The organism is Streptomyces sp. NPDC052020 (genome assembly GCF_040680575.1).
GTDB lineage: Bacteria > Actinomycetota > Actinomycetes > Streptomycetales > Streptomycetaceae > Streptomyces.
Genome location: NZ_JBFAWY010000007.1, coordinates 228,941 through 286,611 on the forward strand (window position 1 = coordinate 228,941; position 57,671 = coordinate 286,611).

48 protein-coding genes (2 of these 48 running past the window's edge) are annotated in these 57,671 nt (G+C 71.3%); 30 read left to right on the forward strand and 18 right to left on the reverse strand.

Features of this window, described 5'->3' with window-relative positions:
- A protein-coding gene (locus AB0L74_RS09830) for a LacI family DNA-binding transcriptional regulator (protein WP_365648012.1) crosses the window boundary here: on the reverse strand, positions 1–612 show its 5' portion. 402 nt of this gene lie to the left of the window's left edge; only the first 612 of its 1,014 coding nucleotides appear in the window; the start codon lies at positions 610–612; its stop codon lies beyond the left edge, outside the window.
- 378 nt (positions 613–990) lie between these two features.
- Between AB0L74_RS09830 and AB0L74_RS09835 the strand changes: the two genes are divergently transcribed.
- The 7 genes from AB0L74_RS09835 to AB0L74_RS09865 all read left to right on the forward strand — a co-directional run bounded on the left by AB0L74_RS09835 (position 991) and on the right by AB0L74_RS09865 (position 10,427).
- Positions 991–2,961 (forward strand): acyl-CoA dehydrogenase family protein, encoded by a 1,971-nt coding sequence (locus AB0L74_RS09835; protein WP_365648015.1) that lies wholly within the window; start codon positions 991–993, stop codon positions 2,959–2,961.
- Between the two features lie 160 nt (positions 2,962–3,121).
- Positions 3,122–4,378, forward strand: coding sequence for a 1-deoxy-D-xylulose-5-phosphate reductoisomerase (dxr, locus tag AB0L74_RS09840; protein ID WP_365648018.1), 1,257 nt, complete (start codon positions 3,122–3,124; stop codon positions 4,376–4,378).
- An 8-nt stretch (positions 4,379–4,386) separates the two neighbouring features.
- Positions 4,387–5,679 carry a site-2 protease family protein gene (locus AB0L74_RS09845; RefSeq protein WP_365648190.1) on the forward strand — a complete coding sequence of 431 codons (1,293 nt, stop codon included), beginning with the start codon at positions 4,387–4,389 and terminating at the stop codon, positions 5,677–5,679.
- Between the two features lie 172 nt (positions 5,680–5,851).
- Complete coding sequence (ispG, locus tag AB0L74_RS09850) at positions 5,852–7,009, forward strand: flavodoxin-dependent (E)-4-hydroxy-3-methylbut-2-enyl-diphosphate synthase (protein WP_365648021.1); 1,158 nt, start codon at positions 5,852–5,854, stop codon at positions 7,007–7,009.
- 164 nt (positions 7,010–7,173) lie between these two features.
- On the forward strand, positions 7,174–8,022 hold the full coding sequence (locus AB0L74_RS09855; protein WP_365648024.1) for a GNAT family N-acetyltransferase: 849 nt from the start codon (positions 7,174–7,176) through the stop codon (positions 8,020–8,022).
- A gap of 53 nt (positions 8,023–8,075) precedes the next feature.
- Positions 8,076–8,606, forward strand: coding sequence for a GNAT family N-acetyltransferase (locus AB0L74_RS09860; protein ID WP_365648027.1), 531 nt, complete (start codon positions 8,076–8,078; stop codon positions 8,604–8,606).
- 120 nt (positions 8,607–8,726) lie between these two features.
- A complete protein-coding gene (locus AB0L74_RS09865) occupies positions 8,727–10,427 on the forward strand; it encodes a proline--tRNA ligase (RefSeq protein WP_365648030.1) in 1,701 nt (566 codons plus the stop codon).
- 120 nt (positions 10,428–10,547) lie between these two features.
- On the opposite strand, the gene AB0L74_RS09870 is transcribed toward AB0L74_RS09865, so the two are convergent.
- The 3 genes from AB0L74_RS09870 to AB0L74_RS09880 all read right to left on the reverse strand — a co-directional run bounded on the left by AB0L74_RS09870 (position 10,548) and on the right by AB0L74_RS09880 (position 12,595).
- The gene (locus AB0L74_RS09870; protein ID WP_365648033.1) at positions 10,548–11,450 is read right to left on the reverse strand and encodes an aminoglycoside phosphotransferase family protein; all 903 of its coding nucleotides are present in this window, start codon (positions 11,448–11,450) and stop codon (positions 10,548–10,550) included.
- 156 nt (positions 11,451–11,606) lie between these two features.
- Positions 11,607–12,074 (reverse strand): ferritin-like domain-containing protein, encoded by a 468-nt coding sequence (locus AB0L74_RS09875; RefSeq protein WP_365648035.1) that lies wholly within the window; start codon positions 12,072–12,074, stop codon positions 11,607–11,609.
- Entirely contained in the window at positions 12,071–12,595 is a 525-nt protein-coding gene (locus AB0L74_RS09880; RefSeq protein WP_365648037.1) for a hypothetical protein, read from the reverse strand. The genes AB0L74_RS09875 and AB0L74_RS09880 overlap by 4 nt, the downstream gene beginning before the upstream one ends.
- Positions 12,596–12,912: 317 nt before the next feature.
- Between AB0L74_RS09880 and rimP the strand changes: the two genes are divergently transcribed.
- The 8 genes from rimP (at position 12,913) to AB0L74_RS09920 (ending at position 21,403) form a co-directional block, all read left to right on the forward strand.
- Entirely contained in the window at positions 12,913–13,422 is a 510-nt protein-coding gene (rimP, locus tag AB0L74_RS09885; RefSeq protein ID WP_365648039.1) for a ribosome maturation factor RimP, read from the forward strand.
- 2 nt (positions 13,423–13,424) lie between these two features.
- Positions 13,425–14,411: a transcription termination factor NusA gene (nusA, locus tag AB0L74_RS09890; protein ID WP_365648042.1), complete on the forward strand. Its 987-nt coding sequence runs from the start codon at positions 13,425–13,427 to the stop codon at positions 14,409–14,411.
- 150 nt (positions 14,412–14,561) lie between these two features.
- Positions 14,562–14,843 carry a YlxR family protein gene (locus AB0L74_RS09895; protein ID WP_365648044.1) on the forward strand — a complete coding sequence of 94 codons (282 nt, stop codon included), beginning with the start codon at positions 14,562–14,564 and terminating at the stop codon, positions 14,841–14,843.
- A gap of 163 nt (positions 14,844–15,006) precedes the next feature.
- Positions 15,007–18,036, forward strand: coding sequence for a translation initiation factor IF-2 (infB, locus tag AB0L74_RS09900; RefSeq protein WP_365648047.1), 3,030 nt, complete (start codon positions 15,007–15,009; stop codon positions 18,034–18,036).
- Between the two features lie 192 nt (positions 18,037–18,228).
- A complete protein-coding gene (locus AB0L74_RS09905; RefSeq protein WP_365648193.1) occupies positions 18,229–18,522 on the forward strand; it encodes a DUF503 domain-containing protein in 294 nt (97 codons plus the stop codon).
- Positions 18,523–18,577: 55 nt separating this feature from the next.
- Positions 18,578–19,024 (forward strand): 30S ribosome-binding factor RbfA, encoded by a 447-nt coding sequence (gene rbfA / locus AB0L74_RS09910; RefSeq protein ID WP_365648050.1) that lies wholly within the window; start codon positions 18,578–18,580, stop codon positions 19,022–19,024.
- On the forward strand, positions 19,021–19,926 hold the full coding sequence (gene truB, locus AB0L74_RS09915) for a tRNA pseudouridine(55) synthase TruB (protein WP_365648052.1): 906 nt from the start codon (positions 19,021–19,023) through the stop codon (positions 19,924–19,926). The genes rbfA and truB overlap by 4 nt, the downstream gene beginning before the upstream one ends.
- A 523-nt stretch (positions 19,927–20,449) precedes the next feature.
- Complete coding sequence (locus AB0L74_RS09920; RefSeq protein ID WP_365648055.1) at positions 20,450–21,403, forward strand: bifunctional riboflavin kinase/FAD synthetase; 954 nt, start codon at positions 20,450–20,452, stop codon at positions 21,401–21,403.
- Positions 21,404–21,614: 211 nt separating this feature from the next.
- On the opposite strand, the gene AB0L74_RS09925 is transcribed toward AB0L74_RS09920, so the two are convergent.
- From AB0L74_RS09925 to eccE, 9 genes are all read right to left on the reverse strand, one after another.
- Positions 21,615–22,694: an ABC transporter ATP-binding protein gene (locus AB0L74_RS09925; RefSeq protein ID WP_365648058.1), complete on the reverse strand. Its 1,080-nt coding sequence runs from the start codon at positions 22,692–22,694 to the stop codon at positions 21,615–21,617.
- A complete protein-coding gene (locus tag AB0L74_RS09930; protein WP_365648061.1) occupies positions 22,691–23,692 on the reverse strand; it encodes an ABC transporter ATP-binding protein in 1,002 nt (333 codons plus the stop codon). The genes AB0L74_RS09925 and AB0L74_RS09930 overlap by 4 nt, the downstream gene beginning before the upstream one ends.
- Entirely contained in the window at positions 23,689–24,618 is a 930-nt protein-coding gene (locus AB0L74_RS09935) for an ABC transporter permease (RefSeq protein WP_365648064.1), read from the reverse strand. The genes AB0L74_RS09930 and AB0L74_RS09935 overlap by 4 nt, the downstream gene beginning before the upstream one ends.
- Positions 24,615–25,658 carry an ABC transporter permease gene (locus AB0L74_RS09940; RefSeq protein ID WP_365648196.1) on the reverse strand — a complete coding sequence of 348 codons (1,044 nt, stop codon included), beginning with the start codon at positions 25,656–25,658 and terminating at the stop codon, positions 24,615–24,617. The genes AB0L74_RS09935 and AB0L74_RS09940 overlap by 4 nt, the downstream gene beginning before the upstream one ends.
- 39 nt (positions 25,659–25,697) lie before the next feature.
- Positions 25,698–27,545, reverse strand: coding sequence for an ABC transporter substrate-binding protein (locus AB0L74_RS09945; RefSeq protein WP_365648067.1), 1,848 nt, complete (start codon positions 27,543–27,545; stop codon positions 25,698–25,700).
- Between the two features lie 297 nt (positions 27,546–27,842).
- The gene (locus AB0L74_RS09950; RefSeq protein ID WP_365648070.1) at positions 27,843–30,644 is read right to left on the reverse strand and encodes an SCO5717 family growth-regulating ATPase; all 2,802 of its coding nucleotides are present in this window, start codon (positions 30,642–30,644) and stop codon (positions 27,843–27,845) included.
- A gap of 306 nt (positions 30,645–30,950) precedes the next feature.
- On the reverse strand, positions 30,951–31,268 hold the full coding sequence (locus AB0L74_RS09955; RefSeq protein ID WP_365648073.1) for a DUF397 domain-containing protein: 318 nt from the start codon (positions 31,266–31,268) through the stop codon (positions 30,951–30,953).
- A gap of 348 nt (positions 31,269–31,616) precedes the next feature.
- Positions 31,617–32,444 (reverse strand): hypothetical protein, encoded by an 828-nt coding sequence (locus tag AB0L74_RS09960; protein WP_365648076.1) that lies wholly within the window; start codon positions 32,442–32,444, stop codon positions 31,617–31,619.
- On the reverse strand, positions 32,444–33,772 hold the full coding sequence (eccE, locus tag AB0L74_RS09965; RefSeq protein ID WP_365648079.1) for a type VII secretion protein EccE: 1,329 nt from the start codon (positions 33,770–33,772) through the stop codon (positions 32,444–32,446). The genes AB0L74_RS09960 and eccE overlap by 1 nt, the downstream gene beginning before the upstream one ends.
- Before the next feature lie 193 nt (positions 33,773–33,965).
- On the opposite strand from eccE, the gene eccB reads away from it, so the two are divergent.
- From eccB to AB0L74_RS10035, 14 genes are all read left to right on the forward strand, one after another.
- Positions 33,966–35,531, forward strand: coding sequence for a type VII secretion protein EccB (gene eccB / locus AB0L74_RS09970; protein ID WP_365648082.1), 1,566 nt, complete (start codon positions 33,966–33,968; stop codon positions 35,529–35,531).
- A gap of 220 nt (positions 35,532–35,751) precedes the next feature.
- The gene (locus tag AB0L74_RS09975; RefSeq protein ID WP_044384525.1) at positions 35,752–36,072 is read left to right on the forward strand and encodes a WXG100 family type VII secretion target; all 321 of its coding nucleotides are present in this window, start codon (positions 35,752–35,754) and stop codon (positions 36,070–36,072) included.
- Between the two features lie 64 nt (positions 36,073–36,136).
- Positions 36,137–36,430 (forward strand): WXG100 family type VII secretion target, encoded by a 294-nt coding sequence (locus tag AB0L74_RS09980; RefSeq protein ID WP_029382262.1) that lies wholly within the window; start codon positions 36,137–36,139, stop codon positions 36,428–36,430.
- A gap of 133 nt (positions 36,431–36,563) precedes the next feature.
- Positions 36,564–37,856, forward strand: coding sequence for a type VII secretion-associated serine protease mycosin (mycP, locus tag AB0L74_RS09985; protein WP_365648087.1), 1,293 nt, complete (start codon positions 36,564–36,566; stop codon positions 37,854–37,856).
- A 2-nt stretch (positions 37,857–37,858) separates the two neighbouring features.
- Entirely contained in the window at positions 37,859–38,173 is a 315-nt protein-coding gene (locus AB0L74_RS09990) for a hypothetical protein (RefSeq protein WP_365648090.1), read from the forward strand.
- A 39-nt stretch (positions 38,174–38,212) separates the two neighbouring features.
- Complete coding sequence (locus AB0L74_RS09995; RefSeq protein WP_365648092.1) at positions 38,213–39,649, forward strand: hypothetical protein; 1,437 nt, start codon at positions 38,213–38,215, stop codon at positions 39,647–39,649.
- A gap of 94 nt (positions 39,650–39,743) precedes the next feature.
- Entirely contained in the window at positions 39,744–41,093 is a 1,350-nt protein-coding gene (gene mycP / locus AB0L74_RS10000) for a type VII secretion-associated serine protease mycosin (protein ID WP_365648095.1), read from the forward strand.
- A gap of 1,357 nt (positions 41,094–42,450) precedes the next feature.
- Positions 42,451–43,749: a type VII secretion-associated serine protease mycosin gene (gene mycP / locus AB0L74_RS10005; protein ID WP_365648098.1), complete on the forward strand. Its 1,299-nt coding sequence runs from the start codon at positions 42,451–42,453 to the stop codon at positions 43,747–43,749.
- Positions 43,750–44,161: 412 nt separating this feature from the next.
- Entirely contained in the window at positions 44,162–44,524 is a 363-nt protein-coding gene (locus tag AB0L74_RS10010; RefSeq protein ID WP_365648101.1) for a type VII secretion target, read from the forward strand.
- 18 nt (positions 44,525–44,542) lie between these two features.
- The gene (locus AB0L74_RS10015) at positions 44,543–44,920 is read left to right on the forward strand and encodes a hypothetical protein (protein WP_365648104.1); all 378 of its coding nucleotides are present in this window, start codon (positions 44,543–44,545) and stop codon (positions 44,918–44,920) included.
- An 82-nt stretch (positions 44,921–45,002) separates the two neighbouring features.
- Positions 45,003–46,028, forward strand: a complete 1,026-nt coding sequence (locus AB0L74_RS10020) for a WXG100 family type VII secretion target (protein ID WP_365648107.1) — start codon at positions 45,003–45,005, stop codon at positions 46,026–46,028.
- Between the two features lie 186 nt (positions 46,029–46,214).
- The gene (locus AB0L74_RS10025; protein ID WP_365648110.1) at positions 46,215–47,306 is read left to right on the forward strand and encodes an IS110 family transposase; all 1,092 of its coding nucleotides are present in this window, start codon (positions 46,215–46,217) and stop codon (positions 47,304–47,306) included.
- Entirely contained in the window at positions 47,303–47,920 is a 618-nt protein-coding gene (locus tag AB0L74_RS10030; protein WP_365648113.1) for a hypothetical protein, read from the forward strand. The genes AB0L74_RS10025 and AB0L74_RS10030 overlap by 4 nt, the downstream gene beginning before the upstream one ends.
- Positions 47,921–47,936: 16 nt before the next feature.
- The gene (locus tag AB0L74_RS10035) at positions 47,937–48,422 is read left to right on the forward strand and encodes a protease inhibitor I42 family protein (RefSeq protein WP_365648116.1); all 486 of its coding nucleotides are present in this window, start codon (positions 47,937–47,939) and stop codon (positions 48,420–48,422) included.
- Positions 48,423–48,941: 519 nt separating this feature from the next.
- Here AB0L74_RS10035 and AB0L74_RS10040 read toward each other — a convergent pair.
- The 5 genes from AB0L74_RS10040 to eccCa all read right to left on the reverse strand — a co-directional run bounded on the left by AB0L74_RS10040 (position 48,942) and on the right by eccCa (position 55,995).
- Positions 48,942–49,547: a hypothetical protein gene (locus AB0L74_RS10040; protein ID WP_365648119.1), complete on the reverse strand. Its 606-nt coding sequence runs from the start codon at positions 49,545–49,547 to the stop codon at positions 48,942–48,944.
- A gap of 18 nt (positions 49,548–49,565) precedes the next feature.
- The gene (locus tag AB0L74_RS10045) at positions 49,566–50,282 is read right to left on the reverse strand and encodes a hypothetical protein (RefSeq protein WP_365648122.1); all 717 of its coding nucleotides are present in this window, start codon (positions 50,280–50,282) and stop codon (positions 49,566–49,568) included.
- Positions 50,283–50,295: 13 nt separating this feature from the next.
- Entirely contained in the window at positions 50,296–51,600 is a 1,305-nt protein-coding gene (locus tag AB0L74_RS10050) for a putative T7SS-secreted protein (protein ID WP_365648125.1), read from the reverse strand.
- Entirely contained in the window at positions 51,597–51,908 is a 312-nt protein-coding gene (locus AB0L74_RS10055) for a hypothetical protein (RefSeq protein ID WP_365648128.1), read from the reverse strand. Before AB0L74_RS10055 ends, AB0L74_RS10050 begins: the two co-directional genes overlap by 4 nt.
- Positions 51,909–52,056: 148 nt before the next feature.
- Positions 52,057–55,995 (reverse strand): type VII secretion protein EccCa, encoded by a 3,939-nt coding sequence (eccCa, locus tag AB0L74_RS10060; protein ID WP_365648131.1) that lies wholly within the window; start codon positions 55,993–55,995, stop codon positions 52,057–52,059.
- 260 nt (positions 55,996–56,255) lie between these two features.
- On the opposite strand from eccCa, the gene eccD reads away from it, so the two are divergent.
- Positions 56,256–57,671, forward strand: the 5' portion of a protein-coding gene (gene eccD / locus AB0L74_RS10065) for a type VII secretion integral membrane protein EccD (RefSeq protein WP_365648134.1). Its footprint extends 48 nt past the window's final position; only the first 1,416 of its 1,464 coding nucleotides appear in the window; its start codon is at positions 56,256–56,258; its stop codon lies off the right edge, out of view.

The following is a 57,671-nucleotide window of genomic DNA, read 5'->3' on the forward strand; positions in this document are numbered from 1 at the left end:
GCGCAGCCCGTCGAGGGTGCGTTCGGCGAAGCCGGTGTGCCGCTCGTAGACCGCGGGTGCCTCGCCGATGACGGCGATGTCACGGTGCCCCAGCGCCGCCAGATGGCCCAGGCACAGCGCGCCGGCCGCCCGGAAGTCGAGGTCGACGCAGGTCAGGCCGGTGGGATCGGCCGGCAGGCCGATCAGTGCCGAGGGCTGGTCGGTGCCGCGCAGCAAGGGCAGCCGTTCGTCGTCGAGCTGGACGTCCATCAGGATCATCGCGTCGGCGAGCCCGCTGCCGGTGACGCGGCGCACCGCGTCCGGGCCCTCCTCGCCGGTGAGCAGCAGCACGTCGTATCCGTGGGTGCGCGCGGTGGTGGCCACCGCGACGGCGATCTCCATCATCACCGGCACGAAGATGTCCGTGCGCAGCGGGATCATCAGCGCGATGATGTTCGACCGGCTGCTGGCCAGGGCCCGGGCGCCGGCGTTCGGGTGGTAGCCCAGTTCCCGGATGCTCTCCTCGACCCGCTGCCGGGTGGTCGCGGAGATGGACCGCTTGCCGCTGAGGACATAGCTCACCGTGCTCGCCGAGACTCCGGCGTGCTGGGCGACCTCGGCGAGGGTGACCATCCGCTCTCCAAGCTGTGTGAAGCGCTTCGACAATGCGCAGGGGCTGACAGGATAGGCGAGGGTGGTTCGACAGTAGCTTCGGCGGGTCTGGAAGTCCATAGGCTGTCGAAGCGCTTCGACAATCTCTCCCGTCACCCGGTTCGCGGGCCCCGCCGCGCGGGCGCGCGCGCCGCCCGCGGCGCGCGGCGGTCCCTCGGCCGAACGGCCGCGCGAAGGCTGGTGGAGCCGCCCGGAATCAGGTACATACGATCAGGTAGCACCGACTCGTGACGTACGTCCGCAAGTTCCGTCATGTGATCCTCCGGCGGGCCGGCGGACCCGCAAGGTCCTCGCGGACCTGCCCCTCCGATGATCCCGACGCGCGGCGAGGTGAGCCCCATGTCCGCACCACCCACCCCTTCCTCCCGGCCCGTCGTCACCGAACGCGAGGCCCGCCGGGTGGCGGAGGCGGCCCGGGAACAGGACTGGCGCAAGCCCAGCTTCGCCAAGGAGCTGTTCCTCGGCCGCTTCCGCCTCGACCTGATCCACCCCCATCCGCTCCCGGCCGACGAGGACGTCCAGCGCGGCGAGGAGTTCCTCGCCAAGCTGCGCGACTTCTGCGAGACGAAGATCGACCCGGCCGTGATCGAGCGCGACGCGCGGATCCCCGACGAGGTGATCGACGGGCTCAAGGAGCTCGGCGCCCTCGGCATGAAGATCGACACCAGGTACGGCGGCCTCGGCCTCACCCAGGTCTACTACAACAAGGCCCTCGCCCTGGTCGGTTCCGTCAGCCCCGCGGTCGGCGCGCTGCTCTCCGCCCACCAGTCGATCGGCGTCCCGCAGCCGCTGAAGCAGTTCGGCACCCAGGAGCAGAAGGAACGGTTCCTGCCGCGCTGCGCCCGCACCGACATCTCCGCCTTCCTGCTGACCGAGCCCGACGTCGGCTCCGACCCCGCCCGCCTGGCCACCACCGCCGTCCCGGACGGGGACGACTACGTCCTCGACGGCGTCAAGCTGTGGACGACCAACGGCGTCGTCGCCGACCTGCTCGTCGTCATGGCCCGCGTGCCGAAGTCCGAGGGACACCCGGGCGGCATCACCGCCTTCGTCGTCGAGGCCGCCGCCGAGGGGGTCACCGTCGAGAACCGCAACGCCTTCATGGGCCTGCGCGGCATCGAGAACGGCGTCACCCGCTTCCACCGGGTCCGGGTCCCCGCCGCCCACCGCATCGGCCCCGAGGGCGCCGGCCTGAAGATCGCCCTGACCACCCTGAACACCGGCCGCCTCTCCCTGCCCGCGATGTGCGCCGGAGCCGGCAAGTGGTGCTTGAAGATCGCCCGCGAGTGGTCGGCGGCCCGCGAGCAGTGGGGCAAGCCGGTCGCGCTGCACGAGGCGGTCGGCTCGAAGATCGCCTTCATCGCGGCGACGACCTTCGCCCTGGAGGCCGTCCTGGACCTGTCCTCGCAGATGGCGGACGAGAACCGCAACGACATCCGCATCGAGGCCGCCCTCGCCAAGCTCTACGGCTCGGAGATGGCCTGGCTCATGGCCGACCACCTGGTCCAGATCCGCGGCGGACGCGGCTTCGAGACGGCGGCCTCGCTCGCGGCGCGCGGCGAGCGCGCGGTGCCCGCCGAGCAGATCCTGCGCGACCTGCGCATCAACCGGATCTTCGAGGGCTCCACCGAGATCATGCACCTGCTGATCGCCCGCGAGGCGGTCGACGCCCACCTCTCGGTCGCGGGCGACCTCATCGACCCCGAGGCGCCGCTGTCCGCCAAGGCGAGGGCGGGCGCGAACGCGGGCGTCTTCTACGCCAGGTGGCTGCCGAAACTGGTCGCGGGCGCCGGGCAGCTGCCGACCTCGTACGGCGCGTTCAAGCGCGAGGCCGACCTGTCGGTCCACTTGCGCTACGTCGAGCGCACCGCCCGCAGGCTGGCCCGCTCCACCTTCTACGCCATGTCCCGCTGGCAGGGCCGGATGGAGACCAAGCAGGGCTTCCTCGGCCGGATCGTCGACATCGGCGCGGAACTGTTCGCGATGAGCGCCGCCTGCGTCCGCGCCGAGCTCCTGCGCTCCCGCGGCGACCACGGCCGCGAGGCCTACCAGCTCGCCGACGCCTTCTGCCGCCAGGCCCGCGTCCGCGTCGAGGAACTCTTCGGCCGGCTGTGGACCAACACCGACGAGCTCGACCGCGCGGTCGTGCGGGGCGTGCTGTCGGGCACGTACACCTGGCTGGAGGAAGGCGTCCTCGACCCCTCGGGCGACGGCCCGTGGATCGCCGACACCGGTCCGGGCGAGGACCCCCCGGCGGACGTACGCAGAGTGATCAAAAAGACGGGGGGCGCCGTCGACCAGGGTGCGTGACCGTCCCAGGAGCACAACGAGCCCGGCCGGCCGCCGGCCGCGCCCGGCCGGGACACCACCCGGTGCCGCGGCCGGGCGGCGCCCGCCCCGGCACGCGGCGCGGGGGCCCGCCGGAGGACGCGCTGTCCTGCCGGAGGGCGGCAGCCGCCACAATGGGGGCATGAGCGACAGCCCTGCCCCCCTCGCCGACCCCCGCCTCGTCTACGACCCGGTGGCGGGAGACGGCCCGAAGGACGTGGTGATCCTCGGCTCCACCGGGTCGATCGGCACCCAGGCCATCGATCTCGTGCTGCGCAACCCCGGCCGGTTCCGGGTCACCGGCCTGTCCGCCAACGGCGGCCGGGTCGCCCTCCTCGCCGAGCAGGCGCACCGGCTGCGCGTGCGGACCGTCGCGGTGGCCCGCGAGGACGTCGTACCGGCGCTGCGCGAGGCGCTCGCCGCGCGGTACGGCACCGGCGAGCCGCTCCCCGAGATCCTCGCCGGGCCGGAGGCGGCCACCCAGGTCGCCGCCTCCGCCTGCCACACCGTCCTCAACGGCATCACCGGCTCCATCGGGCTCGCCCCGACCCTGGCCGCCCTGGAGGCGGGCCGCACCCTCGCGCTCGCCAACAAGGAGTCGCTCATCGTGGGCGGCCCGCTGGTCAAGGCCCTGGCCAAGCCCGGACAGATCATCCCGGTCGACTCCGAGCACGCCGCCCTCTTCCAGGCCCTCGCCGCCGGCACCCGCGCCGACGTCCGCAAGCTGGTCGTCACCGCCTCCGGCGGCCCCTTCCGCGGCCGGACCAGGCAGGAGCTCGCCCGGGTCACCGTCGAGGACGCCCTCGCCCACCCCACCTGGGCCATGGGCCCGGTGATCACCGTCAACTCCGCCACCCTCGTCAACAAGGGCCTGGAGGTCATCGAGGCCCACCTGCTGTACGACATCCCCTTCGACCGCATCGAGGTCGTCGTGCACCCGCAGTCCTACGTCCACTCGATGGTGGAGTTCACGGACGGCTCGACCCTGGCCCAGGCGACGCCCCCCGACATGCGCGGCCCCATCGCCATCGGCCTCGGCTGGCCCGAACGCGTCCCCGGCGCGGCGCCCGCCTTCGACTGGAGCCGGGCCTCCACCTGGGAGTTCTTCCCGCTCGACGACGAGGCGTTCCCCGCGGTCGGCCTCGCCCGGCACGTCGGCGAGCTCGCGGGCACCGCCCCGGCGGTGTTCAATGCGGCCAACGAGGAGTGCGTGGCGGCCTTCCTGACCGGCGCGCTGCCGTATCTCGGGATCATGGAGACCGTCACGCGGGTCGTGGAGGAGCACGGCACCCCGCGCGCGGGAACCTCGCTCACCGTCGCGGACGTCCTCGAAGCGGAGACCTGGGCGCGCGCCCGGGCCAGGGAACTGGCGGCACAGACGGCGGAGGCCCGTGCATGACGACCTTGATGTTCATCCTCGGCATAGTCGTCTTCGCGGTCGGCCTGCTCGTCTCGATCGCCTGGCATGAGCTGGGCCACCTGTCCACGGCGAAGATGTTCGGCATCCGGGTGCCGCAGTACATGGTCGGCTTCGGCCCGACCCTCTGGTCGCGGAAGAAGGGCGAGACCGAGTACGGCGTCAAGGCCATCCCGTTCGGCGGTTACATCCGCATGATCGGCATGTTCCCGCCCGGCCCCGACGGCCGGCTGGAGGCGCGCTCCACCTCGCCGTGGCGCGGCATGATCGAAGACGCTCGCTCGGCGGCGTTCGAGGAGCTGAAGCCGGGCGACGAGACGCGCCTGTTCTACACCCGCGCCCCGTGGAAGCGGGTCATCGTGATGTTCGCGGGCCCGTTCATGAACCTGATCCTGGCGGTGGCGCTGTTCTTCACCGTCCTGATGGGCTTCGGCATCACCCAGCAGACCACCACCGTCTCCTCGGTCTCCCAGTGCGTGATCGCCCAGACCGAGAACCGCGACGACTGCCAGAAGACCGACCCGGCCTCCCCGGCCGCCGCCGCGGGCCTGGAGCCCCGCGACAAGATCGTCTCCTTCGACGGCGTCCGCACCGACACCTGGGACGAGCTGTCCGACCTCATCCGCGCCAACCCGGGCAAGGAGGTGGCGATCGTCGTCGAACGCGACGGCCGCGAGGTGACCCTGCACGCGGAGATCGCCACCAACAAGGTCGCCAAGAAGGACGCCGGCGGGCAGATCGTCGAGGGGGAGTACGTCACCGCCGGCTTCCTCGGCTTCAGCTCGGCCACCGGCGTCGTCAAACAGGACTTCGGCGAGTCCGTGACGTGGATGGGCGACCGGATCGCCGAGGCCGCCGACTCCCTCGCCGCCCTCCCCGGCAAGATTCCGGCCCTGTGGGACGCCGCCTTCGGCGACGGGCCACGCGAACCCGACTCCCCGATGGGCGTCGTCGGCGCCGCCCGCGTGGGCGGTGAGATCGCCACCCTGGACATCCCGGCGACCCAGCAGCTGACCATGTTCATCATGCTGGTCGCCGGCTTCAACCTCTCCCTGTTCCTGTTCAACATGCTGCCGCTGCTGCCGCTGGACGGCGGCCACATCGCGGGCGCCCTGTGGGAGTCGCTGCGCCGCCACACCGCCAGGCTGCTGCGCCGCCCCGACCCGGGTCCGTTCGACGTCGCCAAGCTCATGCCGGTGGCGTACGTGGTGGCCGGGATCTTCGTCTGCTTCACGATCCTGGTGCTGATCGCGGACGTGGTGAATCCGGTGAGAATCTCCTAGACACCCCGCGTTCACGGCGGCCCGGCACACTACCGCGCCGGGCCGCCCGCCGTTGGAGGGGGTTTGCCGGGCGTGGTGTGCCCGCGAAGGGGCACGTGCCGTAATCTCGAAGGCCTGAGCCCGCCCGCTGACGGGACCGGACCTTGATCCACGACTTGGGGTTGCACAGCAGATGACTGCGATTTCTCTCGGCATGCCGTCCGTTCCGACCAAGCTCGCCGAGCGCCGCAAGAGCCGGCGGATCCAGGTCGGGTCCGTGGCGGTCGGCGGGGACGCGCCCGTCTCGGTGCAGTCGATGACCACGACCCGTACGTCGGACATCGGGGCCACGCTCCAGCAGATCGCGGAGCTGACGGCGTCCGGCTGCCAGATCGTCCGCGTCGCCTGTCCCACGCAGGACGACGCCGACGCGCTCCCGGTCATCGCGCGCAAGTCGCAGATCCCGGTCATCGCGGACATCCACTTCCAGCCCAAGTACGTCTTCGCCGCGATCGAGGCGGGGTGCGCTGCGGTGCGGGTGAACCCGGGCAACATCAAGAAGTTCGACGACCAGGTCAGGGAGATCGCCAAGGCGGCCAAGGACCACGGCACGCCGATCCGCATCGGGGTCAACGCGGGCTCGCTGGACAAGCGGCTGCTCCAGAAGTACGGCAAGGCGACCCCCGAGGCGCTGGTCGAGTCGGCCCTGTGGGAGGCGTCCCTCTTCGAGGAGCACGACTTCCGCGACATCAAGATCTCCGTGAAGCACAACGACCCGGTCGTGATGATCGAGGCGTACCGCCAGCTCGCCGAGCGGTGCGACTACCCCCTCCACCTGGGCGTCACGGAGGCCGGTCCCGCCTTCCAGGGCACGATCAAGTCGGCGGTCGCCTTCGGCGCGCTGCTCTCGCAGGGCATCGGCGACACCATCCGCGTCTCGCTGAGCGCTCCTCCGGTGGAGGAGGTCAAGGTCGGCCTCCAGATCCTCCAGTCGCTGGGCCTGCGCCAGCGCGGCCTGGAGATCGTCTCCTGCCCGTCCTGCGGCCGCGCCCAGGTCGACGTCTACAAGCTGGCCGAGGAGGTCACCGCCGGCCTGACCGGCATGGACGTCCCGCTGCGCGTCGCCGTGATGGGCTGCGTCGTCAACGGCCCCGGCGAGGCCCGCGAAGCCGACCTCGGCGTCGCCTCCGGCAACGGCAAGGGCCAGATCTTCGTCAAGGGCGAGGTCATCAAGACCGTCCCCGAGTCCAAGATCGTCGAGACGCTGATCGAGGAGGCCATGAAGCTGGCCGAGCAGATGGAGAAGGACGGCGTGGCCTCCGGCGAGCCGTCGGTGTCCGTCGCCGGCTGACTCTCCCGGTCGGTCCCCGCCCGCCCCCTGCCCGTCCCGCGCCGCTCCTCGGCCTGTCCCGTGCCGCCCCCCGGCCCGTTCCGCGCCGCCCCCGGGGGCGGCGCCGCCGTTTTATGGCAGGTACAGTGCGAAAATCAGCGACCTTCGAGGTGAGGCCCCGCACCGTGTTGACGCAGACCACCTCCCGCGTGCTCGAACCGGCAGACCTGGACGCCGCGCTCGCCGTCCTCGACCGCGAGCCGGTCGCGAACGCCTTCGTGACGTCCCGCGTGCGGGTCGCCGGCCTCGACCCCTGGCGCCTGGGCGGTGAGATGTGGGGCTGGTACGAGGACGGCATACTGACGTCCCTGTGCTACGCGGGCGCCAACCTCGTCCCCCTCTGCGCCACCCCGCGCGCCGTCCGCGCCTTCGCCGACCGGGCCCGCCGCGCCGGCCGCCGCTGCTCCTCCATCGTCGGCCCCGCCCAGCCCACCGCCCAGCTGTGGCGCCTGCTCGAACCCGGCTGGGGCCCGGCCCGCGAGGTCCGCGCCCGCCAGCCCCTCATGATCGCCGACCGGATGCCCGCCGATGTCGCCCCGGACCCCTACGTCCGCCGCGTCCGCAAGGACGAGATGGAGACGATCATGCCGGCGTGCGTCGCGATGTTCACCGAGGAGGTCGGCGTCTCCCCGCTGGCCGGCGACGGCGGCCTGCTCTACCAGGCCCGGGTCGCCGAACTGGTCGGCTCCGGCCGCTCCTTCGCCCGCTTCGACGCCGACGGCAAGGTCGTCTTCAAGGCCGAGATCGGTGCCGTGACCGACCGCGCCTGCCAGATCCAGGGCGTGTGGGTGGCCCCCGAGTACCGGGGGCGGGGCCTGGCGGCCCCCGGCATGGCCGCCGTCCTGCGGTACGCGCTGACCGAGGTGGCCCCCGTGGTGAGCCTGTACGTGAACGACTTCAACACCCCCGCCCGCCGCGCCTACCGCAAGGTCGGCTTCCAGGAGGCCGGCGCGTTCATGAGCGTGCTGTTCTGACGAGCGGGGACTTCGCCGCCATGCGCCCGGCGCACGCGGGTAGGCTCCCCGCCATGGACCTCGTGATCGGCCCCCTGGACCTGCCCGCCCACGTAGACGAAGCCCTCGCGGTCCAGGCCGCCGCCTTCGGCCTGGGCCCCGACGAGGTCGCCGTACGCCGTCAGATCGTCCTGCGCCACATGACCTACCCCGGCGCCCGCGCCCTCGGCGCCACCGTCGGAGGCGACCTCGTCGGCTTCGTCTACGGCATGCCCAACGACCGCGCCCACTGGTGGTCCACCGTCGTCGAGCCCTATCTGCGCGCCCAGGACCACGAGGAGTGGCTCGACGACTCCTTCGTCATCACCGAGCTGCACGTCCACCCGCACCACCAGAACCGCGGCATCGGCCGCACCCTGATCACCACGATCACCGACAGCGCCACCGAGCCCCGCTCCATCCTGTCGGCCATCGACACCGAGAGCCCGGCCCGCGCCCTGTACCGCTCCCTCGGCTACCGGGACCTCGCCCGCCAGGTCGTCTTCCCCAGCGCCGCCAAGCCCTACGCCGTGATGGGCGCCCCCCTCCCGCTGCGCGGGCGCTGAACTCCCGGCCGATTTCCGCCGCGCCCAACCGCCCGGCTAACCTCGTTTGCCATCACCCTCCCCAGGCTCCCGGCGCCGCCCGAACCAGGGGGACCCCCAGCAGCAGGAGATACGAGAACCATGGCGAACGCACCGGTCCAGCGCATGTCCCAGTTGTTGGCGAAGACGTTGCGCGACGACCCGGCGGACGCCGAGGTCCTCAGCCACAAGCTGCTCGTCCGCGCCGGCTACGTCCGCCGCACCGCCGCCGGCATCTGGACCTGGCTCCCGCTCGGAAAGAAGGTCCTCGCCAACGTCGAGCGCATCGTCCGCGAGGAGATGGACGCGATCGGCGCCCAGGAGGTGCTGCTCCCCGCCCTGCTGCCGCGCGAGCCCTACGAGGCGACCGGCCGCTGGGACGAGTACGGCCCCGAACTGTTCCGCCTGAAGGACCGCAAGGGCGGCGACTACCTCCTCGGCCCCACCCACGAGGAGATCTTCACCCTGCTGGTGAAGGACCAGGCGTCCTCCTACAAGGACCTGCCGGTCATCCTGTACCAGATCCAGACCAAGTTCCGCGACGAGGCCCGCCCGCGCGCGGGCATCCTGCGCGGCCGCGAGTTCCTGATGAAGGACTCCTACTCCTTCGACGTCGCCGACGAGGGCCTGGCCGAGTCCTACGCCCTGCACCGCCAGGCGTACCAGCGCGTCTTCGAGCGCCTCGGTCTCGACTACCGCATCTGCGCCGCCACCGCCGGCGCCATGGGCGGCTCCAAGTCGGAGGAGTTCCTCGCCCCGGCCGAGGCCGGCGAGGACACCTTCGCCGACTGCCCGCACTGCGACTTCGCCGCCAACACCGAGGCGATCACCTACGAGCTGAAGCCGGTGGACGCCTCCGGGGTGCCCGCCGCCGAGGACATCCCGACCCCGGACACCCCCACCATCGAGACCCTCGCCGCCGCGCTCGGCGTCCCCGCCTCCGCCACCCTGAAGAACCTCCTGGTCAAGGTCGACGGCGAGATCGTCGCCGTCGGCGTCCCCGGCGACCGCGAGGTCGACCTGGACAAGGTCGAGGCCCACTTCGCCCCGGCGGCCGTCGAGATGGTCACCGAGACGGACTTCGCGGCCCGCCCCGAGCTCGTCCGCGGCTACGTCGGCCCGCAGGGCCTGGAGAAGGTCCGCTACCTCGCCGACCCGCGGGTGGCCCCGGGCACCGCCTGGATCACCGGCGCCAACAAGCCCGGCACGCATACGAAGAACGTCGTCGCGGGCCGCGACTTCGAGGTCGACGAGTACGTCGACGTCGTGGTCGTCCAGGAGGGCGACCCCTGCCCGAAGTGCGGCACCGGCCTCAAGCTGGACCGCGCCATCGAGATCGGCCACATCTTCCAGCTGGGCCGCAAGTACGCCGACGCCCTCAAGCTGGACGTCCTCGGCCAGAACGGCAAGCCGGTCCGCGTCACCATGGGCTCCTACGGCATCGGCGTCTCCCGCGCCGTCGCCGCGCTCGCCGAACAGCACGCCGACGACAAGGGCCTGGTCTGGCCCCGGGAGGTCGCCCCGGCCGACGTCCACGTGGTCGCCGCCGGCAAGGCCCTCCAGACCGAGCTGGCGCTTGACGTCTCCGGCAAGCTGGCCGCCGCCGGCATCCGCGTCCTGGTCGACGACCGGGCCGGTGTCTCCCCGGGCGTGAAGTTCACCGACGCCGAGCTGATCGGCGTCCCGACGATCCTGGTCGCCGGACGGCGCGCCGGCGAGGGCGTCGTCGAGCTCAAGGACCGCCGCACCGGCGAGCGCGAGGAACTGCCGGTCGAGGAGGCCATCGCCCGCCTGACGGCCTGAGCCGAGACGGAAGGGGGCGCCCGCACTCCGCGGGCGCCCCCCTTCCGCCGCGTCCAGGGCCCGCGGCACATTCCCGCCCGTCCCGCGGGCGACGGGTCCCGGACCCCCGCCCGGCGGCCCTCAGAGCCAGCCCGCGAACTCCAGCAGCAGCTCCGCGTCCCTCTCCCGGCCGACTCGGCGGGCCCGTACGCCCGACTCCACCGCCCGGAACAGCGTCCAGCCGCGCAGCCGCTCCTGGTCGACCTCCAGGGACTCCGCGAGCCGCTTGACCCGCCGCCGCGTCGTCGCCGCGCCCGACGGCCGCGCGATCAGGTCCTCCACCCGGTCCCGCACCAGCCGCGCCAGGTCGAAGGCGCTCTCGCCGACCACCGGATCCGGCCCCACGGCCAGCCACGGCATCCGGTCCCCGGCCAGTACCTTGCTCTGCCGGAACGTGCCGTGCAGCAGGAACCGCTCGGGCGGCTCCGCCAGCAGCTCCTCGCGGATCGCGAGCGCCGCCTCCACCAGCGGCGCCACCTCCGGATCGGCCGCGGCACCCGACCGCATGGCCTCGGCCTGCCGCCCGGTCCGCTCCGCCACCGTCTCGAACCGGTGCCCGGCGGGCGGCTCGACCCACAGCCGCCGCAGCGTGCCCGCCGCCTCCAGCAGGGCCTTCGCCTCCGGAAGCGACCGCACCGACACGTCCGGGTGCAGCCGTTCCAGCAGCAGGACGCCCTCCGCGGGGTCCGCCTCGTCGAGCACCTGCACGGCGCCCCGGCCGCCCCAGTGCGCGAGCGCCACCCGCTCGCTCTCCGGACGGGCCCGCGGCGGGGCCAGCTTCAGCACGGCCGGTGACCCGTCCGCCCGCCGCACCAGCACGACCAGGCTGCTGCGCCCGCCGGGCACCTGTACCCGCTCGACGGTCAACTCGCGTAGCGCGACGGCCTGCCGCGCCAGCCCGGGCAGCCGCTCCAGCCAGCCGTCACCGTCCGGTGCCGTCTCACCGAGCGCCCTGACCAGGCGCCGCGGCGGTTCGAATGCCATGCGCGAGCCGTTCCCTTCCCGTACGTGTCCGTCCCGTCGGCGCCGTCCCGGTCCCGGAGTCCCGAAGGGCGCGTTCCGTACGTGTCCTCCCGTACGTGTCCTGCTGCTGTACGTGTCCTGCCGTACGTCTCCTGCCGTACGGGTGCCCCGTACGGGTCACGCCGTCGGTGCCGCCGAGACCGGCGGGCCGGCGTCGGCCCGCTCGGCGAGACCAGGGAAGGCTACGCTCTCGCCGCGCCAGCGGACGGCCCGGACCGCCGCCTCCCGCAGCGCGTCCGCCGCCGCGGCCCGCCGCTCGCCCGCGGCGGCGCGCACCAGGTCGGAGTAGACACCGGCCACCCTGTCCTCCAGTTCGGCCGCCAGTCGCACCGCCGCGGCCGCGTCCGGCACCGGGAAGGGCAGCGCGTAGCCCGCGGCCGCGGCGACCGGCTCACCGCCCCGGTCCCGCACCTGGCGCACCAGCGCGTCCCGGCGCGCCCGGTGCGCGTCGAAGGCCGCACGCGCCTGAGCGCGCCGCTCAGCGCCGATCCGGCCGCCCACGACTCCGTAGCCGTACACCGCCGCGTGCTCGGCCGCCAGCGCCGCTTGGAGGGCGTCCAGCTCCCGGTCCCTCGCCTCGCTCACCCGTCACCCTCCGTCAGCAGATACACATGCGCCGCCCCGGCCGCCGCCACGGAGGCCAGCAGCCGCGCCAGCTCGCCCGGCACGCCCGCCAGCGCCCCGGTCCGCCGCCCGGTCAGCTCCCGCTCGGCCGCGGCGAGTCCGGCGAGAGCGTCCTTCTCGTTCCCCGGCACGCCGGGCGGCGGGGAAACGGGCGGTGCCGCCTGAGCCGGGGACGTCCGCGGGGCGGCCACGGTTCCGCCGAACGCCTCCGCGTGCCGCACGACCTCCTCCCGCAACGGCCGCAGCCGCGCGGCCAGCCCGGGATGCGCGGCCATCACCGCGTCGTACCGGGCGGCCAGCCGCTCGCTGTCGCGGGCGGCCCGCGCGCGCACCCGGGCGGCGGCCGGCGGGCTGCCGCCCGTGCCGTCGGAACCGGGACCGGACGAGCAGCCCACGAGCAGGGCGGCCCCGGCGGCCGAGGCGAGCAGACTCCTTCTGCGCGGCCCCCGGCGGGTGCGCGGCGATGAGGTGAACGGCGGCACGGCAGACGTCCTCGGGAACTCGTGCGAAACGAATGCGATAGAAAATACGACAGAAAATACGAAACGAATGCGCCAAAAGGGGAGTTGACAGCGAACGACAGACAGAAGGGATGGAACCCAAAGCGACTCGAAGCGATCGGGACGCGACAGGCCCGTCCGTGATCACGGTACCCGGGCGCCCGCCCCGCACCACTCGGCGCCACCGCTCGCCGCCGCCGCGCTGCCCGGGTGGACGGCAACACCCTCCCGGACCGGATACCCTTTGACCAGACACGCGACCATCCCACAACAGCACACGCGGCCGAGGAGTCACCCGGATGAGCACCACCCAGAGCGAGAGGCTGCGAGAACTGCTGGAACCGCTCGTCACCTCCCAGGGTCTGGATCTCGAGGAGATCGCGGTGGACTCGGTCGGACGCAAGCGGGTGCTGCGCGTCGTCGTCGACTCCGACACCGGTGCCGACCTGGACCGGATCGCCGATGTGAGCCGCGCGCTCTCGGCGAGGCTCGACGAGACGGACGCGATGGGCGAGGGCGAGTACACCCTCGAAGTGGGAACCCCGGGCGCGGAACGCCTCCTCACGGAACACCGGCACTACGTGCGCGCCACCGGCCGGCTGGTGAAGTTCCAGCTGGCGGAGGGCGGCGAACTGGTGGCCAGAATCCTGACCGTCGACGGCGACGGTGTCGACGTCGAGGTCCCCGGGGTCAAGGGGCGCAAGCCCACCGCACGCAGACTCGCCTTCGGCGACATCGCCCGGGCGCGCGTGCAGGTCGAGTTCAACCGCAAGGACGACACGTCCCACAAGAAGGAAGAGGAGGCGTAGCCGTGGACATCGACATGAGCGCCCTGCGGGGCTTGGTACGGGAGAAAGAGATCTCCTTCGACCTGCTGGTCGAGGCGATCGAGTCCGCCCTCCTCATCGCCTACCACCGCACCGAGGGAAGCCGCCGGCACGCGCGCGTGGAGCTCAACCGGGAGACCGGGCATGTGACCGTGTGGGCGAAGGAGGACCCCGACGACCTCGAAGAGGGCCGGGAGCCCCGCGAGTTCGACGACACCCCGTCCGGCTTCGGCCGTATCGCCGCCACCACCGCCAAGCAGGTCATCCTGCAGCGGCTGCGCGACGCCGAGGACGACGCGACGCTCGGCGAGTACGCCGGCCGCGAGGGCGACATCGTCACCGGCGTGGTCCAGCAGGGCCGCGACCCGAAGAACGTCCTCGTCGACATCGGCAAGCTGGAGGCCATCCTGCCCGTGCAGGAGCAGGTCCCCGGCGAGACCTACCCGCACGGCATGCGCCTGCGGTCGTACGTGGTGCGGGTGGCCAAGGGGGTGCGCGGCCCGTCCGTGACGCTGTCGCGGACCCACCCCAATCTGGTGAAGAAGCTCTTCGCCCTGGAGGTGCCGGAGATCGCCGACGGGTCCGTCGAGATCGCCGCGATCGCCCGTGAGGCCGGTCACCGCACCAAGATCGCCGTCCGCTCCACCCGCTCCGGTCTGAACGCCAAGGGCGCCTGCATCGGCCCCATGGGCGGCCGTGTGCGCAATGTCATGGGCGAGCTGAACGGTGAGAAGATCGACATCGTCGACTGGTCGGAGGACCCGGCCGAGATGGTGGCGCACGCCCTCTCGCCCGCCCGCGTCTCCAAGGTGGAGATCGTGGACATGGCGTCCCGGTCCGCGCGCGTGACCGTGCCCGACTACCAGCTGTCGCTGGCGATCGGCAAGGAAGGGCAGAACGCCCGGCTCGCGGCCCGGCTGACCGGCTGGCGCATCGACATCCGCCCGGACACCGAGCAGCCGGCGGAATAGCCCGGCGACCGGCCGGGAAAGAGATCGTTGGGCCGATCGGGGAATGAATCCGGGCCGTGGAGCGCTGAGATCACGACAGGTTCAGCGCGCCACGTGTTCGATCCTTCCCCCGAAGGGGTGAGGTCGGCCCGGGGAGGTAGACTGAAGAAGGTGTCTGGCCGGACGCGTGCCCGCGCATGCCCTGAGCGCACCTGTGTGGGGTGCCGGGAGCGAGCGGTCAAGAACGAACTGCTGCGTATCGTGGTGGTCGAGGGCGCATGCGTCCCCGATCCTCGCGGTACGCTGCCCGGCCGGGGTGCGTACGTACACCCCGCCACGGTCTGTCTCGATCAGGCGGTTCGCCGCCGGGCGTTCCCGCGGGCACTGCGCGTCCCGGGACCGCTCGACATAAAGGCGTTGCGCCATCACGTCGAGCAGGCACAGGGTTGCTGAGGGCAACCTGGTAAGGAAGACGTGCCGCACGGAACCCCGTGCGGTCTGGTACCTCGCGAGTCGAAAGCAGGTCGAGATTGCGATGAGCACTCGATGAGTACGCGATGAGTACGCCCATGAACTAGCGACGGTCCGGACGCAACCCGGACCTCAAAGGAGCGAAGTGGCTAAGGTCCGGGTATACGAACTCGCCAAGGAGTTCGGTGTGGAGAGCAAGGTCGTCATGGCCAAGCTCCAGGAACTCGGTGAATTCGTCCGTTCGGCGTCTTCGACGATCGAAGCGCCTGTCGTACGCAAACTGACTGACGCATTCCAGCAGGGCGGCAACGGCAAGTCCGCCGCCAAGCCCGCGGCCCCGAAGAAGGCCGCCCCCAAGCCCGCCGCGCCGGCCCCGGCGCAGGCGGCACGTCCGGCTGCCCCGCGGCCGGCCGCCCCCAAGCCCGCGGCCGCCCAGCAGCCCACGGCCCCGTCGGCGTCCGCGCCGGCCACCCCCGGTCCGCGTCCGACGCCGGGCCCCAAGCCCGCGCCGCGTCCGGCCCCCGCGGCTCCGGAGTTCACCGCTCCGCCGTCCGCCCCGGCGGCTCCGGCCGCGCCGAAGCCCGGTGGCGCCCGTCCCGGCGCTCCCAAGCCCGGCGCCCGTCCGGGTGCCGGTCAGGGCCAGCAGGGCGGCCAGGGCCGTTCCGGCGGTCAGGGCGGCGGACGCCCCGGCGCCTCCGCGCCCCGTCCGGGCGCCCGTCCGGCCGGTCCGCGTCCGGGCAACAACCCCTTCACCTCCGGTGGCAACGCCGGCATGGCGCGCCCCCAGGCGCCCCGCCCGCAGGCGCCGCGTCCGGCCGCGCCCGGCGGTGCCGCCGGCCCGCGTCCGCAGGGTCCCGGCGGGGCCCAGGGCGGCGGTCCGCGTCCGCAGGCTCCGGGCGGTCCCCGTCCGACCCCGGGCTCGATGCCGCGTCCGCAGGGCGGTCCGCGTCCCGCCGGTCCCGGCGGCCCGCGTCCGAACCCCGGCATGATGCCGCAGCGTCCCGCTGCCGGCCCGCGTCCCGGCCCCGGCGGCCGTGGTCCGGGCGGTGCGGGCCGTCCCGGCGGCGCCGGCCGTCCCGGCGGCGGTGGCGGCTTCGCCGGCCGTCCCGGCGGCGGTGGCGGTGCCGGTCGTCCGGGCGGTGGCGGCGGCTTCGCCGGCCGTCCCGGCGGCGGTGGCGGCTTCGGCGGCGGCGGCGGTGGCCGTCCCGGCTTCGGCGGCCGTCCCGGCGGTCCCGGTGGCCGTGGTGGCACGCAGGGCGCCTTCGGCCGTCCCGGCGGTCCCGCGCGTCGCGGCCGCAAGTCGAAGCGGCAGCGCCGTCAGGAGTACGAGGCCATGCAGGCCCCGTCGGTCGGCGGCGTGATGCTGCCCCGCGGCAACGGCGAGACCATTCGCCTGTCGCGCGGTGCGTCGCTCACCGACTTCGCGGAGAAGATCAACGCCAACCCGGCGTCGCTCGTCGCGGTCATGATGAACCTCGGCGAGATGGTCACCGCGACCCAGTCCGTCTCCGACGAGACGCTGGAGCTCCTTGCCGGCGAGATGAACTACACCGTTCAGATCGTCAGCCCGGAGGAGGAGGACCGCGAGCTGCTCGAGTCCTTCGACATCGAGTTCGGCGAGGACGAGGGCTCCGAGGAGGACCTGGTCGTCCGTCCGCCGGTGGTGACCGTCATGGGTCACGTCGACCACGGTAAGACCCGACTGCTCGACGCGATCCGCAAGACCAACGTCATCGCGGGCGAGGCCGGCGGCATCACCCAGCACATCGGTGCCTACCAGGTCGCGACCGAGGTCAACGACGAAGAGCGCAGGATCACCTTCATCGACACCCCGGGTCACGAGGCGTTCACCGCCATGCGTGCCCGCGGTGCGCGGTCGACGGACATCGCGATCCTCGTCGTGGCGGCCAACGACGGCGTCATGCCGCAGACGGTCGAGGCCCTGAACCACGCCAAGGCGGCCGACGTGCCGATCGTGGTCGCGGTCAACAAGATCGACGTCGAGGGTGCCGACCCGACCAAGGTGCGCGGTCAGCTCACCGAGTACGGTCTGGTGGCCGAGGAGTACGGCGGCGACACCATGTTCGTCGACATCTCCGCCAAGCAGGGGCTGCACATCGACTCCCTGCTGGAGGCCGTCGTCCTCACCGCCGACGCCTCGCTCGACCTGCGGGCCAACCCGAACCAGGACGCGCAGGGCATCGCGATCGAGTCCCGCCTGGACCGCGGCCGCGGTGCCGTGGCGACGGTCCTCGTCCAGCGAGGCACGCTGCGGGTCGGCGACACGATGGTGGTCGGCGACGCCTACGGCCGGGTCCGCGCCATGCTCGACGACAACGGCAACAACGTGGCCGAGGCCGGCCCGTCGATGCCGGTCCAGGTCCTGGGCCTGACCAACGTCCCGGGCGCCGGTGACAACTTCATCGTGGTCGAGGAGGACCGTACGGCCCGCCAGATCGCGGAGAAGCGTGCCGCCCGCGAGCGGAACGCCGCGTTCGCCAAGCGCACGCGCCGCGTCTCCCTGGAGGACCTGGACAAGGTGCTCAAGGCCGGCGAGGTCCAGCAGCTGAACCTGATCATCAAGGGTGACGCGTCCGGATCCGTCGAGGCCCTGGAGTCCTCGCTGCTCCAGCTGGACGTCGGCGAAGAGGTCGACATCCGCGTCCTGCACCGCGGCGTCGGTGCGGTCACGGAGTCCGACATCGACCTGGCGATGGGCTCGGACGCCATCGTGATCGGCTTCAACGTGCGCGCCGCCGGGCGTGCCGCGCAGATGGCCGAGCGCGAGGGCGTGGACGTCCGGTACTACTCGGTCATCTACCAGGCGATCGAGGAGATCGAGGCGGCCCTCAAGGGCATGCTCAAGCCGGAGTACGAGGAGGTCGAGCTCGGCACGGCGGAGATCCGCGAGGTCTTCCGTTCGTCCAAGCTGGGCAACATCGCGGGTGTGCTCATCCGCTCCGGCGAGGTTCGCCGCAACAGCAAGGCGCGCCTCATCCGCGACGGCAAGGTCATCGCGGAGAACCTCAACATCGAGGGTCTGCGTCGCTTCAAGGACGACGTCACCGAGATCCGCGAAGGCTTCGAGGGCGGTATCAACCTCGGAAACTTCAACGACATCAAGGTCGACGACGTCATCGCGACGTACGAGATGCGCGAGAAGCCGCGGGCGTAACCTCCGGCCGACGGTGGGCACTGGCCGACGGGACATCGTTCCCGTCGGCCAGTGCCGCGTCCCCGGGCGTATCCGGGGCGCGGCGGAAACTCCGTCGAGCCCCCGGGCGCGTTCGGGGTACCGTTCTTGATGTCCCTGTCCATACGGATGGCAGGGCCATCGATCCCGTACCGGCGGGTGAACCGGTTGCACATGTATGTGGGGACGCTGTCCTTCGACCTCCTCCTCGGCGACGTACATTCGCTGAAGGAGAAGCGCTCCGTCGTCCGCCCGATCGTCGCCGAGCTCCAGCGCAAGTACGCGGTGAGCGTCGCCGAGGTGGATCATCTGGACCTCTACCGCAGGGCCGGCATCGGCCTCGCGGCGGTCTCCGCCGACGCGGGGCATCTGACCGGCATCCTGGACCGGTGCGAACGGCTGGTCGCCGGCCGCCCCGAGGTGGAACTGCTGTCGGTCAGACGGCGCTTCCACGGCGACGACGACTGACGACCGAGCCGACCCATGCACGAAACGAAGAGCAGAAAGAACGGGAGACGGACCAGTGGCCGACAACGCGCGGGCTAAGAGGCTGGCGGACCTCATCCGAGAGGTGGTGGCCCAGAAGCTGCAGCGCGGGATCAAGGACCCGCGGCTCGGCTCTCACGTCACCATCACGGACACCCGGGTCACGGGTGACCTCCGGGAGGCGACCGTCTTCTACACCGTCTACGGGGACGACGAGGAGCGCAAGGCCGCGGCCGCCGGTCTGGAGAGCGCCAAGGGCATCCTGCGCTCGGAGGTGGGCCGGGCGGCGGGCGTGAAGTTCACGCCGACCCTCACCTTCGTCATGGACGCCCTGCCGGACACCGCCCGGACCATCGAGGACCTCCTCGACAAGGCGCGGCAGTCCGACGAGAAAGTGCGCGAGGCGTCCGCGGGCGCCTCCTACGCCGGCGGGGCCGACCCGTACAAGAAGCCCGCAGACGAGACGGACGACACCGCCGAATGACCGCCAAGCACACCCCGCCCGACGGCCTTGTCATCGTCGACAAGCCGTCGGGCTTCACTTCGCACGACGTCGTCGCCAAGATGCGGGGCATCGCCCGGACGCGGCGCGTCGGGCACGCCGGCACCCTCGACCCGATGGCCACCGGTGTCCTCGTCCTCGGCGTGGAGAAGGCCACCAAGCTCCTCGGGCACCTCGCCCTCACCGAGAAGGAGTACCTCGGCACCATCCGCCTCGGCCAGACGACGATCACGGACGACGCCGAGGGCGAGGTCACCGCGTCCACCGACGCCTCCAAGATCAGGCGGGAGGACATCGACGCCGGGGTGGCCAAGCTGACCGGTGACATCATGCAGGTCCCGTCCAAGGTCAGCGCCATCAAGATCGACGGCGTGCGTTCCTACAAGCGGGCACGGGAGGGCGAGGAGTTCGACATCCCCGCACGGCCCGTCACCGTCTCCTCCTTCGCCGTGTACGACGTCCGCGACGCCGTCGCCGAGGACGGCACCCCGGTGCTGGACCTGGTGGTGTCGGTGGTCTGCTCCTCCGGCACCTACATCCGCGCCCTCGCCCGCGACCTCGGCGCGGACCTGGGCGTCGGCGGCCACCTCACCGCCCTGCGCCGCACGCGCGTCGGACCCTACAAGCTGGACGCGGCGCGCACCCTGGACCAGCTCCAGCAGGAGCTGACCATGCTGCCGCTCGCCGAGGCGGCCGGTGCCGCGTTCCCGCGCTGGGACGTGGACGACCGGCGCGCCCGGCTGCTCGTCAACGGGGTACGGCTGGAGATGCCCGACGAGTACGCGGGCGCCGGCGCGGTGGCCGTCTTCGGCCCCGGGGACCGCTTCCTGGCCCTCGTCGAGCACCACCGGGGCAAGGCCAAGAGCCTCGCCGTCTTCGGCTGAGACGCCCCCGCCTCCCGGGCCGCGGCCGGTCCCCCCGTGGAGCGGCGGCCACGGGGACTTCTCCGCCGCCGCTCCACGGTCCCCCCTCGGTTCCCCCACCCCTAGGGTGTATCCATCACCCCCGCTCTGGTCACCCGTCCGGGCAGGCGCTCGGAGTGAACCGGGGGAGCGGAAGGGGGCGCGTTCGGCAGATGATCTCTCCTCGCCGATCACCGACCGCCGACCGCCGGACGGCCCGCGCGGCCTCCCGCACCGCACCGCCGCCCTCCTCGCCCGCGCGCCGGACGGCGCCGCCCGCTGCGACCGGGCGCGGGCCGGCCCCGGCCGCGCCGCCCGCGTGACGGGCCGGCTGACCGGGGCGCGGCGCCGGGCCGTGACCGGACCCCGGGTCCGGTTGCGTGCACCCGGTCACACCGCCCATGCCGGTGCGGGCGTGAGGAGCGTGGCATGGCACCCTTAGACCTGCGTAGAGGCGTAAATCGCGGACACGGGTTCGACGAGTACTCGACAAGGAGCAGTCACAGTGCAGCGCTGGCGTGGCTTGGAGGACATCCCCCAGGACTGGGGGCGCAGCGTCGTCACCATCGGCTCCTACGACGGAGTGCACCGCGGTCACCAGCTGATCATCCGGCATGCCGTGCACCGCGCCCGCGAGCTCGGCGTGCCCGCCGTCGTCGTGACCTTCGACCCGCACCCCAGCGAGGTCGTGCGCCCCGGCAGCCACCCGCCGCTGCTCGCCCCGCACCACCGCCGTGCGGAGCTGATGGCCGAGCTGGGTGTGGACGCCGTCCTCATCCTCCCCTTCACCACCGAGTTCTCCAAGCTGTCCCCGGCCGACTTCCTCGTCAAGGTGCTGGTCGACAAGTTGCACGCCAGGGCCGTCGTGGAGGGCCCCAACTTCCGCTTCGGCCACAAGGCCGCCGGGAACGTCGAGTTCCTCGCCGAACAGGGCAAGACCTACGACTTCGAGGTCGAGGTCGTCGACCTGTACGTGAGCGGCGAGGCGGGCGGCGGCGAGCCGTTCTCCTCGACCCTGACCCGGCGCCTGGTCGCCGAGGGGGACGTCGCGGGCGCCGCCGAGATCCTGGGCCGCCCGCACCGGGTCGAGGGCGTGGTCGTCCGCGGCGCCCAGCGGGGCCGCGAGCTGGGCTTCCCCACGGCGAACGTGGAGACCCTGCCCCACACCGCCATCCCGGCCGACGGCGTCTACGCCGGCTGGCTGCACGCCCAGGGCGAGGTGATGCCGGCCGCGATCTCCGTCGGCACCAACCCGCAGTTCGACGGCACCGAGCGCACGGTGGAGGCGTACGCCATCGACCGCGTGGGGCTCGACCTGTACGGGCTGCACGTCGCGGTCGACTTCCTGGCCTTCGTCCGGGGCCAGGCGAAGTTCGACACGCTCGAGGCGCTGCTGGAGCAGATGGCCGAGGACGTCGAGCGCTGCCGCCGGCTGGTGGCCGAGGCCGACAGGCCGTAGTGCCGCGGCAGGCAACGTTCGCCCGTCAAGGAGCGGCGTCCGGTGCGTGCTCTGGGAACCCCTGGCCGAAGGCTGGGGGGAGTGCCGGCAAGTCCTCGTACTGGACGTACTCGGGCTTTCGGCCGGTGCGGCGAGTGGGATCCCCCCTGCTCGAAGAGCCTGGGGGAGCGTGCCGGGCGCCGCGACAGGGTGAACGTTGCCTGGTGCGGCACTAGTCTGCCGCGGGTTCACCCCGGGCTCGCGGTGTGAACGACCGATCCTGGCCAGACCCGGTATGCGCCCAGTGGCACGCCACCTGGGCCGTCCCGCTTCCGTCGAGGACCTCCGGGTCCCGGGCGCGGCACGCGCCGGCGACACCGGACCGCTCGGCCGCGCCGCTCGCCAGGACCGGGCAGCGGACGTGGAAGCGGCAGCCGGCGGGGATCCGGGACGGGTCCGGGGGCTCGCCGGTGAGGACCACCGGGTCGCCCGGGGCTTCCGGGAGGACCGAGAGCAGGGCCCGGGTGTACGGGTGCCGGGGCGCCGTCAGCACCTGCTCCACCGCGCCCGTCTCCACGATCCGGCCCAGGTACATCACCGCGACCCGGTCGGCGATGTTCCACGCCAGCCCCAGGTCGTGGGTGACCACCAGCGCGGAGAGCCCGAGTTCGGTGCGCAGCCGCAGCAGCAGGGCGAGGATCTCCCCGCGCACCGAGGCGTCCAGGGAGGCCACCGGCTCGTCCGCGATGAGGAGTTCGGGCTCCAGGACGAGCGCGCCGGCGATGACGACCCGCTGGCGCTGCCCGCCGGACAACTCGTGCGGGTAGCGCAGGAAGAAGCGTTCCGGGGGCCGCAGCCCGGCCCGGGCCAGGGCCCCGGCGACCGCCGCCCGCTCGTCACCGCCGTAGCCGTGGACGCGCAGGCCCTCGGCGACCGCGTCGTAGACCGTGTGCCGCGGGTTGAGCGAGCCGCTCGGGTCCTGGAGCACCAGCTGAACGCGTTTGCGGTAGGTCTTCAGCGACCGGGCGGAGTACTCCAGCGGACGGCCGTCGAAGACGACCCGGCCGCCGGTCGGTTCGACCAGGCCCAGCAGAGAGCGGGCCAGCGTGGTCTTCCCGCAGCCCGACTCGCCGACCAGGGCGACGATCTCGCCGGGGCGGATGTCGAGGTCGACACCGTCGACCGCGCGGGCCCGGGGGGCGCCGCGCCGGCCGGGGAAGGCGACGTGCAGGCCCCGGGCGCTGAGCAGGGGAGCGGCCTCGCTGCCGCCCGAAGCACCGGGGGCGCCGGGGGCGGCGGGGGAGGTGGTCATGGGGTGGTGCGCCTCGCTTCCTCGGACTTCTGCGGCTCCCGGGCCGGCTCCCCGGCGACGTGCACACACGCGGCCCGCCCGTGCGTCCCGGTGCCGCGCAGCACCTGGTCCTGGGCGGCGCAGGACTCCAGCGCCACCGGGCACCGCGGATGGAACGCGCACCCGGGCGGCACGGCCGCCGGGTCCGGCGGATCCCCCGCCAGCCCGCGCGGCGCGAACCGCGACGCCGGGTCGCCGATCCGGGGGAACGCGGCCGACAGGGCCCGCGCGTACGGGTGCCGGGCGTCCTCGTACACCCGCCGGGCCGGGCCCTCCTCGACCACGCGCCCCGCGTACATCACGGCGAGCCGGTCGCAGGTGCCGGCGAGGACGGCGAGATCGTGGCTGATCATGATCAGGCCCAGGTCCTGCTCGGCGACGAGCTGTTGGATGAGCCGGAGGATCTGCGCCTGGACCATCACGTCGAGCGCGGTGGTCGGCTCGTCCGCGATGATCAGCCGCGGGTCGCAGGCCAGCGCCATCGCGATCATGACGCGCTGGCGCTGCCCTCCGGAAAGCTCGTGCGGGTAGGCGTCCGCGCGGGCGGCGGGCAGCCCCACCTGCTCCAGCAGTTCGCCGGCCCGCTTCCGGGCCCCGGCCGGGGTCGCCTTGCGGTGCAGCAGGACCGGCTCGGCGATCTGGTCGCCGACGCGGTGCACGGCGTTGAGGGAGTGCATCGCGCCCTGGAAGACGATGGAGGCCGCGGCCCAGCGGACCGCCCGCACCCGGCCCCACTTCATCGTCAGCACGTCCTCGCCGTCGAGCAGGATCTCCCCGGTGATCCGGGTCCCGGACGGCAGCAGCCGCAGCAGCGCCAGCGCCAGCGTGGACTTGCCGCAGCCCGACTCCCCGGCGATGCCGAGCTTCCGGCCCGCCTCCAGACGCAGGTCCACCCCGCGGACGGCGGCCGCGCCACCGGCGTACGTCACCGTCAGGTCCCTGACGTCGAGCAGGCTCACCGCGCCACCCCCAGCCTGGGGTTGAGGACGGACTCCACGGCCCGCCCGCACAGCGTGAACGCCAGCGCCACCACCGCGATGGCGACGCCCGGCGGCACCAGGTACCACCAGTGCCCGGCGCTGACCGCGCCCGCCTCCCGCGCGTCCTGCAACAGCCCGCCCCACGACACCACCGTCGGATCGCCGAGGCCGAGGAAGGCGAGGGTGGCCTCGGCGAGGATGGCCGAGGAGATGATCAGGGTGGTCTGGGCCAGCACCAGCGGCATGACGTTGGGCAGGACGTGCCGGGTCATGATGTGCCGGTGCCCGCCGCCGAGCGCCTTCGCGCGTTCGATGTAGGGCCGGGTCTCCACCGCCAGCGTCTGCGCGCGCACCAGCCGGGCCGTCGTCGGCCAGGTCGTCACGCCGATCGCCACCACGATCGTGGTGAGCGAGCGGGACATCACGGTGGCCAGCGCGATCGCCAGGACCAGCGTCGGCATCACCAGGAACCAGTCGGTGACCCGCATGATCACCGTCGCGTACCAGCCGCCGAAGTGCCCGGCCGTGACACCGATCAGCGTGCCGATCGCGACCGAGAGCACCGCGGCGAGCAGCCCGGCCAGCAGCGAGACCCGCGCGCCCCACACCAGCAGCCCGAGCAGGTCGCGCCCGAACTGGTCGGTGCCCAGGGGGAATCGGGCGCTGGGGCTCTGCATCGGCCGGCCCGGCGCGTCGGTCACGTTGCTCACGTCGGAGCCGACGAGCAGCGGCGCGGCCAGGGCCAGCAGCGCGAAGAGTACGAGTGCGGCCAGGCCGAAGAGACCGGCCCGGTGGGTGCGGTACTGCCGCCAGAAGCGCGCGGCGGAGGCGCGGCGCCGTCGCCGGGCCAGCGCGCGCGCACTCGTGGCGGTCGTCCCGGTCGTCTCGGGCATCTCGCTCGTCATCGGCCCACCCGGGGGTCGAGCAGCGGATAGATCAGGTCGGCGAGCGTGTTCATCAGGATCACCGCGGCGGCGAACACGAAGAACAGGCCCTGGACCAGCGGCAGATCGGGCACGCTCAGCGCCTGGTAGAACAGCCCGCCCAGGCCCGGCCAGGAGAAGACGGTCTCCACCAGGATCACGCCCGCCACGGTCCGGCCGAGGTTGATGAAGATCAGCGTCACGGTCGGCAGCAGGGCGTTGGGGACGGCGTGCCGCCGCCGCACCAGATCGTCCCGCAGCCCCTTGGCCCGCGCGGTCGTCAGATAGTCGCTCCCCATCTCGTCCAGCAGTGCCGACCGTGTGACCAGCAGCGTCTGTCCGTACTCCACCGCCACCAGCGTCACCACCGGCAGGACCAGATGGTGCGCGACGTCCACCGCGTACGCGAAGCCCTCCTCGCCGCCCGACTCCATGCCGCCGGTCGGGAACAGGCCGGGCAGCGGCCCGGCGCCCACCGACAGCACGATGATCAGCAGCAGCCCGAGCCAGAAGGAGGGGATGGAGTACAGCGTCAGCGCCAGGCCCGTGTGCAGCCGGTCGCCGATCCCGCCGTGCCGCCAGGCCGACCGGGTGCCGAGGAAGACACCGAGGGCGGTGTAGAGGACGAAGGCGGTTCCGGTCAGCAGGAGCGTGTTCGGCAGCGCCTCGGTGATCTTGTCGAGGACGGGTGCGTTGAACTGGTACGACGTCCCGAGGTCGCCGGAGAGCGCCTTGCCGCAGTAGTCGGCGAACTGCTGCCACAGCGGCAGGTCCAGCCCGAACTGCTCGCGGTAGGCGGCCAGTTGCCCCGCCGACACCGGGCGGCCGCCCGTCATGTGCTTCACCGGGTCGCCGGGGATCAGCCGGAACAGGAAGAAGCTGGTGACGAGGACGGCCAGCAGCGAGACGGCCGCGCCGGCCAGCCTGCCCGCCACGTACCGCGGATACGCCGTGCTCCCGCGCCCGCGGGACGCTGCCGCCTGCGCGCTCCCGGCCGGCGCGAGGGCCGCGTCAGCGCTCATGCGTACGCGCTCGCCCGTCTGGTCGTAGTCCATCGCCCGCTACTCGCGGTCCTCGGCGGTGGCCCGGCGGCGCAGCGCCGCGAACCCCCCGAGGGCGGCCAGTACGACGACACCCCCGACGATCCCGAGGACGACCCCCGTCGAGGAGGAACCGCCCGACGAGTCGTCGGAGTCCGCGGGCACTGCCGACCACCAGCTCCAGTAGCCGTCCTGGCCGTAGATGTTGCCCGCCTTGGCCGGCATCGTCGTGATGGACTCGATCTGGTCCGTGCGGTAGGCCTCGACCGCGTTGGGGTACGCCATGACGTTCATGTAGCCGAGGTCGTACAGCCGCGCCTGCATCTGCTTGACGAGGTCCGCCCGCTCGGCGGGGTCGTACTCGGCGAGCTGCCGGGCGTAGAGCTCGTCGTACCGCTTGTCGCAGATGAAGTTGTCGGTGGCGCCGGTGTCCTTGGGCGTGGCCGGGAGCGCCGCGCAGGTGTGGATGGACAGCACGAAGTCCGGGTCGGGGTTGACGGACCAGCCGTCGAAGGCGAGGTCGTACCTGCCGGCGAGCCACGGGTCGGTGACGTTGTCCAGACAGTCGAGCCGGACGCCGATGCCCAGCTTGCCCCACCACTCCTGGAGGTACTTGCCGACCGCCTTGTCGTTCGGGTCGGTGGCGTGGCACAGGACGCGGTAGGTGATCGGTTCGCCGTCCTTGCCGACGCGCCTGCCGTCGCCGTCGAGCCGGTACCCGGCCTGGTCGAGCAGCCGGGCCGCCTTCGCCGGGTCGTACGCCAGTTTCCGGCTCGCGGACGGCTTCCAGAAGTACTGCGAGAAGCGCGGCGGTATGTAGCCCTCGCCCTCGACGGCGTGCCCCCGGAACACCCTGTCGATGATGGTCTCGCGGTCGACGGCCATGAACAGGGCGTGCCGCACCCGCTGGTCCAGCAGGGACGGGTGGCCGTCGCCGAACGTCCGGCCGTCCTTGGCCCTGGCCCCCGGGTTGGTGGCCAGGGCGTAGAAGCGGCGGCCCGGGGCGTCGTTGACGCGGATGTTCCGCTCGCCCTCCAGGGACGCGGCCTGAGCCGGTGTCAGGGAGGGCGAACCGGCGACGAAGGACACCTCGCCCTTGCGCAGGGCGGAGACGGCCGCGTCCTGGTCCTTGTAGTAGCGGAAGACCAGCTCGTCGAACTTGGGCGCCCCGCGCCAGAAGCTCTTGTTGGCCTTGAGGCGGACATAGCTGTCGGGCTTGTAACCGGTGAGGACGAACGGCCCGTTGCCGACGACGGGGAAGCTCGTGTCGTTGTTGAACTTCGAGAAGTCGGTGACCTTCTCCCAGACGTGCTTGGGCACGATCGGCACGTCAAGCGCGGTCATCGTGGCCTGCGGCTTCTTCAGTTCGATGACCAGCTTGGTGGGGCTCGGGGCGGTGACCTTCCGGAAGTTGCCGACGAAACTGCCGTTGGCGGTGGCCGCGCCCTGGTCGGTCATCATCTTGTTGAAGGTCCAGGCCGCGTCCTCGGCGGTGGCCCGCTTCCCGTCCGACCACGTGGAGTCGGAGCGGATCGTGTACGTCCAGGTCAGCTTGTCCGGCGACGACTCCCACCGGGTGGCCAGGCCCGGGACGGCGCGGGCGTCCCCGGGGTCGTAGTTGGTCAGGAACTCGTACATCAGCCGCTGGACGCTGGTACTGAGCAGGCGCACCGCCAGGAACGGGCTGAGCGAGTCCACGCTCTGCGCCACCGCGACGGTCAGCACCTTCTTGCCGTCGCCGGCCGCCCGTGCGTGCGCGGGCGCCGGGTTCAGCGGAGTGGCGAGGGAGGCGGTGAGGGTGAGCGCCGCCGCCCCCGCGCCCGCGAGGAGCCGGACGCGGCCCGGAACGCTGCGTGTCTGTGTGTCCATGGGGTCGGTGACCTCGCGTCATCGTTCGCAGGGACGGACGGGTCGATCAGGTGCCGGATGGATGATGAGTGTGTCTATCAGCGGCGGTTGCACGCGTCAATGGCGCATTCACCCCGTGTGGCCTGCGGAAACAACGAATTGACGGTCATTTTTCAGCCATTGGTCGAGACCGCTGACGCCTCGCTGGCCAGGGCGTGACGGCGGCCCTCGCCTCCCGTCGGACGCGGAAAAGCCCGGGGCCCGTACCGCGGAAGACGGTACGGGCCCCGGGCCGGCGAGCACCGGCGATCCGGCGCGCTACTGCTGAGGCGGCAACTGCCCCGGAGGCATCGCCGGCCCCGGCTGCCCCCCTCCCGGCTGGCCGTACGGCGGGGCGTACCCGGGCTGAGGGCCGGGCTGCCAGGGCTGGCCGGGCTGGGCCCCGGGATATCCCTGGAACGGCTGCCCGCCCGGGGTCGGCTGCCCCGGCATCGGCGGAGCCATGGTGGGCGGCGGATTGCCGTCCGAGGTCCACAGCCCCTGCTCCTGCTGGGCCCGTACGAAGTCCTCGGCCACCTTCGCGGCCAGGTCGAAGTACGCCTCCCGCACCTTGGGCCGCATCATGTCCAGGTCGACCTCGGCGCCCGCCGCCAGATGCTCGTCGAACGGCACGACGATCACACCCCGGCAGCGCTGTTCGAAGTGGGTGACGATGTCCTCCACCTTGATCATCTTGCCGGTCTCGCGCACCCCCGAGATCACGGTCAGGGACCGCGAGACCAGCGACGCGTACCCGTGCGCGGACAGCCAGTCAAGCGTCGTACTGGCACTGCTCGCCCCGTCCACCGAGGGCGTCGAGATGATGATGAGCTGGTCGGCGAGGTCGAGCACCCCGCGCATGGCGCTGTAGAGCAGTCCGGTGCCCGAGTCGGTGAGGATGATCGGGTACTGCCTGCCCAGCACGTCGATCGCGCGCCGGTAGTCCTCGTCGTTGAACGTCGTCGACACGGCCGGGTCCACGTCGTTGGCGATGATCTCCAGACCCGAGGGCGCCTGCGACGTGAAACGGCGGATGTCCATGTACGAGTTGAGGTACGGGATCGCCTGGACGAGGTCGCGGATGGTGGCGCCGGTCTCCCGCCGCACCCGGCGGCCGAGCGTGCCGGCGTCCGGGTTGGCGTCGATGGCGAGGATCTTGTCCTGCCGCTCGCTGGCGAGCGTGGCACCGAGGGCGGTCGTCGTGGTCGTCTTGCCGACACCGCCCTTCAGGCTAATGACGGCGATCCGGTAGCAGGAGAGCACCGGCGTGCGGATGAGTTCGAGCTTGCGCTGCCTCTCCTGCTCCTCCTTCTTGCCACCGAGCTTGAACCTCGACCCGCCGGGGGTGGGGCGGCTGCTCTTGGCCTTCTGCTTCTTGCTGTTCACCAGCCGGTCGGAGGTCAGCTCCACGGCGGCGTTGTAGCCGAGCGGCGCGCCCGGGCTGATCTGCTCCCGCTGGTCGTGCTGGAGCGCCTGCGGCCAGGGGGCACCGGTGCGCGGGTCCACGCCGGGCTGGCCGGGCGGCTGGGCATAGGGGTGCGGGGCCTGCGGCGGCTGTCCCGGCACCGGGGGCTGCCCCGGCTGCGGCTGCCCCTGCGGCTGGGCCGGAGGCGGCAGCGGCTGACCGGGCTGTGCGGCGGGCTGCTGCGGGTAGCCGTACCCGGGCTGGGGCGGCTGGGGGGCGGGCTGCTGCGGGTAGCCGTATCCGGGCTGGGGCGGCTGGGGGGCGGGCTGCTGCGGGTAGCCGTATCCGGGCTGGGGCGGCTGGGGCGCGGGCTGCTGCGGGTAGCCGTACCCGCCCGGCGGGGTCGGGACCGCCGACGGGGGGAAGCCGTAGCCGCCCTGCGGGGAGGGGACCGGTCCCGGGGGCTGTCCGGGAGCGGCCGGCCAGCCGGCCGGCGCGGGCTGCGGCGCCTGCGGAGGGGCTCCGGCGGCCGGGGGCTGTCCGGCCGCCGCCGGCCACTGCGGCGCGGACGCCGGCGCCCCGCCGGCAGCCGCCGAGGGGAACTGCGGCGGGAGGGGCGGAACAGCCCCCTCCGGCGCGGGCGGAGGCCGCCAGCCGGACGGCGCGTCCTGCTGCGGGCTCTCCGTCTGCTCCGGTACGCCGTGCGGCGCGGCCGGGGCGGCGCCCGCGGGCACGGCACCCCGCGGCTCGGCCCCCTGGGCATCGCCGCCCTCATCCGGGACGGATTCCGGGGCCGCGCCGTCGCCCTCCGGGCCCGGTGCGGCTATCCCCTCGGCACCGTGCGGCTCCGGCCGGGCAGCCGCCGCGGCGGCACCGTCGTCCGTGCCCGGTTCCGCCGTCTCCTGGTCGCCGGCGCCGGCCGTGGCTCCCGTGCCGCTCGGGTCGGGGGCGCCCGGCGCGGCGGGGCCGGCGGACGCCTCCGACCCGCTCGCCGCCCGCGCGTCGGCCGGCGCGGGCGCGGTCTCACCGGCGGGCCCGGAAGACGCCTCGTCCGCCGCCGCGCCGGACGACGCGGCGGCACCTTCGGGGGCGCCGTTCACCGCGGCGTCGGCGGGGCCGCCCGCCTGCCCGCCGGCGGAAGCGGTGGCGGGGCCCGGACCGCCGGGCGCCGGGGCGGCGGACGTCCCGGGCGCCTCGGGGGGTGCCGGCGGGAACGAGTCCGGCGCGGGCAGCGAGGGAGCCGCGATGGGGCTCCCGGTGGGAGGAGGAGGTGTCACAGCGCCCGCACCCGCGGACGGCCCGAACCCCGAGCCGGGCACGGGGCCGGGAGCGGGAACCTGACCCGGGCCGGGAACGTGACCGGGACCAGCGGCCGGACCCGGACCCGGAACGGGGCCCGGTCCGGGAGCCGGCGCGCCGGCGGACGCGGGCGGGACCGCGGGCGCGGGCGGAGCCGCGGGCCCGGAACCGGACGTGTCGGCGGGACCAGGATTGTGCGCGGGGGCGGGCGCGGGCGCGGTCTGCTCTCCGCCGGTCGACGCGCTCTGCGTGTACCAGGCGGGCGCGGCGTAGTCGATGGTGAACTCGCCCGTCGTCTCGACGGCCGCTTCTGCGTCGGACTGGTCATCGCTGGGCGTGGTCCAGCCCACGCGCATCCCGTCCCGATCGCTGTGCACAATTCCTCCTGGTGTGGTCGAGCACCCTCGTGCCGTACGGGCACTCATGTGGCGGGCCGGGGGCGACCGTTCCTGTTGTCCGATCCGTCTGGTTCGGCTGTGGACGCGAACAACCCACCGTGGGTTCTGCCGTCGCACCCTCGTCAAGCGTAAACGCCGCAGGGGACAGCGGGGCAGGCCCGTCCGCCGTGCGCTCGCCCCCGTGTGACCGCCGCCTTCCCCGGGCGCCGTCCGGCCCCGCCCGCGCCGGTCCTCCGAGCCCGTGACGGGCCGTCCTGCCCGCCGGGCGCGGCCCGGCCTCGCGCGCTATTCCGCGGCGAGCCCTCCGTTGTGCGGTGCGGGCTCCAGGTCGAACTCGCCGTCGCGGGCGCCGAGTACGAAGGCCCGCCACTCCGCCTCCGTGTAGCGCAGCACGGTGTCCGGATCCAGGGAGGACCGCATGGCCACCGCTCCGCCCGGAAGGTAGGCGATCTCGACGCGTTCCTCGTGCTCCTCGGTGCCGGGCGCGCTGTGCCACTCGACATCAGAGATGTCCAGCGCGTACAGCTCGTCCCGCTCCCTCTCCTTTCGAGCCCTGACGTCCTCGTCCTGCGTCCCCGCAGTGCTGTCCTGTACGTCAGCCATGGTGAAGGGCCCCTTCTGATGAGCGAACGACATGCACGGTCACCTTACTGGGCCCGGTCGGCGCGTACGGTCGAACCGTGAGGCCGGCAAAACCCGCCGGGCGCGGGCGCGTTCGCCGTACCACGGGCGTCGCCGCTCACCGGGGGCCGTCCCGTCCACTCGCGGCCGCCGCCGTTCATTCCTGAGGGTGCCGTCGCCGGTGACGGGTGCGTCAGCGGCGCGCGGGCCAAACGGCGGCACGGGCCGCGCGGCGCCGCACAGCACCTCCCGCGCCCGGCCGCCGTACGCACCGGGGGCGCCGTGCCCCGTGCCCCGTCCGCCGCTGCGCGGAGGTCCGCCGGGGCCGGCTCAGTCCATGCGGCGCGGGGCCCCGAGAAGGCCGGTCTCCGCGTCGGTGGGCTGCGTCATCACGTACTGCCGGTGCTTCTGCGTGCACCACAGGGCCACGTTGTCGGAGAGGGACGGCAGGGACGTGATGTCGTCCCGGCCCAGCCGCATCACCTTGCCGACGATGTCGGCCTCCTGCGGGGAGATCCGCTGCACCCCGACGACGTCGGCGGTGGACAGCAGCCGCGGCGCGGTGGGACCGAGGTAGGGGAGCAGGGTCAGCACCGACTGCCAGGGCGCCGTGGTCAGGCGGCTGCGCGGCGGGCGGATGCCCAGGTCGCGGATGATGAGCACCGGACTGGCCGGGGACGGGCCCTGCGGGGCGATCCGCCCCACCTGATGCACCGTCACGCACTGCTGACCGCCGCCGGCCGCCTGCGCCATCGGCGACCACAGCTGGGGACGTGCCGTCTCCACGGCCACACGGGCGCCGATCGCCGCGGCGCGCAGGGCGATGACCTGGGCGATCCAGGTGCCGCCCACCAGGACGACGTCCAGCCGGGTGGGCCGGCACAGGCCCAGCACCGCCGGCTGGTTGTCGGGGTCGATGCCGAGGACCAGGCCGTCGTCTCCCACCGGCAGGGTCAGCTGGGAGAACACGTCGGCGTCGACGAGATGACGCTCACGCCGGGGGCCGAGCAGGCCGAAGGCCGGGCGCATGCGTCGCTGCGGGCCGTGCCGGGCCGGTTCGGGGGTGCGGGGCAGATGGCCGGGGCGCTGCCCGGGGAAGCCGGGCGTCGAGGAGCCGAAGCCGGGGCGGCCGGTGGCGGGAGCGGTCGGGGCGGACATCAGCGAGTACCTCCCAGCGGCAGGGTGGCCAGAACTCCGGGCAGCTGCTCACGATCGAGCCGGACCAGACCGATCTTGAACGCGGAGGCCGCCCGCTCCAGATGCTCGACCGCCTCGTCCAGCCCGTTCTCACCGCGGCCGGTGAGACGCACATGCCCGGACAGGGCCAGCACCTCGCCCCTCCGCTTGCTGACGGTGAGCGAGAAGGTGCTGGCGACGGCGGGGGAGGAGGTCAGCGCGCCGACCAGCTGGGGCAGCGCCGGGGCGCCGCCGAGCTGCGGCCAGCGGGAGATCCAGTACGTGGTGTGCCAGCGGTCGTCGCACCGCCACGCGCGGGAGGTCTCGGCGGTACGGCGCGTGGAGCGGCTGCCGTCGAGCGCGGCGCCGCCCGTGGTGGCCAGCGGGTTGACGCAGCTGGAGGTGGCGATGGCCGCGACGACCTCCGACTCGCTCAGCACCTTGGCCTGGAGGCCCGCGCCCATCAGGCGGCTGGCCAGCTGGTCGGCGACGCGCAGCAGCGCCCGCCGGGCGCCCTGCATACCCCCGCCGCGGGCCGCCACGGCCTCCGGACACAGCTCCGGATCGAGCTTGAGCGCGACCCACGTCAGCCGCAGCCCCGGCGTCATGCTCTGCGCCTGGAGCGGCCCGTAGGAGCGGACCGCCATGGCCTGCGGCGGCAGGTGCGGGGCCGGCGCGGGCTGGGTGTGCTGGACGACCTGGACGGAGGCGAGCCGGATGTCGTCCACCTCGAGCAGGCCCTGGATCAGATCGAGGGGGATGTCCCGGGTGCCGTGGGCGGGACGCAGGGGGATGTCCGCGGCCTGCACCTGCACCAGCGCGGTGAGGAAGGTCCCGTCGCCGACCATGCCGATCTCGCGCTGCTCACGGTCGTGGAAGGCGTAGGTGCGCAGCGCCGGGTCGCACTCGACGGCCGGGGCGAAGCCGGGGTCCGTGCCGGGCGGTACCGGCTCGGCGTTGCGCTTCCTGCGGTCCCGCAGGGCACGGGCCGTGGTGAACCACTCGGGCAGCGGGCGGCCGCGCCGGCGCAGCAGACCCGCCAGGACCAGCGGTACCGCCAGCACGATGCCGACGGTGAGGCCGATGGGGCGCAGCAGCCAGCCGATCAGGACCACGGCGGCGGCCAGTTCGAAGCCGACGAGCTGCTGGACGCGGATGGGTCCGATGCTGCCGGGACGCCGGGAGAGCGACGGGGCGGCGGGGCTCACACGACCGGGGTTCGCGGACCGCTGTGCCGGTTCCGGTTGCCCTTGGCTCTCCCGCGTGCGACGGCTGCCGTTCCGGCGCCGGGACCTGGTCGCAGTGCTCATCCCCCGGTACAACCCCTTTGCATTGTCTGGCCGCGACTTGAGCTGGCGGCGCACCACGGTACCCCGTACCGTACGGTGCGATCGTCACACGGCATAGTAGGGGCCCCTGCGGGAGCAAACGCCGCTGAGCGCCGGGCGGTCCTGGAGTTTCGAGCACGGCAACAAAGCGAAAAAACGGGGAGTTGACCCATCGATGGCGACACGTCGGGATGAGCTGAACGCCTACTCCTTCGCGCGCAGGCGCACGGTGGCGGCGTTCCTCCAGCCGTCCCCGCACGGTTCGGAAGAGGCGGCGCCGCGCCCCTTCAAGACCGTCCTGCCGAGCCTGGGCCTGGCGACGCTGGTGGTCATCGGGTTCGGCGCGTGGGGCATGCTCAGCCCGACCGCGCCCAAGGGCTGGGACGAGGAGGGCAAGAACATCCTCGTCGGCAGCGAGTCGACGACGCGCTATGTCCTCGTGCGCACCAAGGGGGAGGAGAAGCCCAGCCTCCACCCCGTTCTCAACCTCGCCTCCGCCAAGCTGCTGCTGAAGGGCGAGAGCCCGAAGGTCATCAAGATCAAGGAGTCGGTGCTCGACGAGAGCGAGTACCCGATGGGAGCCACCGTCGGCATCCCCTTCGCGCCGGACCGGCTCCCCTCTTCTAAGGACGCCGAGACGGTCAAGATCTGGGCGCTGTGCGAGGCCCCGGGCAAGGGCCGGGACAACCAGCCCGTCCGGGCCACGTACGTGCTGGACCAGAGCGACTACGGCACCCTGCTCCACAAGGGCGGCAAGGAGCTCAACCAGCACGAGGCCCTGTACATCGAGGGACCGGCCGCGCCCGGCGGGACCGGGCCCCGGTACATGGTCACCGCGGACGGCCGGGCCTACCTGATGGGCGGTAAGGACTGGAAGCTGCGGTCGGAGTCGGCGCTGAAGACGCTGGAGCGCGCCGTGTTCGGTGACGGTGTGACGCCGCAGAAGGTCAGCGCGGAGTTCGTCAGGACGCTGAACGTGGTCGGCGCCGTCGACTTCCCCTCTCTCGGTGACGGCGTGGGCGCGCCCGCGCGGGTCGTGGGCCTCGACCCCAGCCTGTCCAGGGTGGGCCTCATCCTGGAGGCGCCCTCCGGTCTCGGCAAGCAGAAGTACATCGTGCTGAAGGACCGGGTGCAGCCCGTCTCCGACTTCACGGCCCAGCTGTGGCTGCGCAGCACCTGGGTGGATGGCGTGTACGGGGCCAAGAACCCGGAGCCGGTGGAGGTCACCTTCAACGACATCCAGCCCGCGGACGGCGAGTGGCTGTCGGAGATGAACTGGCCCAAGGAGCCGGTGGCCCAGGCCAACACGCACTGGGAGGCCGACGGCAACAAGGTCTCGTGCAGCATCTGGCACGGCAAGAAGGACCAGTACACCGGCCTGCCGCAGATGACCGTCTGGAGCGGCCGGGAGTACCCCAAGGACGTCTCGCAGAGCGGTTCGAGCACCTACGTCTCCCCCGGCAGCGGGCTGCTGTTCAAGCGGCTGACGGGCACCAGCGCCGGCGGCGGCAACGTCTATCTGGTCACCGACACCGGCCTGCGCTACTCGGTCCCCGCGCGCAACGACAGCCAGGTGACCGGTGGCGAGAAGGCCGACGGGCAGCAGCAGACCAACACCGCGCAGGTCAGGCTCGGTTACGACAAGATCCGCCCGGTCTCGGTGCCGGCGGCCTGGGCCGATCTGCTCGCCGCGGGCCCGGAACTCAGCAGCGGCAACGCGCAGCAGGCGCAGGGCTCCTGAGCCCCGGTCCGGCACGGCTCGCGAACCGTCCCAACTGACTTGTGAACAAGCTGGGTTAGCTTCATCGCGATCCTGCTACGGAGCCTTTTCCGATGTTCGTTCTGTCGGCGGATACCACTAGAGTGGGGCCGGACCAGAATTGGATACGACCGTCGCCGCGAGGCGTGGCGTTCCGAGTATGGATCTACCCAGAACATCTACGTCTCATGGGGGACACAGCATGGCTGGACAGCAGTTCACCATGACCGAGGAGGAGATGATCGCGTTCAGCGGTCGCATCTCCTCGGTCAACTCCTCGATTCAGTCCGAGATCCGTCGCCTGCAGACCGTGATCGACACGATCACGGGCGGCTGGAAAGGCTCGGCGGCCACCGCGTACAACAACCTGCAGTCGCAGGTCAACCAGGATGCGAACAAGATCAACCAGATCTTGAACGACATCAAGGAAGCGATCGACCAGAGCACCAAGGCTTACGCGGCTTCGGAAGAGGAGCAGCGCGCGTCCATCCAGAGCATCGCTGCCCAGTCCCCGTTCGGATGATCGGCCCCGTGCGCCTCGGCGCACGGCCGTGACCGACCATCGACACCACTGAGGAGACACAGACATGTCCGGGCAGATCCTCGTCAATTTCCAGACGATCTCCCAGGCCGCCCAGGACGTCCGCTCGACCGCGAACAACATTCGCCGTCAGCTGGACGAGCTCGAGGCCGGCGTTGCGAAGATCGCCACCAGCTGGGAAGGCCAGGCGCAGGAGGCCTACCGCGCCAAGCAGGCCGAGTGGGACCAGCGTGCCAACTCCATGCAGCAGACGCTCGAGGCCATCGCCAAGGCCCTCGACAGCGCCGCTCAGAACTACCAGGCCACCGAGCAGAAGAACGCCTCGATCTGGGGCGGCTGACGTGATCGCTTGATGGGGGCGGGCGCGCGACGGCGTGCTCGCCCCCATTGGCGGTTGGCGGGACATGCGGAATATCCGGTTCGCCACCGGTCCCGCACGGCCCGCGCAGAACGAAACGGGAGGACGTAAGACAGTGGGATCCGGGGCATCGCGCGTCGCGCGACGGAGCGCCGCAGGCACCGCCGCCCTGGCGGTCCTCGCCTGTGGGCTGCCCTTCGCGGGTGCCGTGCCGGCCGCCGCCGCGGAGCGCGTGCGGACCACCCTGGCCGACAACGACGTGCGGTTCCAGATCGACGACACCAGCTGCTCGTTCCCGTCCGACCCCATCAAGGGAACCCCGTGGTCCCTGCAGCGCGTCGTCCTCGACCAGCTGTGGCAGGACACCCGGGGCAAGGGCATCAAGGTCGCCGTCATCGACACCGGCGTCGACGCCGTGAACCCGCAGCTGAGGACGGCCGTCGTCAACGGCAAGGACTTCTTGTCCAAGGGCGGCGACGGCAAGACCGACGAGGTCGGCCACGGCACCAAGGTAGCGGGCATCATCGCCGCCCGTGAGTCCGACGAGAGCGGCTTCATCGGCATCGCCCCCGAAGCGACGATCATCCCGATCCGTCAGAACGACGACCAGGGCACCGGCAACGTCGGCACGATGATCCAGGCCATCAAGTACGCGGCCGACGCCGGCGCCGACGTCATCAACATCTCACAGGACACCGCGTCCAAGATGGACCCGACGGTCCACGCCGCCTTCCAGCAGGTCATCAAGTACGCCCAGGACAAGGACGCCCTGATCGTCGCCGCGGCCGGCAACAACGGTGCCGACGGCAAGATCAAGAAGACCTACCCCGCGGCGTACCCGGGCGTCCTCGCGGTCGCGGCCTCCGACCGCAACAACGCCCGCGCCCCCTTCTCCCAGTCCGGCGAGTTCGTGGGCGTCGCGGCGCCCGGCATCGACATGATCTCGACGGTCCCCGCGGGCGGCCACTGCGTGGATCAGGGCACCAGTTTCGCGGCCCCGTACGTCTCGGGCGTCGCGGCCCTGATCCGCGCCAAGCACCCCGACTGGACCTACCAGCAGGTCATCACCCAGATCGAGCAGACGGCGGACCGGACCAAGCCGGGCCGCGACGACTTCGTGGGCTGGGGGGTCGTCGACCCGGCCGCCGCGGTCAACGAGGACACCACGGAACCCTCCGAGAAGGGCCCGACACCCGACCCGATCGGCCCGGCGGGCGACTCCGCCGACGTCCAGGCCGCGACCCTGGTCCTCGGCGAGTCCCGCCAGGAACGGATGGAACGGTACGCCCTGTACGTACTGGCGACCGGCGCCGCCGTGGTGCTCCTGCTGTTCGGGGGCGGACGGGTCCTGAGCGACTGGCGGCGCAAGCAGGGCGTGGGCAGCAACGTGGAATCAACGGGGAGTTGAGTATGGCTGAGCAGTACAAGGTCGATCTGAGCGAGATCGAGGGCACCATCACGAAGCTGAACCGTGTTCTGAAGGACATGGGGACGTCGGCTTCGAACTGCAAGAACACCACCTACTTGCCGGCCGGAGCGCTGGGCAAGAACTTCCGAGAGGCCGAGGCGTTGTACAGCGCCCACGAGCAGATGAAGGAACGCCTCTACGAGATCGTCGCCCATCTGGAATCGGTGCTCGACGACTTCGGACAGAAGACGAAGAGGACGCACGACGCGTTCGCCGACGCGGAGGCGCAGAACTACGCCGCCTTCAACAGGAAGTGACAGGGTGTTCTGCTGCGTGGAAATGAGGGGGATGTAACCGTGGGCGAAAAGGGCATCGACAACTTCGAGTATGTCGAGGCAAATCAGTGCTTCGTGGGCGAGCACACCACACAGTTCGGTCTGAACTACAACATGGACCAGATGAAGGACATGGTCCGAGACGCAGACCCGGGCACCGTGAAGAAGGTTGCGCAGGGGTGGGCGGCCCTCGGCAAGGACCTCGTCGGAAGCGGCGGGATCAAGGAGACCTTCGACGCCGCCGTCGAGCACGTGCTGGCCCACTGGGAAGGCAAGAGCGCGGACCTGTTCAGAGAACGGGCGCGGATTGTCGGCCAGAAGATCACTGACAGCGCCAAGTACGCCCACTACGCGTCGCAGTCCCTCGAAGGCGCTGCCGAGACTCTCGCCAAGATCAAGCCCATCGTCCTGGCGATGGAGAAGCCGAGCAAGCTGTCGAGTGTGGGTGACTTCATCGGCGATCTCGGCGACCGGGACGCTTCGGGCGCGGACTCTGCTCTGAAGGGCGGGGCCAACTCGTCGGAAGCCCTGGCCAAGCACGAGGGCAGCCTGTCGGCGGGGCGCGAAGCCCAGCTCAAGATGGCTGAGCAGATGGAAATCCTGGGGGCTGCCTATAACAGGCGGGCCATGGAGATGGGGTCGTGGAAGCGTACCGGGGGCGTCGAAGACGGGGAAAACTATCCAGGCGATCCTGGCGGCATCCCGCCTGCCGCAGTAGTTGTACCGACCGGGAACGTGCGGGGGCCGCAGGGGGCCACGGGGGGCAGTGCTCGTGGTGGCCAGGTCGGCACCATCAACCCCTCGAAGCCCGTTGCCCCGCCCTCAGGCATCACCGGCGGGGCGCACAAGCCGGCTGCGCCGCAGCCGCAGGTGAGCACTGCGATTGACGGCGTGACGGGCGGACGCACCGGAGCCCCGACGGTCGGCGGTCCCAGCACGGCCAACGGTGGCCCTGCCGGCGGCGGCGTGGTCGGCGGCAGCACCGGAGGCGTCGTGCCTGGCGCGGTGGTGGGAGCCGGTGGCGGCCGCGCGGGCGTCGGCGGCATGGCCGGCCGTGGGGCTACTGGTGCCGGTGCCGGCGGCATGGTTGGTCGTGGGGCTGCCGGTGCCGGTGCCGGTGGCATGGTTGGCCGTGGGGCGGCGGGCGCGGGTGCTGCCGGGGGCGCGACCAAGGGTGGAGCAGCGCGCGCCGGTGGCGTCGTGGGCGGTACTCCGAGAGCTGGGGCCGGCGCCGCTGGGGGCAGGGGCACCGCCGGTGGCACGGGCCTGCACCGCAGCCGTGGGGCCGCGGGCGGAGCCGGCGCCGTCCGTAAGGGCGGCATGGTGGGTGCTCCTGGGGCACGGACTGGTCGTCCTCAGGACGAAGAGCGTCGTGAGGGCGAGCGGCCCGACTACCTCGTCGAGGACGAGGAGACCTGGACTCCGCAGACCAACGCAGCGCCGCGAGTCATCGAATAGTCGCTGACGCTGGGTGCTCACCAGCACGTGGCAGGATGCGTGGGCGTGGCTTTCGGGCCACGCCCACGTTCGGTAACGGGAGAGGGACGACGGAATGGCCTTCAGGCGAACGATGTGTGCACTGGGCGCCACGGCACTGACTGGTGCGCTGATCATGGCGACAGCTCCTGCCGCTTCTGCCGACCAGACCAGACGTGATCAGTGGGCACTCGAGACACTGCAGGCCGAATCCGCCTGGAAGATCTCGAAGGGTGAAGGCGTCACGGTTGCCGTGATCGACACGGGCGTCAATGCCGAGCATGTCGACCTGAGGAACAACGTCCTCAAGGGCAAGGACTTCATCGACGGTGACGAGGATGCCTCGCCTGACAGTACGGAGGAGCAGCCTTCTCACGGCACGGGTATGGCCTCAGTCATCGCAGGACACGGACATGGTCCGGGTCTGGCTGATGGGGTAATGGGGTTGGCTCCTGAAGCCAAGATTCTCCCCATCCGTGTGAACCTTGAAGGGAACTCTGGGTTCGCGGACGAGATTCGCTATGCTGTGGATAACGGAGCTTCGATCATCAATATTTCAATGATCCTCCAGAGTTCACAATACAAGGATAGCGCTTCGGCGGAAGACCTTGAAGCCATCGCCTATGCCCTTGACAAAGATGTCCTGATCGTGGCGGGTGCGGGAAACGATGGGAAGGATGGCGATCTTCCATTCCCTGCAAATAGTCCAGGTGTTGTAGCTGTCGGTGGAGTCGACAAGACTGGCAATTTCTGGGAGGGGTCCAACTACGGTCCCGAGGTATTGCTGACCGCCCCCGCTACTCGTATTGTGAGCGCAGGGTGGCCGGGGAACAAACTTCGCATCAGCGACGGAACCTCCGACTCCACTGCTTATGTGTCAGCAGCTGCGGCCTTGCTTCGGTCCAAGTTTCCTGACCTTACGGCTGGACAAATCGCGAATCGCCTGGTGAAGACTGCCGTCCTGCCTGAATCTGCGAAAGGTCTCGCCCTCCCTGATGAAAAGTACGGCTACGGGGCTATCCGTCCGCTCGCTGCACTGACGGAGGATATCCCCACAGGTTCCAAGTACGGCCCGCTCAGGGCCCCGGGTACCGAGGGTTCCTCCGCTGCTCCGAGTGCCGGCAAGTCCGACACCGACTATGCCGCGGAGAACGAAGAGTCAGACCAGAAGCAGTTGATCTTCTTCGTTGTTCTCGGTTTCATCGCTTTGGCCGTGGTCGGGCTCATCGTGTTCCTGATCGTCAAGCTGTCCCGGCGTAACAAGAACAGGACGGGTGGGTCTGGCGGCCCGGTCGGCTATCCGCCGTACGGCCAGCAGTCGGTCTCGCCTCAGCAGAATCCCTACCAGCAGTCTGTTTCGCCTCAGCAGAACCCGTATCAGCAGCAGTCCACGCCGCCGCACGGCCAGTGGCCGCCACAGCAGTAGCCGTCGGGAGTGACGTAGAAATCCGGTAGGTGCGGTGCGTGGGCGACACCCGAACCGACCGGTCCCGCGGGCGACTCCGCCGACGTCCAGGCCGCGATCCTGGTCCTCGGCGAGTCCCGCCAGGAACGGATGGAACGGTACGCCCTGTACGTAACTGGCGACCGGCGCCGCCGTGGTGCTCCTGCTGTTCGGGGGCGAACGGGTCCTGAGCGACTGGCGGCGCAAGCAGGGCGTGGGCAGCAACGGGGAGTTGAGTATGGCTGAATAAATTAGCGTCGACTTCGACGAGCTCGAGAAGACTGTGACCGCGCTGAACCGACTGCTCAGCGGCGTCGGGAAGGCGGATACCGACGCGGAGACCAACACCTACCTTCCAGCAGGTGCGCTCGGGACCGGTTTCGACGAGGCGAACAAACTCGCCAACGCTCCGGACGTCGTGAAGTACCTCAACACCGTCATGGAGGAGTTCGGGCAGAAGACGAAGTACACGCTCGGCGCGTACACCTGTAGTCATGCCGACGGCTCGCACACCGCAAAGCCCACGGAGTGTGTCTCCGGGTGCGGCCCGGCCTGCCCAGGTGAGCACCATCAGTCCGTCGAAGCCTGTGGCCCCGCCTTCAGGGGTCACGGGTGGTGCGCACAAGCCGCCTGTGCCGACGCACAATGTGGGCACGGCGATCGACGGCATCTCCGGCGGACGTCCTGGTACGCCGCCGACCGGTGGCGGGAGCCCGGTCAGTACTGGATCAGCTGGGCCCGGTGGTGCGGTCACCAGTCCGGGGCTCGTTGCCGGTGCGCCTGGCGGAGTCCCGGGTACTGCTCGCCGGGGCTCGGTCGGTCGTGTGAGTGGCGGCATGGCCGGCGGAGGTGCAGGCACAGCTCGCGGCGGCATGGTGGGCCGCCCAGGTGCTGGAGGTGTGGGTGGCGCTGCAGGTGCAGCAGCCAGCAAGGGCGGTGCCGCGCGTGCCGGAGGGATGGCTCGCCAGAGCGGCGGCGTAATTGGTGGCACGCCCAGGGCGGGTGCGGGTGCGGGTGCGGGTGCGGGCCGGGGCACTGCGGGTGGCTCGGGTCTGCACAGCAGCCGCGGTGCTGCAGGACGTGGAGCCGGCGCAGTTCACCGGGGCGGTATCGCAGGTGCTCCCGGTGCGCGCACTGGTCGTCCCAAGGACCAGGAGCAGCGTGAAGGCGAGCGCCCCGACTACCTGGTCGAGGACGAGGAGACCTGGACGCCGCAACGTAACGTGGCACCTCGAGTCATCGAGGAGTAGGCCGCGCGGCCACGCCGCAGTTGGTAGGAAGGTGCGGGGATGCGCTCTCCCGGACGTATCCCCGCACCAACCTGAGAGAGGACACACGGATGGGCTTGAAGCGGGTACTTCGCACAGCAGGCTGCGGTGTATTGGCTGGTGTGCTGTTGCTTGCCTCGGCCCCACATGCGTCTGCAGACCAGGTTAGAGAAGACCAGTGGGCGCTGGAGGCGCTCAATGCAGAATCCGTATGGAAGCTTTCCAAGGGAAGCGGTGTCACGGTCGCTGTCATCGATGACGGGGTGAACGGTGATCACGCTGACCTTCAAGGTAATGTCCTTGAAGGTAAGGACTTCATGGACGGAGGCAGTACAGCTCCAGAGCCAAGTGACAATCATGGCACGGCGATGGCAGCGATCATTGCTGCCCATGGCCATGGTGCGAACGATGGCGTTATCGGCTTGGCGCCAGAGGCAAAGATTCTACCGATCCGGGAATTCGGGACTGACGGGCCGGGAACTGATGTTGCTATTCGGTATGCGGTTGATAATGGCGCATCGGTGATCAATGTCTCGCAATGCTTTGATTCCACATCCCAGGAAGAGGTGGACAAGGTATCGGATGCTGTTGCTTATGCTTTGAGTCGCGACGTACTGGTTGTCGGTGGCGCTGGAAATGACGGCGATGCAAGAAAATGCTATCCAGCGGCTTCGCCAGGTGCACTTGGCGTAGCCGCCGTAAAAAATGACGGGCTCATCTGGGAAGGGTCGAACTCGGGGAGCTCTGTGATGTTGTCGGCTCCCGGGGCCCACATTGTTTCCGCAAACGGCTTCGGGAATGGGTATAGTGCAGGTTCTGGCACCTCGAATGCGGCTGCCTACACTGCGGCAGCAGCTGCCCTCCTCCGATCGAAATTCCCTGACTTGACGGCCGGGCAGATTGCAAACCGCCTCGTGAAGACAGCAGCGATGCCCGAAGCGGAGAAGGGGCTGTCTCTCCCTGATGAGAGGTATGGCTACGGCATCATCCAGCCACTTGCCGCCTTGGAAAAGGAAATCCCGGTCGGCTCGAAGTACGGTCCGCTCACGGTTCCTGATTCCCTGAAGGTGAAAGCTGCCGCCCCCGAGCTCGGTATGTCCGACGAGGAGCAGGAGAAGGCCGACCGGAAGGCGATCATCATCTGGGCCGTGATCGGGGTCGTGGGTCTTGCCGTCATCTGCCTGAGTGTGTTCCTGATCGTGAAACGGGCCAGGCGGAACCGGAGCAACGGCGGTGGCCCGGGCCGCCCCGCCGGCTATGCCCCGTACGGTCAGCAGCAGAACCCGTACGGGCGGCAGGTCTCGGCACAGCAGAATCCGTACCAGCAGCAGCCCACGCCGCCTCGCGGCCAGTGGCCGCCGCAGCAGTAGCTGTCGGACAAGGCTTCGGGGGACTGGCGAGCGTGATGCGATGAGCGGCACGCCGACCTCGCCAACGGCCTGCCCCCCCTGCTTTCCCACCGTTCGCGCTCTGTCGGTCCAGTGGCGTACGTGAGATCTGCTCATCGGGGATGCCGTGCCCCCGGTCTCCAGACCGTTGAAGATCTTCTTGACCGTAAACCGGGTGGTCTGGGTCGCCGCGAGGCCGCCGAGGAGCGACCCCGGCCGTCCGTGCGGGCCCCCGGTACCAGTCGCTCGAATGGCCCCGGCGCCGCCCGGGGGCGGAAGCTCTTCCCGGCAGGGCGGCCTTCCTCCCAAGATCACCTGTCGGCCTCGCGCCTTGATAGGGTCACGCCAAGCAGGCACCGCGTGCCAGTGCGCGCGCAGGAGATACGGGGGCCATGTGTCGACCTATTCGGTTGACTCGAGCGGGTATCAGCACAACATCCGGCACCTGGACGCCGCGGCCGGCGACATCGGAACGGCCGCGTCGCGGATGCCCGGCGAGCAGTGCTCCGTCTACGACGTCTACGGGGGCGAGGACTCGGGCCCGGCGTTCGAGCGGTGCGTCACCGCGTGGCACGACGAGGCCGACGTACTGCGCTCCGCCCTCGAGGAGATCGCGAACAAGCTGCGCGTGACCGGCAACGACTACGGTTCCGCGGAGGACTTCGCCGCCGGGCGGGTCCACGGGGCCGCGGCGGTGACCGGACGTCCAGCCGGCGTGCCGGCCGCCCCCGCGTCCGACCCGTCACCGTTCGGCTGAGACGCGAGGTTCTTCCCGATGAGCACCGAAGAGCAGATCCTGCACCTCCACCTGCCCGCCCTTCTCCGCCACGGCATCGGGGCGGGCGCCGCCCAGCGCCCCACCCTGTTCGGTGAGGGAGCCGTCGCCGCGGCCGTCACCCTGGACCGGCTGGGGGTCCAGCCGCGAGCGGTGGCGTTCGTGGCCGGGATCGTCCGCAGCGGCGGCGTCCGGTACGCGGCCGGGCTGGAGGAGCCGTTCCCGGGTGAGGACGCGTCCAGGACCGCCCAGGAGTGGCTGGCGAGCGCCGCCTCCGTCGCCGCGGACACGGACGACGACGAAACCGTCGCACGCTGGTTCGAGGCCGTCGCCGAGATCCTCGCCCTGCGGCACCGTACGTCCGCCGCGCGGCGCTAGACACACCACGCGCGGACGGCACCCGCGTCACCCCGCCCCTACATCTGCACCACGCCCACAAGGACAGGAAAGGAACCCGGACATGGCGGGGGAGTCCACGACGTCACGGCGTTCCGAGCTGGCCGGCCTGAAGGGCGGCGTCCAGGGCGCCGACGACAAGAACAGCCTCATCGAGGCGATCAGGAAGGCGCTGGACGTGAAGGCGCCGGTGGGCGATCCCGGCGCGATCGACGCGGCGTCCCGGCAGTTCAAGCAGGCCGTCAGCGCGGTGGACGAGGCGGCGGGACGCATCGGCAAGGCGGCGTCCGGGCTGCCCGAGGTGTGGACCGGGACGACCCAGGTCGCGGCCTCGGACGTGGTCGCCGCCGCGCGGCGGGCCGCCGATCAGATGCGTGAGGCGTTCGAAGGGAGCGCCAAGGCGCTCACCGCGCTGGCCGACGGTGTCGAGGACGCCCGGCAGCGTGACCGGGTGGGGTGCGAGGTGCTCCGCGAGGCGCTGAGCTCACTGGGTGGTGAGGACGGCTTCTTCGATGGCATGTGGGACAGCGACGAGGAGGACGCCGCCGTACAGCGGGCCCGGACACAGGCCGCCGAAGGTGTCGAGCGGCGTCACCAGGCGGCGGTGATAGCCGATGACGCCGCGCGCAAGGCGGCGGGCGAGCTCAACCGGTGGGCCTCGCAGGCCCGTTCCGGAAAGCTGGCGGCGAGAGGGCTCACGGCGGCGGACAAACTGATGCTGGCCGACACCAGCAGCGTCGGCGAGTCGGGCCCGGACCGTGAGTACAACGAGATCCTCAGCGCGGGCGACCTCGAACGCTCCGCCGCGTTCATGAACAAGATGAGCCCCGAGGACCGCGCCGAGCTGGAACGGATGCTCAAGGACTCCAAGTCGCCGGAGGAACGGGCCTACCTGATGAAGACCGTCGCCGCCGGCTACGACATGGACGCGGTCCGGGAGTTCCGCCAGAAGATCCATCCGCACGGTGACGACGAGGCGTGGCTGCGGCGGCACCTCTCACCGGCGGTCACCGAGGCCGACAGCAAGAACCGGCCCGGCGCCTGGGACAACTGTGAGACTGATGGGGCATCGTCCGGGGCCAGGGTCTGACCCGTGGGACAACTGGCCCAGGTTGCCTTGTTGAGGATCTGTCGGCCTGTGGTCCCGGGCAGTGCTTGCTGCCGTCGGACCGGCGAGCGTGTCCCGATAGGGGCCTTGCCGCACAAGGCACCGTCACAGTTCTGACCGCCCACCGGCCCGACGTCGGCCACAGCCCCGTGCCGATGAAGGAGCCGCGTGACCATCACCAGCATGCCCCAGCCGACTCTGCCCGCACAGCCGGAAGAACCGCTGGTGGAAGATGTGATCCTGGGAGTGGACACCCACAAGGACGTGCATGTCGCCGCCGTGATCACCGTGCTCGGAGCGTTCCTGGCCCACCAGGAGTTCCCGGCCACCGGCGCCGGATACCGCCAACTCCTGTCCTGGGCAAGCTCTTTCGGCACCCTGCACCGAGCCGGTGTGGAATGCACCGGATCCTACGGAGCGGCCCTCGCACGCTTCCTGAGCCGGGAGAGCGTCCAGGTCGTCGAGGTCAACCAGCCCGACCGCGCCATCCGCCGCAAGCACGGCAAGAGCGACGCCGTCGATGCAGAGGCTGCTGCCCGTGCCGTGCTGTCCGGACGCGCTGACGTCACGCCCAAGACCGGTGAAGGGCCGGCGGCCGACATGCGCGTGCTGCGGCTGGCGAAGGAGTCTGCCGTCAAGGCCCGCACACAGGCGAAGAACCAGCTCAAGGCCGTACTCCTCGGAGTCGATCCCGTGCTGCGCGAGGCGCTCTCCAAGCTCACCAACACGGCACTGATCGACAGGTGCGCCAACCTTCCCGATGCTGGCGACGCGGCCGTCTTCACGCTCCGGCTTCTGGCCCAGCGCATTCAGCAGCTGACAGTCGAGGTGAAGGAGCTCGCACGCCGGATCACCGCAGCTGTCCGTCGTTGCCATCCGCAGCTCCTGGACGTCATCGGCGTCGGGCCCGACAGTGCAGCTGCCCTGCTGATCGCTGCTGGCGACAATCCGGAGCGTTTGTCCAGCGAAGCATCGTTCGCCGCCCTGTGTGGTGTCAGCCCGGTCGAGCAGTCTTCCGGGAAGACTCAGCGTCGGAGGCTGAACCGCGGAGGCAACCGGCAGGCCAACGCCGCCCTCTACCGCATCATCGTGACCCGTCTTCGCCGAGATGCCCGTACACGTCTCTACCTCGAACGACGCACAAAAGAAGGCATGTCGAAACGCGAAATCATCCGCTGCCTCAAGCGCTATGTCGCCCGCGAAATCTACCGTCACATCCAGCCAGCCTCGGCCCTCGCCGCCTTGCCTTCTGCCGCTTGACGCAACATAGGGGCATCCTCACGTACAACGGGCAGAACTGGTCCCAGAAGGGCAACACCTGCGTGCCCGGCTCCACGATCGGCGCGCGCGCCATGGTCGACCCCGTCTACGCCCTGGAACTCACCGGCGGGTCCTCCGGCCAGGAGGACGACGGCACCGCCTTCCGCGCCCGGCTCGACGACGAGCTGATGCGGGTCCACGAGGAGGGGGACGGCAGCTACGACTCCGGCTTCTGGTGGGGAGCCCCGGACGGCATGGACAGCGACGGCCAGAACGAGGTCGCCAACGCCGAGATCAGCCCTCATACCGGCGCCGAGTACGAGTACCGCGAGATCCGCGAGGGCGCGGACGCCCGGAGGGACGTCCTGCCCGACATCGAGAGGGCGGTCGCGGACGGGAAGCCGGTTCCCGTCGAGGTCGAGGGCAAGGACGAGAACGGCGACCGGGTCGGCCACCAGATGATGATCATCGGCCAGGAGGGCGACATGCTCCAGGTGTACAACCCCTGGGGGCACACCACCTGGGTCAGCGAGGACGACTTCGTCAACGGCCGCATGGACAAGGCGTCCGACGAGCGGTTGCCCAACGCCTTCGCCGTCCACGTTCCGAAGTGACCGAGGAAGGCATCCGATGACCGGCAAGATCTGCTCGCGGCGGGGCCCCGCCCGTCTCCTCCCGTCCCTGCTCGTGCTCGGCGCGGTCGGCGGCCTGGCGGCCTGCGGCGCCGCCACCGGGCCCCAGGAATACGGGACCGACCGGCGCACCATCGAGGCCGAGGTCGGGGAGGAGTTCACCCTCTCCCTCCCCATGCATCCGGCCCAGGGGGAGTGGTGGTACCGCGTCACTCCGCGTCCCGACGCGAAAGTCGTCCGCGGCGAGGGCGACCGCGAGGACTACGAGGGATCGGATCTCGTGGGCGGAGGTGACGGCACCCAGTACTTCGATTTCAAGGCGGTGGGGCCGGGAACCACCGAGATCCGCGTCCTGCACTGCCCGGTGGGCACATGTGTGGGCAAGGGCGAGTCGGCGTCCCCCAGACCCGGCGCGACGTCCACCAACTCCGACCAGGCCGGCCGGGCCCGCTACTACACCTTCACCGTGTCCGTACGACGCTGAGTGACGCGACGCGGCGGCAGCGACTGCCGCGTCCTCCGCGCAACGCCGCCGCGGCCATCGTGCCGGGCACGGGCGAGGTGCTCTACATGCAGCCGGCGACCTGGGCTCCGGCAGCCGAAGAGCGGGAGAACGCCGGTAAGGCCCGCGTCCAGCAGGCCGAGAGCACCGGCATCACTAAGGCTGTCGGTCCCCGCTCCCGGGCACGCCCGGCTGATCTCTGAGATTCTGCCGTTCGGCATCGTCGATCAACGATCACACGGGGGTGGCCATGCATCGCAGCAGTCGCCAAGGGCCAGCACAGGGCCGGGAGCAGGGGCGGACACCGCACCAGCCGCACGCTCCCGGACGGCAGGGGCACGTCCCCGCTCCGGCCCCGCACCAGTGGCCCGCGTCCGAAACCACGATCGGGATTCACGGCAGGAGGCTGCGCGGGTACGACCGGGCCAAGGCCCGGGCCGCCGGCGCTGCCGTACCGGAGCTCTCCCCACCGCCGTCGGGCCGTACGGCTCGTGCACGCCCTCAGCCGACCCGCGCACCCGCCGCCCGGGCCCGCTCCCGCGCCTCAGGACTGACGCCGCGCTTGCGGGCCGACATCTGGCTGTCGACGGCCTCGCGCTGGGCCACCTGGACCAGACGACGTGGTCCCGGCACGGCGACGACGCCCAGGAAGCGCGGGTCGCCCGCGAACCAGACCTCGCCGACCTCGCCCGACCTCACCTTCCGGATCCAGAAGGTGTACCCGCTGCCCAGCCAGTTGCCATACGTGACCGACACGCGCTTGCCCGCCGGATGCTCGGGATCGGGGAAGGAGAACCGGGTGGTGCCGTTCTTGGCCGTCGAGGCGGCTTCCGGGAACGACTGCCACGGGTAGACCCGCAGGACCCGGCGCAGCGACAGAAGCCCCGAGACCTTGATGGTGGTCAGCATGGCCACGTAGATCAGCATGAACAAGGTCGGCATGAGCACCCACAGGGCCCACACCGGCGTCAGCAGCACCACGTACAGCCAGACCACGAAGGAAGCGAGCGACAGCAGGAAGGCGCACAGCCGGGACGCGGCGGTGCGCCGCCAGGCCGCCCGGGTGGCCGGATCCTCGTAAGCCGTCTTCGTCAGGGGAACGTCCACTGGATGCACTCCATGGGGTCAGCCGAAGACTGCGCGTACGGACGCTTCGACCTCGGACTCGGGAATCTGGGCCTTGAACTCCTCGGGAAGCGGATTGTCGAAGCTCACCATCTCCGCCATCCCGCGATGGATGTCACGGTAGTGCTCGCGAGCGTCCACGGCCGTGGTGGTCAGCGTGAGGATGGCGAGGTTCCGCCCGTCCGGGAAAGGCAGGTACGCGGCCGCCTCGTACAGGGAACGCCGCTGGGCGTCGGCCTCCGCGGGAAGCTCCACCACGGCCTCCGTGAACGCACCGGGCCCGCAAGGCAGGTTCGCCACGGCGACCGGCACCGCGTTTCTGCGGGCTGTCGCCGCCCGTACCGCCGCCAGCTTCGGCGGGGTCCACGGGATCTCGCGGCGGGCGAGGGTGACGACCGATTCCAGCATGGTGCCGTCGTCCGCCTCGTGGGCGCCGATGGAGAAGCTCACCACGCCTTCCCGCTGCATCTCCAGGGTCAGCCCCCGGGCCTGGGCCAGCTGTGCCAGGAAGCCGGCCTGCTTCTCTTGCGGTACCAGCTCCAGAAGCGAGGTGACCGCTTCCACCACCCGAGCGCCCTCGGGAGAATCCGGACTGGCGAAGAGGTCACGGAAGGGGACCTCCACGTAGCCGGGCGGCAGCGCGAACCACATGTCGCAGTTGCGCTCCATGGCCGACTCGTCGATGGCGTACTCGTACGCGTCCTCGGCGTCGATCAAGAGTTCAAGCCCTTCAGTGCGCTGCGCCGAACAGGATCTTCATGGTCTTCAGGGCGGTGGCGCCGTGGCCGGCTCCGTCGAAACTGCCGGCGCGGAAGCCGTCCATACCGGTGGCGGTGTTCTCCGCCCCGGGGTGCTTGATGTCGTCCCAGAGGTTCTTGGCCACGCCGTACGTGCCGGTGAGCGCACCGGCTCCGGCCACCGAGCCGTCGATGGCCTTGCCCCACGCGGACGGGTTGGCCGTGCCCTTCACCAACCAGGTGGTCAGTGGGTTCTCGGCGGCGTGGATCCGTTGCGCGGCCAGCCAGGTCTTGCCGCCCGCGCTGCTGAGCTTCTGCCCGAGGGTCAGCGCCTCCGCGCCGGCGTTCGCCGACCGTACGGCGCCGTTGACGCCGCGGGCCACGGCGCCGACGCCCGGGACCACGCCGAGGGTGTCGCCGACCACGCCCACCGCGTTGTTCCAGAAGTCGGCGTCGAACTCTCCCTTGGTGAAACCGTCCTTGAGTGAGGCCCGCACCACCGGATTCGACAAGCGGCTGATCAACGTGGCCGCGCTGGCCGCCGCCGCCACCAGCAGCAGGACGGGCCCTACCGGCACGGCGAAGAACAGGGCCGCGAGACCCGCGATCGCCGCCACCGCGCCGAGGACGTCAGTCAGGTTCTCCCCGACCCAGTCCATGCTCTTCTCGAACCAGTTCGGCTCCTCGGGCGCCAGCTTGTCCGTGGAGTCCCGCAGGACGCGGGCCTTGCCGCGGGCGTCGGTGGAGTGGTCCTCCTCCAGCTCCTTCGCGCGCTTGATGACGTCGTTGTACGCGGTCTTGGCGTTGTTCACCGCCTCCCGCGCCTTGTTGAGCTCCTCGGTCGCCCTGTCCAGCCGGGACTGGGCGTCCTTCAGTGCCGCGTCGTCGGTGAACGTCTTGCCCGCGAGCTTGAGGTCGGGGTTGGCGGAGGCCGACTTCTCACGGCCCTCCGCCGCCTCGATCTGGTCCTTGGCCTCCTTGGCCTGACCGTTGAGGGTCCTGGCCCGGTCCTGGTAGCCGTCGAGCGCCTGCTGCCAGTCGGTGAGCGCCGCGGCGGCCTTGGTGATGGAGGTGTGGGCGTTCTTCAGGTTCGTCGGCAGGGCACCGTCGAGCTGCTCGCGGAAGGCGACCGCCGCGTCCCCCTCCCAGGAGCTCCCCGAGCGCAGGTTCTCGATCATCTTGTGCGCGTCGGCGATGGTCTGCGCCGACTTCCGCAGCTTGGCCGTCAGATCCGAGACGACCGAGACACTGCCCGGTGCCGGGTTGAAACCCAGGTGCGGATAGGGGTTCGCCGTCACTTTCCGCCTCCCTGCGCCGCCGCCTTGCGGAAGCCTTCCTCGAGCGCCTTGTCGACCTCTTCGTAATTGGCCTTGCTCTGGTTCACGCTCTCCGCGAACTTGCCGGTCAGCTCGGCGATCTGCTCCGAGCCGTACTTCCAGTGCTCGTGGAACTCGGCGCACGCGGCGTCCAGTTCCTTGGTGCCGACGCCGTCGGCGGACACATCCTGCAGCCACTTGCGGACGTTGTCGAGTTCGGCCTTGGCGTTCTCCAGCGTCGTCCGGAAGCGCCCCAGCTCTTCGGTGTCGGTCTTGAAATAGTCGGTCACGAGTTCTCCCCCTCGGGTGCCCGGCCTCGTCGGACGTCGTTGGGTGTACACGTCGCACGTTCGCCCGGTCACCGGGATCGAGGCTCATCCCGGTGCCGCGAGCGCCCGGGGCGGGGCGCCGATGCGGTCCGCCCCGGGCGCAGACGCCTCAGCTCTCCGGCAGGAATCCCGTCTGGACCAGCTGGCCGCTGGACCGGCGCGAGATGAACTGGCCGCGTCCCGGCGGCAGCGGGGTGGCCTTGATGTTGTTGAACACCGGCCCCTCCTGCGGGTCACCGGAGAGCACGATGCCCTGGGCGCCCAGCTCCTTGATCCGGGTGAGGACCGGCTCGAAGGACGAGCGCGAGGCACCCGAGGTGGTGCGGGCCAGGACGATGCGCAGACCCAGGTCGCGCGCGAACGGCAGGTACTCCATGAGCACCGACATCGGGTTGCCCATCGACGTGGCGACCAGGTCGTAGTCGTCGATGAAGATGAACGCGTCGGGCTCGCTGTACCAGCTGCGGTTGCGCAGCTGGTCCGGGGTCACGTCCGGCCCGGGCATACGGCGGCTCATCGAGCCGGCCAGCGACTCCATGACCTCCTGGAGCTGCGGACCCGAGGCGCAGTACTTGTACATGTGGCTTTCGGGCATCTGGCCGAGCAGCGCCCGCCGGAAGTCCGAGACCACGAACAGCGCCTTGCTGGGCTCGTACCGCTCCGCGACCTGCTTGGCGATGAACCGCAGCAGCGAGGACTTGCCGGACTCGCTCTCGCCGTAGATGACGAAGAGCGGGTCGGTCTCGAAGTCCACGAAGACCGGCGACAGCGTGAGCTCGTCGACACCGATCGCGATGCCCCGGCTGGCGAAGTCGCCGCCGGCCGGCAGTTCGGACGCGGGCAGCATCGTCGGCAGCATCCGCACCTTGGGCGCCGTCGGGCCCTGCCAGGCGTTGTTGACGTTGCTGACGAGGTTCGCCATGCCGTCGGCCAGATCCTCCACCGTGGCCGACCCGTCGATGCGGGGGGTGGCGGCGAGGAAGTCCAGCTTGTCCGGGGACAGACCGCGGCCGGGCTTGCCCACCGGCACGTTCTCGGCCCGCTTGCGGTCGAACTCCGACTCCATCGCGTCACCGAGGCGCAGCTCGAGGCGGCTGAGGATCTGGTCGCGCAGCGCCGGCCGCATCTCGGTGTACCGGGTCGCCGTGACGATCAGGTGAATGCCGAAGCCCAGACCGCGGGTCGCGATGTCCGCGATGACCGGGTCGAGCATCTCGTAGTCGTTCTTGAACGTTCCCCAGCCGTCGATGATCAGGAAGACGTCACCCCACGGCTGGTCGGGGTAGTGGCCCTGCGCCCGACGGTTGCGGAAGGTCGCCATGGAGTCGATGCTGTTGGCGCGGAAGAACTCCTCGCGGGCGTTCAGGATGCCGTGCACCTCCGCCACCGTACGCCGGACCTTCTCCTGGTCCAGACGGGAGGCCGCCCCGCCCACGTGGGCCAGGCGCTCCATGGCGAGCATGCCGCCGCCGCCGAAGTCGAGGGCGTAGAACTGCACCTCGGTGGGCGTGTGGGTGAGCGCGAAGGCCGCGATCATCGTGCGCACCAGCGTCGACTTGCCGGATTGCGGGCCGCCCACGATCAGCGCGTGACCGGCGGAGCCGGACAGATCCGCGTACATCACGTCGCGCCGCTGCTCGAAGGGCTTGTCGACCAGGCCGACCGGGATGACGAGCTTGCTCTGGGCGTGGTAGCCCTCGGCGTGCAGACCGCGCTCCGCGCTGACGTTGAGCGCCGGCAGCACCTGATCGAGGCTGAACGGCTCGTCCAGCGGCGGCAGCCACACCTGGTGGGCGGGCGGACCCTGGCCCTCCAGGCGGCCGACGATGACGTCCAGCACGGTGTCGGCGAGCGCGTCGTCGATCTGGTCCCGGCGGGTCTCCGGCTCGGGCTCGGCGAGGATCCGCACCGGCACCGGCGCGGCGGTGAACAGCACCGGCGAGCGGTCGATCCGGCCGCCGCCCTCGGCCGCCGGCCCGTTGGGCCGGTAGGTGCCCGACACGTACGCGGCCTTGAACTGCACCATCGTGTCGGTGCCGTACTTCAGGATGCCCGCGCCGGGCACGTTCGGCAGGTGGTAGGCGTCGGGCACGCCGATCGCCGTACGGGACTCCGCCGCGGAGAAGGTCCGCAGACCGATCCGGTACGACAGGAAGGTGTCCAGGCCGCGCAGCTTGCCCTCCTCCAGGCGCTGCGAGGCGAGCAGCATGTGCACACCCAGCGAACGGCCGATGCGGCCGATCTGGATGAACATCTCGATGAAGTCGGGCTTGGCGGCGAGCAGCTCGCTGAACTCGTCGATGATCAGGACGAGCGACGGCAGCGGGTCGAGCGGGGCGCCCGCCGCGCGCGCCTTCTCGTAGTCGGTGATGTTGGCGTAGTTGCCGGCCTGCCGCAGCAGTTCCTGACGGCGCGTCAGTTCACCGGTGATGGAGTCGCGCATGCGGTCCACGAGCGTGAGCTCGTCGGCCAGGTTGGTGATCACCGCGGAGACGTGCGGCATGGAGCTCATGCCGGTGAAGGTGGCGCCGCCCTTGAAGTCCGCGAGGACGAAGTTGAGCGTCTCGGAGGAGTGGGTCACCGCCAGGCCCAGCACCAGGGTCCGCAGCAGCTCCGACTTACCGGAACCGGTGGCGCCGACGCACAGACCGTGCGGGCCCATGCCCTCCTGCGAGGCTTCCTTGATGTCCAGCATGACCGGCTCGCCGTTCTCGCCGAGACCGATCGGGACGCGCAGCCGCTCGTGCAGCGTCCGCGGCCGCCAGGTGCGCGAGACGTCCACGCTCGCCGCGTCACCGATCTGCATCAGGTCGGTGAAGTCCAGGTTCGCCAGCAGCGGCTCGTCCGCGTCCGCGGCGCCCAGCCGCAGCGGCGCCAGCTGACGGGCCAGCGACTCCGCCTGCGCCTGCGACAGCACATCGGCCTGGCCGGTGAACACGCCCGTGCCCGCCTCCAGCTCCATGCCGTCGGGCCACACCCGCACCGACAGCGAGCCGCGCGGCTCGTCGAGCTCGCCGGGCACCACCTCGAGGATGGTCACGCCCTGGAGGCCCTCCGCCGAGGCGAGCACCGAGTCCGGCGGCACGCTGCCGCCGTCCAGCACGACGACCACGTGCGGCTGGTCCAGCACCGGCTGCCCCTCCCGGCTCCACCGGGGCCGGCCCTCCAGCTGATGGGCGATCATCTCCTCGAGCTCGCCGAGGTCGTGGCAGAGCAGCCGGCGCGTACCGGCGCCGTCGGACTCCTTGTGCTGCAAGTGCGGCAGCCACTTGGTCCATTCCCACTCCACCGCCGCGCCCGGCGCCGCCACGACCGCGATCACCACGTCCTCGGGCGAGTGCAGCGAGGCCAGTTGGCCGAGCACCGCCCGGGTCTGGCCGTAGACCGTCTCGGTGTCACCCGAGATCATCACGTGGTAGAAGGAGCGCAGCCCGATCGCCAGCGGAAGGTCGTTCAGCGTGCCGTGGCCGGCGATGAACTGCTGCATCGCGTGGGCGGTCAGCGGCTCCAGCTCGTCCACCGGCGCGGTCTCGGGCGCCACCAGCGGCGTCGCGAGCTGCTGCGGCCCCAGGCCGATCCGCACCTGGACGAAGTCCTGGTCCGTGGAGCGCCGCTCCCACAGCCGCGAACCCTCGGCGACCAGGGCCCACAACTGCTCGGGCGCCGGGTGCAGGTAGTGCTGGGCGTCGCGCTGCTTGTGCGCGGTGCGCCGCACCTCACGCCGCTTCTGCGCCAGGTACTTGAGGTAGTCGCGCCGGGCCTCGGCCATCTGGCCGGACGGCCCCTTCCGGGCCCGCACGATCTGGGCGATCACCATGGCCACCGTGGACGCCATCATCAGCATGCCCATGATCTTCATGAAGCCCTGGGCGCCCGGCATGAAGAAGAACGCCGCAGACGAACCCATGCCGAGCATGGGCAGCAGGTTCATCAGCAGGCTGTCGTCCTCGGTGCGAGGGAGCTCGGGAGGGGATTCGAGCTTGACCTCCTCACTCGGCACCTCCGGCGGGTAAACCCGCGGCGGGCGCTTGACGATGACGACGCTCACCGATGCACCAGTCCTTCACGCGATCGCAATCCTGAACCGCCCCCGTTGTGACGGCCCCGTACGTACGTCAACTCGCCGGTCTCCGCCGGGCCGATGAGTCGGGCGTTGATCCTACTGTTCTGCGGGCCCGTTGAGCCGATAGGGGATGAGGAGACGCCGGGTGGGAGCGGTAGGGTGACGCACCGAACGAAGCGCGGAGCGGGAATCGCCCGGGCAAACCGCGTCGGATCAGCGAGTACTGGACGAGGGGGAACCGTCAGGTGAGTACGGTTTCAGCAACCGGATTCTGCCGAGTCACGGTGGCGGCACCGAACAGCCGGATCGATGTCGCACTTCCGGAGGACGTGCCGCTCTCTGACGTGTACCCGGAGATCCTGCGGCTGTCGGGGCAGACCCCCGAGGAGGCCGCGCCCACCGGGTACAACCTGGTACGCCGGGACGGCTCCGTCCTCGACGACGGCCGTTCGCTCGCCGAACAGCAGATCCGCGACGGCGAACTGCTGCTCCTGCGGCCGTTCGCGGACTCCCTGCCGCCCGCCGTCTTCGACGACGTCGTGGACGCCGTGGCCGCCGCCGTCGAGACCGACCGCCGCAGCTGGAACGACGGCATGATGCGCGTCGTCGGCCTGGCCGCCGGCGCGCTGCTGCTCATCATGATGGCGCTGGTCCTGTGGTTCTCCGAGCCGGTCGCCCACGACATGCACGGCCTGCCGGGCGTGATCGCCGGTGTCACCGGCGTCGTCCTCGTCGCGCTGGCGGCCGTACGGGCCCGGGTCTACGACGACCACCACGCGGCCGCGGCCCTGGGCCTGGCCTCGCTGCCCCACCTGATGGTGGGCGGCTCGGGCGTCGTGGGCGTCCCCTCCGGCGAGGGGCCCGGACGGCTGCACCTGCTGATCGGCCTCGCGGTCGTCCTGGTCGCCGCGGTGCTGCTGGTGCTGCTGCTGCCCCGGAACGACGCGCCCTTCGTCGCCGCCGCGTTCGCCGCCGGCGTCGGCGTCCTCGCCACCTTCGCCGCGATCATCGGCGAGGCCGAGCCGCGCCATGCCGCCGCCGTCACCGCCACGGTCATGGTCGCCGTCATCGGCTTCCTCCCCGGCTGGTCCGCCCGCTTCGCCAAGCTCCCCATCGGCTTCCGCTCGCCCGACCAGATCGCCAAGCGCGGCCGCGCCGACGACCAGCAGGAGCAGGAGCCGGTCGACTTCCAGGCCATCGCCGACCAGGCGCGCCGCGGGCACGAACTGCTGCTCGGCCTCGTCGGCGGCTGCGCGGCCGCGGGCGTCGCCTCCGCCGGTGTCGTGCTCGGCTTCTCCACCAGCGGCTGGGCCCAGCTGCTGTCGCTGGCGGTCGGCCTGGCCATGCTGATGCGGGCCCGCCTCTTCCTCTACACCGCCCAGGTCGTGACCCTGATCATGTCGGGCATCGTCACGGTCTGCCTGCTCGTGCTCGGCCTCGCCCTGAACCCGCCGGCCGACATCATCAAGGAACTCCTCTACAACGGGAACAGCGCCCCGCTGGACATCCGCACCATCTGGCTCTCCGCCGCCGTCGCCGCGGGCGCCGTGCTCCTGGTGGCCATCGCCCTGATCGTGCCGCGCAAGGGCGTGACCCCGTTCTGGGGCCGCATGCTCGACCTGAGCGAAGGCGCGGTCCTGCTCTCGCTCGTCCCGCTCTGC

Excerpts from the sequence above, each read along its gene's own strand:
- truB (WP_365648052.1), top strand. The coding sequence starts at position 19,021 with ATGACCGCCAAGCACACCCCGCCCGACGGCCTTGTCATCGTCGACAAG.
- AB0L74_RS09960 (WP_365648076.1), bottom strand. The coding sequence starts at position 32,444 with ATGTCCGCCCCGACCGCTCCCGCCACCGGCCGCCCCGGCTTCGGCTCC.
- mycP (WP_365648098.1), top strand. The coding sequence starts at position 42,451 with ATGGGCTTGAAGCGGGTACTTCGCACAGCAGGCTGCGGTGTATTGGCT.
- AB0L74_RS09860 (WP_365648027.1), top strand. The coding sequence starts at position 8,076 with ATGGACCTCGTGATCGGCCCCCTGGACCTGCCCGCCCACGTAGACGAA.
- AB0L74_RS10020 (WP_365648107.1), top strand. The coding sequence starts at position 45,003 with ATGGCGGGGGAGTCCACGACGTCACGGCGTTCCGAGCTGGCCGGCCTG.
- eccB (WP_365648082.1), top strand. The coding sequence starts at position 33,966 with ATGGCGACACGTCGGGATGAGCTGAACGCCTACTCCTTCGCGCGCAGG.
- rimP (WP_365648039.1), top strand. The coding sequence starts at position 12,913 with ATGAGCACCACCCAGAGCGAGAGGCTGCGAGAACTGCTGGAACCGCTC.
- AB0L74_RS09905 (WP_365648193.1), top strand. The coding sequence starts at position 18,229 with ATGTATGTGGGGACGCTGTCCTTCGACCTCCTCCTCGGCGACGTACAT.
- eccE (WP_365648079.1), bottom strand. The coding sequence starts at position 33,772 with ATGAGCACTGCGACCAGGTCCCGGCGCCGGAACGGCAGCCGTCGCACG.
- AB0L74_RS10015 (WP_365648104.1), top strand. The coding sequence starts at position 44,543 with ATGAGCACCGAAGAGCAGATCCTGCACCTCCACCTGCCCGCCCTTCTC.
- AB0L74_RS10035 (WP_365648116.1), top strand. The coding sequence starts at position 47,937 with ATGACCGGCAAGATCTGCTCGCGGCGGGGCCCCGCCCGTCTCCTCCCG.
- AB0L74_RS09870 (WP_365648033.1), bottom strand. The coding sequence starts at position 11,450 with ATGGCATTCGAACCGCCGCGGCGCCTGGTCAGGGCGCTCGGTGAGACG.
- AB0L74_RS09935 (WP_365648064.1), bottom strand. The coding sequence starts at position 24,618 with ATGACGAGCGAGATGCCCGAGACGACCGGGACGACCGCCACGAGTGCG.
- AB0L74_RS09980 (WP_029382262.1), top strand. The coding sequence starts at position 36,137 with ATGTCCGGGCAGATCCTCGTCAATTTCCAGACGATCTCCCAGGCCGCC.
- AB0L74_RS09940 (WP_365648196.1), bottom strand. The coding sequence starts at position 25,658 with ATGAGCGCTGACGCGGCCCTCGCGCCGGCCGGGAGCGCGCAGGCGGCA.
- AB0L74_RS09975 (WP_044384525.1), top strand. The coding sequence starts at position 35,752 with ATGGCTGGACAGCAGTTCACCATGACCGAGGAGGAGATGATCGCGTTC.
- AB0L74_RS09945 (WP_365648067.1), bottom strand. The coding sequence starts at position 27,545 with ATGGACACACAGACACGCAGCGTTCCGGGCCGCGTCCGGCTCCTCGCG.
- AB0L74_RS09845 (WP_365648190.1), top strand. The coding sequence starts at position 4,387 with ATGTTCATCCTCGGCATAGTCGTCTTCGCGGTCGGCCTGCTCGTCTCG.
- AB0L74_RS09955 (WP_365648073.1), bottom strand. The coding sequence starts at position 31,268 with ATGGCTGACGTACAGGACAGCACTGCGGGGACGCAGGACGAGGACGTC.
- AB0L74_RS09865 (WP_365648030.1), top strand. The coding sequence starts at position 8,727 with ATGGCGAACGCACCGGTCCAGCGCATGTCCCAGTTGTTGGCGAAGACG.
- AB0L74_RS09835 (WP_365648015.1), top strand. The coding sequence starts at position 991 with ATGTCCGCACCACCCACCCCTTCCTCCCGGCCCGTCGTCACCGAACGC.
- AB0L74_RS09990 (WP_365648090.1), top strand. The coding sequence starts at position 37,859 with ATGGCTGAGCAGTACAAGGTCGATCTGAGCGAGATCGAGGGCACCATC.
- mycP (WP_365648095.1), top strand. The coding sequence starts at position 39,744 with ATGGCCTTCAGGCGAACGATGTGTGCACTGGGCGCCACGGCACTGACT.
- dxr (WP_365648018.1), top strand. The coding sequence starts at position 3,122 with ATGAGCGACAGCCCTGCCCCCCTCGCCGACCCCCGCCTCGTCTACGAC.
- ispG (WP_365648021.1), top strand. The coding sequence starts at position 5,852 with ATGACTGCGATTTCTCTCGGCATGCCGTCCGTTCCGACCAAGCTCGCC.
- AB0L74_RS09925 (WP_365648058.1), bottom strand. The coding sequence starts at position 22,694 with ATGACCACCTCCCCCGCCGCCCCCGGCGCCCCCGGTGCTTCGGGCGGC.